The sequence below is a fragment of the Mycobacteroides franklinii genome (assembly GCF_002013895.1).
In the GTDB taxonomy this organism is placed as follows: Bacteria; Actinomycetota; Actinomycetes; order Mycobacteriales; family Mycobacteriaceae; genus Mycobacterium; species Mycobacterium franklinii.
Genome location: NZ_MAFQ01000007.1, coordinates 112,418 through 168,505, shown reverse-complemented (window position 1 = coordinate 168,505; position 56,088 = coordinate 112,418). Strand labels below are relative to the sequence as shown.

The 56,088-nt window shown below is 64.1% G+C and carries 61 protein-coding genes and 1 pseudogene (2 of these 62 only partly in view); 24 read left to right on the top strand and 38 right to left on the bottom strand.

The window, feature by feature from the left end; translation table 11 throughout:
* The 3 genes in view from B4393_RS13590 to B4393_RS27810 are tightly spaced (each overlapping or abutting the next) and all read left to right on the top strand, a layout consistent with a single transcriptional unit that may run on beyond the window.
* Positions 1-1,089 carry the 3' portion of an FtsK/SpoIIIE domain-containing protein gene (locus tag B4393_RS13590; RefSeq protein ID WP_044544023.1) on the top strand. Its footprint begins 312 nt before the window's first position, so 1,089 of the gene's 1,401 nt are visible here — the last part of the coding sequence; the start codon falls outside the window, past its left edge; it ends in the stop codon at positions 1,087-1,089.
* Positions 1,086-2,699 carry a replication initiator gene (locus tag B4393_RS13585; RefSeq protein ID WP_044544022.1) on the top strand — a complete coding sequence of 538 codons (1,614 nt, stop codon included), beginning with the start codon at positions 1,086-1,088 and terminating at the stop codon, positions 2,697-2,699. Before B4393_RS13590 ends, B4393_RS13585 begins: the two co-directional genes overlap by 4 nt.
* Positions 2,699-2,983: a hypothetical protein gene (locus B4393_RS27810; protein ID WP_078280936.1), complete on the top strand. Its 285-nt coding sequence runs from the start codon at positions 2,699-2,701 to the stop codon at positions 2,981-2,983. Before B4393_RS13585 ends, B4393_RS27810 begins: the two co-directional genes overlap by 1 nt.
* Here the strand turns inward: B4393_RS27810 and B4393_RS13575 are convergent.
* Positions 2,905-4,344 carry a recombinase family protein gene (locus tag B4393_RS13575; protein WP_078280937.1) on the bottom strand — a complete coding sequence of 480 codons (1,440 nt, stop codon included), beginning with the start codon at positions 4,342-4,344 and terminating at the stop codon, positions 2,905-2,907. The genes B4393_RS27810 and B4393_RS13575 overlap by 79 nt on opposite strands.
* A 9-nt stretch (positions 4,345-4,353) precedes the next feature.
* Positions 4,354-4,584: a BON domain-containing protein gene (locus B4393_RS13570; protein ID WP_109558291.1), complete on the bottom strand. Its 231-nt coding sequence runs from the start codon at positions 4,582-4,584 to the stop codon at positions 4,354-4,356.
* A gap of 504 nt (positions 4,585-5,088) precedes the next feature.
* Between B4393_RS13570 and B4393_RS13565 the strand changes: the two genes are divergently transcribed.
* The gene (locus B4393_RS13565; RefSeq protein ID WP_078334587.1) at positions 5,089-6,117 is read left to right on the top strand and encodes a hydroxyacid dehydrogenase; all 1,029 of its coding nucleotides are present in this window, start codon (positions 5,089-5,091) and stop codon (positions 6,115-6,117) included.
* Between the two features lie 83 nt (positions 6,118-6,200).
* On the opposite strand, the gene B4393_RS13560 is transcribed toward B4393_RS13565, so the two are convergent.
* Positions 6,201-6,653 carry a pyridoxamine 5'-phosphate oxidase family protein gene (locus B4393_RS13560; protein WP_078334586.1) on the bottom strand — a complete coding sequence of 151 codons (453 nt, stop codon included), beginning with the start codon at positions 6,651-6,653 and terminating at the stop codon, positions 6,201-6,203.
* 886 nt (positions 6,654-7,539) lie between these two features.
* Here B4393_RS13560 and B4393_RS13550 point away from each other — a divergent pair.
* Positions 7,540-7,881, top strand: a complete 342-nt coding sequence (locus tag B4393_RS13550) for a hypothetical protein (protein WP_157901276.1) — start codon at positions 7,540-7,542, stop codon at positions 7,879-7,881.
* Here B4393_RS13550 and B4393_RS13545 read toward each other — a convergent pair.
* Positions 7,827-8,003: a multicopper oxidase domain-containing protein gene (locus B4393_RS13545; protein WP_269087567.1), complete on the bottom strand. Its 177-nt coding sequence runs from the start codon at positions 8,001-8,003 to the stop codon at positions 7,827-7,829. The two genes, B4393_RS13550 and B4393_RS13545, sit on opposite strands and share 55 nt — an antisense overlap.
* Before the next feature lie 196 nt (positions 8,004-8,199).
* On the opposite strand from B4393_RS13545, the gene B4393_RS13540 reads away from it, so the two are divergent.
* Positions 8,200-8,871: a BON domain-containing protein gene (locus B4393_RS13540; RefSeq protein ID WP_078334583.1), complete on the top strand. Its 672-nt coding sequence runs from the start codon at positions 8,200-8,202 to the stop codon at positions 8,869-8,871.
* Between the two features lie 1,097 nt (positions 8,872-9,968).
* Here the strand turns inward: B4393_RS13540 and pgsA are convergent.
* Positions 9,969-10,568, bottom strand: a complete 600-nt coding sequence (gene pgsA / locus B4393_RS13530) for a CDP-diacylglycerol--glycerol-3-phosphate 3-phosphatidyltransferase (RefSeq protein WP_109558292.1) — start codon at positions 10,566-10,568, stop codon at positions 9,969-9,971.
* Positions 10,569-10,610: 42 nt separating this feature from the next.
* Between pgsA and B4393_RS13525 the strand changes: the two genes are divergently transcribed.
* Positions 10,611-11,156 (top strand): amino-acid N-acetyltransferase, encoded by a 546-nt coding sequence (locus B4393_RS13525; RefSeq protein ID WP_109558293.1) that lies wholly within the window; start codon positions 10,611-10,613, stop codon positions 11,154-11,156.
* Between the two features lie 41 nt (positions 11,157-11,197).
* Positions 11,198-11,854, top strand: a complete 657-nt coding sequence (locus B4393_RS13520) for a carboxymuconolactone decarboxylase family protein (protein WP_078278338.1) — start codon at positions 11,198-11,200, stop codon at positions 11,852-11,854.
* Here B4393_RS13520 and B4393_RS13515 read toward each other — a convergent pair.
* The gene (locus tag B4393_RS13515; protein WP_078334581.1) at positions 11,851-14,349 is read right to left on the bottom strand and encodes an FtsK/SpoIIIE family DNA translocase; all 2,499 of its coding nucleotides are present in this window, start codon (positions 14,347-14,349) and stop codon (positions 11,851-11,853) included. The genes B4393_RS13520 and B4393_RS13515 overlap by 4 nt on opposite strands.
* A gap of 127 nt (positions 14,350-14,476) precedes the next feature.
* On the bottom strand, positions 14,477-15,019 hold the full coding sequence (locus B4393_RS13510; protein WP_070940140.1) for a hypothetical protein: 543 nt from the start codon (positions 15,017-15,019) through the stop codon (positions 14,477-14,479).
* A gap of 147 nt (positions 15,020-15,166) precedes the next feature.
* On the opposite strand from B4393_RS13510, the gene B4393_RS13505 reads away from it, so the two are divergent.
* Positions 15,167-16,531: an oxygenase MpaB family protein gene (locus tag B4393_RS13505; RefSeq protein WP_078334580.1), complete on the top strand. Its 1,365-nt coding sequence runs from the start codon at positions 15,167-15,169 to the stop codon at positions 16,529-16,531.
* On the opposite strand, the gene B4393_RS13500 is transcribed toward B4393_RS13505, so the two are convergent.
* Positions 16,528-17,031: a hypothetical protein gene (locus B4393_RS13500; RefSeq protein ID WP_078278138.1), complete on the bottom strand. Its 504-nt coding sequence runs from the start codon at positions 17,029-17,031 to the stop codon at positions 16,528-16,530. The genes B4393_RS13505 and B4393_RS13500 overlap by 4 nt on opposite strands.
* A gap of 168 nt (positions 17,032-17,199) precedes the next feature.
* On the opposite strand from B4393_RS13500, the gene B4393_RS13495 reads away from it, so the two are divergent.
* A complete protein-coding gene (locus B4393_RS13495) occupies positions 17,200-17,766 on the top strand; it encodes a TetR/AcrR family transcriptional regulator (protein ID WP_078334579.1) in 567 nt (188 codons plus the stop codon).
* Here the strand turns inward: B4393_RS13495 and B4393_RS13490 are convergent.
* Complete coding sequence (locus B4393_RS13490; RefSeq protein ID WP_078334578.1) at positions 17,726-18,307, bottom strand: hypothetical protein; 582 nt, start codon at positions 18,305-18,307, stop codon at positions 17,726-17,728. The genes B4393_RS13495 and B4393_RS13490 overlap by 41 nt on opposite strands.
* A 91-nt stretch (positions 18,308-18,398) precedes the next feature.
* On the opposite strand from B4393_RS13490, the gene B4393_RS13485 reads away from it, so the two are divergent.
* The 3 genes from B4393_RS13485 to B4393_RS13475 are packed head-to-tail and all read left to right on the top strand — an operon-like array spanning position 18,399 to position 20,402.
* Positions 18,399-18,710 carry a putative quinol monooxygenase gene (locus B4393_RS13485; RefSeq protein ID WP_078334577.1) on the top strand — a complete coding sequence of 104 codons (312 nt, stop codon included), beginning with the start codon at positions 18,399-18,401 and terminating at the stop codon, positions 18,708-18,710.
* Position 18,711: 1 nt separating this feature from the next.
* Entirely contained in the window at positions 18,712-19,530 is an 819-nt protein-coding gene (locus B4393_RS13480; protein ID WP_078334576.1) for a mycofactocin-coupled SDR family oxidoreductase, read from the top strand.
* A gap of 2 nt (positions 19,531-19,532) precedes the next feature.
* Positions 19,533-20,402 (top strand): SAM-dependent methyltransferase, encoded by an 870-nt coding sequence (locus B4393_RS13475; protein WP_078334575.1) that lies wholly within the window; start codon positions 19,533-19,535, stop codon positions 20,400-20,402.
* Here B4393_RS13475 and B4393_RS13470 read toward each other — a convergent pair.
* The 3 genes from B4393_RS13470 to thyX form a co-directional block, all read right to left on the bottom strand.
* The gene (locus B4393_RS13470) at positions 20,399-22,090 is read right to left on the bottom strand and encodes a ribonuclease J (RefSeq protein WP_078278144.1); all 1,692 of its coding nucleotides are present in this window, start codon (positions 22,088-22,090) and stop codon (positions 20,399-20,401) included. The two genes, B4393_RS13475 and B4393_RS13470, sit on opposite strands and share 4 nt — an antisense overlap.
* The gene (gene dapA, locus B4393_RS13465) at positions 22,091-22,966 is read right to left on the bottom strand and encodes a 4-hydroxy-tetrahydrodipicolinate synthase (RefSeq protein ID WP_078278145.1); all 876 of its coding nucleotides are present in this window, start codon (positions 22,964-22,966) and stop codon (positions 22,091-22,093) included.
* Between the two features lie 82 nt (positions 22,967-23,048).
* Entirely contained in the window at positions 23,049-23,801 is a 753-nt protein-coding gene (gene thyX / locus B4393_RS13460) for an FAD-dependent thymidylate synthase (protein WP_070940260.1), read from the bottom strand.
* A gap of 67 nt (positions 23,802-23,868) precedes the next feature.
* On the opposite strand from thyX, the gene B4393_RS13455 reads away from it, so the two are divergent.
* Positions 23,869-24,411 (top strand): YceI family protein, encoded by a 543-nt coding sequence (locus tag B4393_RS13455; RefSeq protein ID WP_078334574.1) that lies wholly within the window; start codon positions 23,869-23,871, stop codon positions 24,409-24,411.
* Here B4393_RS13455 and B4393_RS13450 read toward each other — a convergent pair.
* From B4393_RS13450 to B4393_RS13425, 6 genes are all read right to left on the bottom strand, one after another.
* Entirely contained in the window at positions 24,374-25,591 is a 1,218-nt protein-coding gene (locus B4393_RS13450; protein ID WP_078334573.1) for a winged helix-turn-helix domain-containing protein, read from the bottom strand. The two genes, B4393_RS13455 and B4393_RS13450, sit on opposite strands and share 38 nt — an antisense overlap.
* Positions 25,592-25,602: 11 nt before the next feature.
* Positions 25,603-26,238, bottom strand: a complete 636-nt coding sequence (locus B4393_RS13445) for a DsbA family protein (protein ID WP_078334702.1) — start codon at positions 26,236-26,238, stop codon at positions 25,603-25,605.
* Between the two features lie 26 nt (positions 26,239-26,264).
* Positions 26,265-26,756, bottom strand: a complete 492-nt coding sequence (locus B4393_RS13440) for a dihydrofolate reductase (RefSeq protein ID WP_070940151.1) — start codon at positions 26,754-26,756, stop codon at positions 26,265-26,267.
* On the bottom strand, positions 26,753-27,553 hold the full coding sequence (locus tag B4393_RS13435) for a thymidylate synthase (RefSeq protein WP_078334572.1): 801 nt from the start codon (positions 27,551-27,553) through the stop codon (positions 26,753-26,755). Before B4393_RS13435 ends, B4393_RS13440 begins: the two co-directional genes overlap by 4 nt.
* A 73-nt stretch (positions 27,554-27,626) precedes the next feature.
* Positions 27,627-28,859, bottom strand: a complete 1,233-nt coding sequence (locus tag B4393_RS13430; RefSeq protein WP_236743169.1) for a phthiocerol/phthiodiolone dimycocerosyl transferase family protein — start codon at positions 28,857-28,859, stop codon at positions 27,627-27,629.
* A gap of 234 nt (positions 28,860-29,093) precedes the next feature.
* Positions 29,094-29,555, bottom strand: coding sequence for a hypothetical protein (locus tag B4393_RS13425; protein ID WP_078334570.1), 462 nt, complete (start codon positions 29,553-29,555; stop codon positions 29,094-29,096).
* A 157-nt stretch (positions 29,556-29,712) separates the two neighbouring features.
* Between B4393_RS13425 and B4393_RS13420 the strand changes: the two genes are divergently transcribed.
* On the top strand, positions 29,713-30,132 hold the full coding sequence (locus tag B4393_RS13420; protein WP_078334569.1) for a VOC family protein: 420 nt from the start codon (positions 29,713-29,715) through the stop codon (positions 30,130-30,132).
* Positions 30,133-30,153: 21 nt separating this feature from the next.
* On the opposite strand, the gene B4393_RS13415 is transcribed toward B4393_RS13420, so the two are convergent.
* The 3 genes from B4393_RS13415 to dapB are packed head-to-tail and all read right to left on the bottom strand — an operon-like array spanning position 30,154 to position 31,793.
* Positions 30,154-30,606 carry a flavodoxin family protein gene (locus B4393_RS13415; RefSeq protein WP_070940155.1) on the bottom strand — a complete coding sequence of 151 codons (453 nt, stop codon included), beginning with the start codon at positions 30,604-30,606 and terminating at the stop codon, positions 30,154-30,156.
* The gene (locus B4393_RS13410) at positions 30,603-31,064 is read right to left on the bottom strand and encodes a tetratricopeptide repeat protein (protein ID WP_070940156.1); all 462 of its coding nucleotides are present in this window, start codon (positions 31,062-31,064) and stop codon (positions 30,603-30,605) included. Before B4393_RS13410 ends, B4393_RS13415 begins: the two co-directional genes overlap by 4 nt.
* Positions 31,065-31,793, bottom strand: a complete 729-nt coding sequence (dapB, locus tag B4393_RS13405) for a 4-hydroxy-tetrahydrodipicolinate reductase (protein WP_165758466.1) — start codon at positions 31,791-31,793, stop codon at positions 31,065-31,067.
* Positions 31,794-32,330: 537 nt separating this feature from the next.
* Between dapB and B4393_RS27805 the strand changes: the two genes are divergently transcribed.
* Both B4393_RS27805 and B4393_RS13395 read left to right on the top strand, forming a co-directional pair.
* Complete coding sequence (locus tag B4393_RS27805; protein ID WP_078334700.1) at positions 32,331-32,555, top strand: hypothetical protein; 225 nt, start codon at positions 32,331-32,333, stop codon at positions 32,553-32,555.
* 121 nt (positions 32,556-32,676) lie between these two features.
* Positions 32,677-34,926 carry a SulP family inorganic anion transporter gene (locus B4393_RS13395; protein ID WP_078278151.1) on the top strand — a complete coding sequence of 750 codons (2,250 nt, stop codon included), beginning with the start codon at positions 32,677-32,679 and terminating at the stop codon, positions 34,924-34,926.
* Between the two features lie 8 nt (positions 34,927-34,934).
* Here B4393_RS13395 and aldR read toward each other — a convergent pair whose 3' ends face one another.
* Entirely contained in the window at positions 34,935-35,450 is a 516-nt protein-coding gene (gene aldR / locus B4393_RS13390) for an HTH-type transcriptional regulator AldR (protein ID WP_078278152.1), read from the bottom strand.
* Positions 35,451-35,551: 101 nt separating this feature from the next.
* Between aldR and ald the strand changes: the two genes are divergently transcribed.
* Entirely contained in the window at positions 35,552-36,679 is a 1,128-nt protein-coding gene (gene ald, locus B4393_RS13385) for an alanine dehydrogenase (RefSeq protein WP_078334568.1), read from the top strand.
* 77 nt (positions 36,680-36,756) lie between these two features.
* On the opposite strand, the gene B4393_RS13380 is transcribed toward ald, so the two are convergent.
* The 9 genes and pseudogenes from B4393_RS13380 to B4393_RS13340 form a co-directional block, all read right to left on the bottom strand.
* The gene (locus B4393_RS13380; protein ID WP_078334567.1) at positions 36,757-37,782 is read right to left on the bottom strand and encodes a hypothetical protein; all 1,026 of its coding nucleotides are present in this window, start codon (positions 37,780-37,782) and stop codon (positions 36,757-36,759) included.
* Complete coding sequence (locus B4393_RS13375) at positions 37,779-39,305, bottom strand: flavin-containing monooxygenase (RefSeq protein ID WP_078334566.1); 1,527 nt, start codon at positions 39,303-39,305, stop codon at positions 37,779-37,781. Before B4393_RS13375 ends, B4393_RS13380 begins: the two co-directional genes overlap by 4 nt.
* Positions 39,306-39,420: 115 nt before the next feature.
* On the bottom strand, positions 39,421-40,233 hold the full coding sequence (locus B4393_RS13370) for an SDR family oxidoreductase (RefSeq protein WP_078334565.1): 813 nt from the start codon (positions 40,231-40,233) through the stop codon (positions 39,421-39,423).
* Between the two features lie 9 nt (positions 40,234-40,242).
* The gene (locus B4393_RS13365; protein WP_078334564.1) at positions 40,243-41,022 is read right to left on the bottom strand and encodes a DUF2182 domain-containing protein; all 780 of its coding nucleotides are present in this window, start codon (positions 41,020-41,022) and stop codon (positions 40,243-40,245) included.
* A 29-nt stretch (positions 41,023-41,051) separates the two neighbouring features.
* Positions 41,052-42,364, bottom strand: a pseudogene (locus B4393_RS13360) (M16 family metallopeptidase).
* Positions 42,348-44,606, bottom strand: a complete 2,259-nt coding sequence (locus B4393_RS13355) for a polyribonucleotide nucleotidyltransferase (protein ID WP_078334563.1) — start codon at positions 44,604-44,606, stop codon at positions 42,348-42,350. The pseudogene B4393_RS13360 and the gene B4393_RS13355 overlap by 17 nt, the downstream one beginning before the upstream one ends.
* Before the next feature lie 265 nt (positions 44,607-44,871).
* Positions 44,872-45,378, bottom strand: a complete 507-nt coding sequence (gene lppU, locus B4393_RS13350) for an LppU family putative lipoprotein (RefSeq protein ID WP_109558296.1) — start codon at positions 45,376-45,378, stop codon at positions 44,872-44,874.
* A 17-nt stretch (positions 45,379-45,395) separates the two neighbouring features.
* Complete coding sequence (gene rpsO / locus B4393_RS13345) at positions 45,396-45,665, bottom strand: 30S ribosomal protein S15 (protein WP_005057119.1); 270 nt, start codon at positions 45,663-45,665, stop codon at positions 45,396-45,398.
* Between the two features lie 92 nt (positions 45,666-45,757).
* Positions 45,758-46,720: a bifunctional riboflavin kinase/FAD synthetase gene (locus B4393_RS13340; RefSeq protein WP_078334561.1), complete on the bottom strand. Its 963-nt coding sequence runs from the start codon at positions 46,718-46,720 to the stop codon at positions 45,758-45,760.
* A gap of 77 nt (positions 46,721-46,797) precedes the next feature.
* Between B4393_RS13340 and B4393_RS13335 the strand changes: the two genes are divergently transcribed.
* Complete coding sequence (locus B4393_RS13335; protein ID WP_078278161.1) at positions 46,798-47,520, top strand: metal-dependent transcriptional regulator; 723 nt, start codon at positions 46,798-46,800, stop codon at positions 47,518-47,520.
* A gap of 1 nt (position 47,521) precedes the next feature.
* On the top strand, positions 47,522-48,088 hold the full coding sequence (locus B4393_RS13330; protein ID WP_078334560.1) for a DUF4262 domain-containing protein: 567 nt from the start codon (positions 47,522-47,524) through the stop codon (positions 48,086-48,088).
* Positions 48,089-48,107: 19 nt separating this feature from the next.
* On the opposite strand, the gene truB is transcribed toward B4393_RS13330, so the two are convergent.
* From truB to B4393_RS13310, 4 genes are read right to left on the bottom strand one after another with little or no spacing between them, the layout of a single operon-like run.
* Complete coding sequence (gene truB, locus B4393_RS13325; RefSeq protein WP_078334559.1) at positions 48,108-49,004, bottom strand: tRNA pseudouridine(55) synthase TruB; 897 nt, start codon at positions 49,002-49,004, stop codon at positions 48,108-48,110.
* Positions 49,001-49,642 carry a 4'-phosphopantetheinyl transferase PptT gene (gene pptT, locus B4393_RS13320; protein ID WP_078334699.1) on the bottom strand — a complete coding sequence of 214 codons (642 nt, stop codon included), beginning with the start codon at positions 49,640-49,642 and terminating at the stop codon, positions 49,001-49,003. The genes truB and pptT overlap by 4 nt, the downstream gene beginning before the upstream one ends.
* A 37-nt stretch (positions 49,643-49,679) precedes the next feature.
* Entirely contained in the window at positions 49,680-50,633 is a 954-nt protein-coding gene (locus B4393_RS13315; protein WP_078334558.1) for a metallophosphoesterase family protein, read from the bottom strand.
* A 13-nt stretch (positions 50,634-50,646) separates the two neighbouring features.
* Positions 50,647-51,123: a carboxymuconolactone decarboxylase family protein gene (locus B4393_RS13310; protein ID WP_078334557.1), complete on the bottom strand. Its 477-nt coding sequence runs from the start codon at positions 51,121-51,123 to the stop codon at positions 50,647-50,649.
* Between the two features lie 119 nt (positions 51,124-51,242).
* Between B4393_RS13310 and B4393_RS13305 the strand changes: the two genes are divergently transcribed.
* Entirely contained in the window at positions 51,243-51,863 is a 621-nt protein-coding gene (locus B4393_RS13305; protein ID WP_078334556.1) for a DUF3558 domain-containing protein, read from the top strand.
* A 7-nt stretch (positions 51,864-51,870) separates the two neighbouring features.
* Here B4393_RS13305 and B4393_RS13300 read toward each other — a convergent pair whose 3' ends face one another.
* Positions 51,871-52,140 carry a DUF2277 domain-containing protein gene (locus B4393_RS13300; RefSeq protein WP_078334555.1) on the bottom strand — a complete coding sequence of 90 codons (270 nt, stop codon included), beginning with the start codon at positions 52,138-52,140 and terminating at the stop codon, positions 51,871-51,873.
* An 81-nt stretch (positions 52,141-52,221) separates the two neighbouring features.
* Between B4393_RS13300 and B4393_RS13295 the strand changes: the two genes are divergently transcribed.
* Genes B4393_RS13295 through B4393_RS13285 form a run of 3 tightly spaced genes read left to right on the top strand, consistent with a single transcriptional unit; the run spans position 52,222 to position 55,384 of the window.
* On the top strand, positions 52,222-53,430 hold the full coding sequence (locus B4393_RS13295; protein WP_109558297.1) for an acyl-CoA dehydrogenase family protein: 1,209 nt from the start codon (positions 52,222-52,224) through the stop codon (positions 53,428-53,430).
* Entirely contained in the window at positions 53,427-54,629 is a 1,203-nt protein-coding gene (locus tag B4393_RS13290; RefSeq protein ID WP_078334554.1) for an acyl-CoA dehydrogenase family protein, read from the top strand. Before B4393_RS13295 ends, B4393_RS13290 begins: the two co-directional genes overlap by 4 nt.
* Entirely contained in the window at positions 54,626-55,384 is a 759-nt protein-coding gene (locus B4393_RS13285) for an enoyl-CoA hydratase (protein WP_070940178.1), read from the top strand. The genes B4393_RS13290 and B4393_RS13285 overlap by 4 nt, the downstream gene beginning before the upstream one ends.
* Here B4393_RS13285 and B4393_RS13280 read toward each other — a convergent pair.
* Positions 55,381-55,989 (bottom strand): GNAT family N-acetyltransferase, encoded by a 609-nt coding sequence (locus B4393_RS13280; RefSeq protein ID WP_078334553.1) that lies wholly within the window; start codon positions 55,987-55,989, stop codon positions 55,381-55,383. The genes B4393_RS13285 and B4393_RS13280 overlap by 4 nt on opposite strands.
* An 86-nt stretch (positions 55,990-56,075) precedes the next feature.
* On the bottom strand, positions 56,076-56,088 hold the end of the coding sequence (locus B4393_RS13275) for a hypothetical protein (protein ID WP_070940180.1). Its footprint extends 209 nt past the window's final position; the window shows 13 of its 222 coding nt (coding positions 210-222); its start codon lies beyond the right edge, outside the window; the stop codon is at positions 56,076-56,078.

The window sequence follows — 56,088 nt, the reverse complement described above, 5'->3', positions numbered from 1 at the left end:
CACCGCAACTGGGCATCGGTGTGCGCCCTGCACGGGCTGACCGCCAAACTGGGTGAGCGCACGCTGGTGCCCGCCGTGGAGTCGGTGCGGATCGGCCGCCACGCCGACGTACTGTGCTTGCGCGTGGTGACCGGCCAGTCGATTGCTGACTGGCAAAAACGCGCCCCCGCGCTGGCGGCGACCTGGGGTGCGCAGCGGTTGACGATCCGCGCCACGGCGCCGGGGCAGCTGCGGATCATCATCGGCCGCGGTGATGTGCTCGGCCAGCCGATCGCGGTACCGATGCCAACCCCGGCCACTGAGGTCGATCTGGGCGCGGTGCGGGTCGGGGTCACCGAATCACGGCGCTGGTGGACGTTGCCGGTGCTCGGGCAGCACCTGCTGGTTGCCGGTGCCACCGGAGCGGGCAAGGGTTCGGTGCTGTGGTCGCTGATCGCCGGGCTGGCACCCCAAGTGAAAACCGGGCGGGTGCGGCTGTGGGTGATCGACCCCAAAGGCGGCATGGAACTCGGCGCCGGCGCACCGCTGTTCACCCGGTTCTGCTATCACACGGGGCAACCCACCGTGGAGCTGCTGCGGCAGCTGGTGGAGCTGATGCACGCACGCGCCGCCCGGCTGCGCGGGCACACCCGACTGCACAACCCCACTGTCGGCGAGCCGCTGTATGTGGTGATCATCGACGAGATTGCCGCGCTGACCGCCTATGTCAGCGACCGCAAACTGCGTGCCGAGATCGAACACCTACTCGGGCTGCTGTTATCGCAGGGGCGGGCGGTCGGGATTTCGGTGGTGGCCGCGGTGCAAGACCCGGCCAAAGACACCCTGCCGGTGCGCCAACTGTTCACCGTGCGCATCGGGCTGCGCATGACCGAAGCCACCCAGACCGCGATGGTGCTCGGACAAGGAGCCCGCGATGCCGGCGCCGAATGCGACCTGATCGCCGATGCCACCCCGGGGATCGGCTACGTGATGATCGACGGCACCGCCGACCCGGCACGGGTCCGGGCCTTTCACGTCACCGACCGCGACATCAGCGTTTTGGCCCGTACTTTTCGGGTACCGCGCCCCGGCGAACATGGAAATCGGTGAACAGCTTGACGACGCCGGGCCCGGTGATCGTGCTGCCGGGCCTGCCCACCACTATCGATGCGGATGCGGTGATCAGCCAGATGTGCCGCCGCGCCTCCTCACCCGGTTTCGGGTCGTGGTGGCGGCGGGTGGAATCGGTCGGCTACTGCGCCCACCCGATCCAGCTGGTCGGCGCCGACACGGCCGGGCGCCAACATGCGGTGTGGACGCGCTGCAACAACCGTCGCGCCACCGTCTGCCCGTCGTGTGCAGATTTGTATGCCCGCGACACCTGGCAGCTGGTACACGCCGGCGCCGCCGGCGGCCACCACGACGTACCTGCTGAGGTTGCCGATCGTCCGCAGGTGTTCGCCACGCTCACCGCACCCGGCTACGGGGCCGTGCACAACGCTACCGGAACCACCTGCCACGCACGCACACCACGCGTCACGACACAGCACTGCCGACACGGAAACCCGCTGCACTGCAACACGAGTCATGCCGTTGATGATCCCGTCGTGGGTCAGCCACTGTGCGCGGACTGCTATGACTATCTCGGGCATGTGCTGTTCACGTGGCATCTGCCCGAACTGTGGCGGCGCTTAACCATCGCACTACGACGCGCCATCACCGCGCATCTGAAAGCCATTGGCTTTTCTACGGATTCGGTGCGGGTTAGTTTTGTCAAGGTGGTGGAGTTGCAAGTGCGTGCCATCCCGCACATTCACGCACTGATCCGCCTCGACCCACCCGGTGATCGGCCCACCGCGTCAGGTGATCACATCAGTGACGGCCCCGCCGCCCCTCGGGGTGGTGGGGAGCCCCGTTCCAGAGTCGGCCAGGATGCGGGCTGGTCGTCACCGATCACCGCCACCGAGCTGACCGCTCTGATTCACCAAGCCGCCGATCGCGTCCGCATCGAGATACCCGCCGGCGGCGATGACCCCCGCCGGGACGGCGTGCGCACGCTGCGGTTCGGCACCCAAATCGACATTCAAGCATTGGCATCCGAAACAGGCACGGCTGCACACGATCCCACCGTACCGGGAACAGTAACAGGCGCATCGTCGCGGCTTTCACCGCGCCGGGTCGCCGCCTATTTAGCGAAATACGTCACCAAATCGTTGCACGACTTCGGGATCACCGCGCGACGCCTGTCCGCCGAAGCGATCACCGGCTTGGATGTCAGTGAGCATGTGCGGGCCATCTTGGCCACCATCGCCGAGCTGGCCGAACACGGTAGTGGCGCGGTGGCGGGGATCGGGCGCTGGCTGCACACCCTCGGGTATCGCGGGCACATCACCACCAAATCCCGGCACTTCTCCACCACCTTGGGCGCCCTGCGGACCGCCCGCGCCACCTGGACCCGCCAGCAAGTAACGAAAGACGCAACGCAACGAAACGGAACTTCAAACGGCGGCGCGGTGACCGGCCCCGACCAGCGGCCTTACGCGGCGCTCGACTCCGATGAGGTGTTCTGGGAGTTCGACTACGCTGGACACGCCAGCGCCGGCGACCGGGTGCTGGTCGTCTCCGCAGCCCTGCGTCACATCGCTGCCCGCATCGCTGGTATCACCGAATCCCGCTGCGCCACTGGGATAATCCCGCCCATGCTGCCGGGTGCCGGATAATGACCAGCACACCCGGTGACGCGACGGGAGACGCCGCTAGCAGTAGTGACTCCGGCGTGCTGCCCCTTCATGAGCGGCCCGAGTTCATCGCGTGGCTGACCGCATCGTGTGAACGCCACGACGTGCCGGTCACCGTGACCGACCCGACCGTCATCGCCCGGATCGCCACGCTCCTTGGGGCCGATCGCCCGCCGACGTCGTCGGGTCAGACCCGCCACACCGGGGCCACCCGGTCGATGTCCAGGCGGCGCGCACCCGGTGTGCCCGGTGCAATCACGGCGTGATCCAACACCGCTTTGACGATCGCCTGCTGGCGACCCAAATCCATTCCGTCCCAGTCGGTGCGCAACACCCCGCCGGTCCCGGCCAACTCGAACACCGCCGTCGTGTCAGTCGCCGCAGCAATATCTCGGCGTGCCGTCGTGATGCGTTCGGTGATCGGATCACGCGCCGCAATCCACTCCCGCGCCGTGATCGCCCCATCGGCATACAAGCCGGCCAACTCATCAAGACGTTCCTGATCGGCATCGACCTGGGCGGCCAACGCGGAAACATCAGCATCAGCGGTGGCTTTGCCGGCCAACACGTCGGCCAACTGCGGTGAATCCAGCCGCGCCAGCACCGCCTCAGCCAGCAGTTCCTCGACCGGGGCGGCGACCACCGTCAACCGGCCACACCCACCATGATCCGGCCCCTTCAAACACACATAGCGGCGTATCCGATTCTGCGGATTGCTGTGCCGAGCTTGGGAATACAGTCGGTTGCCGCAGCGTCCGCAGCGCAACATCCCCGACAACAGGTAGGTGCGGGCGGTGCGGGTCTTGGTCACCGAGCGTGCCGCCATCCGCGCCAATACCCGATCCCGCTGCACTGGAGTGATGATCGCCGGCCACACCGCCTGACCGATCACTTCTCCGCGATGCTCGCGCAACCCGGCGATACGGCCCGAGGACAACACTTGGCGCACCGCGGTGGTCTGCCACGATGCCGCCACGCTCGGCGCGACCTGGGACTCGTTGAGCCAGATCGTCAACGACCGCAGCGATTGGCCCGCCAGATACCGGTCCACCATCTCACGGACCACTGCGGCCTCTGATTCGCGCACGGTGATCTTGTCGGCCTCATACCCGAACGGGCGTGCTGAACCGTGTGGCAACCCGGCCTGGGCGTTCTGCAACATTTTGCGGCGGATACGGGCCGACTTGCGGCCGGACTCCTTGGCGGCGAACGCCGCGAAAATGCGGGCCATGAACAGCCCGTCATCATTACCCAAGTCGATGTCGGCGGTCACCGTCGCCACATCGCGCACACCGACCGACTCGCACAGCGTGACGAACTCCTCCAGCTCCACCGGACGCCGATGCAGCCGATCCAAGTTGTAGACGATCACCGCATCACGATCACCTGATGCCAGATCAGCCAGCATCCGGGCGTACTGGCGTCGCGGCTTGCCGGAAAACGCCGACACATCGTTGTCGACGTACTCGGCCCCGACCGGCCAACCCCGATCCGCGGCGAGCTTGCGGCAATCCTCCAACTGCCGCGCCACCCCCAACCCCGTGCCCTCCACATCCGAGGAAATCCGGGCATAAATCGCCGCCGACCCCACCCCAACACGCTGACCAGCAGATTTCCTCACAGACATGAGGGTAGTTTAACAACTTATGACCTTGACGATGGCCGTCACCCCCCGCACTCGCATTGCCGCCCGCTTAGCGGCCAACAGCTCCGAGTACGCCCTGACCTCCCCGGACAAGGTGACCGCTCCGCCATTGACTGCCACACCGATATGTGCGGCATCCACGTCCGGTGCCCAATCCAGTTCTTCCTGCACCCCAGCCTGAACTTCTATATCGCTGCCGGCCACATTTGCGGTAGTAGTCATTGTTAATCTCTTTCCATTGGTTGGGTGGTGTGCCGAACGGCACACGATGTATTCCATGCTGGCTCCTGACGTGATCGGCCTCTAGAGCCATTCGGCTCCCTCCCGCGGACCTGCGACGCCCCGTAAAACTCTGGATACCGGGCCAGGATCATCGATCAACCAAGAGCCAACCCGCGCCACTGCCGACAGCTGAGCTAAGTGTGGTCTGTTCGGATGGACCCGAACACTAGCGAGGGACCGAAGACTCTACCGACCCAGCAGCTGGTGGGTGAAGATTGGATTGTCTGGTCAGGTTCCAGCAGCGAGGTGATCGGTGATCTGCCCTGAAATCCATTCCACAACAACATTTTTAGTGCTGGGTGAGCGGGAGCTTTTACCTATACCGACGGTGGTACGGCTCGCGATAAAGCTGACATACGAGTCAGTCAAGAAGCGAACTCGGGTATTCGAGGTTCGATTCGGACTCTGCACCGCAACCCCAGACCGTCTGGAAGCCCCTAGGCGATGAAAGTCATTGTCTTCGAAGCCGAGTCATATGAAGAACCTATCTTCAGCCCCTTAAGGCGTACACATGAACTTAGGCTGATTAGCGAGCCGTTGCGGGCAATCAATGCTGCTGAATATGCCGACGCGGAGATAATCTCAACGTTCCTGTACTCCGAACTCAGCCGCAGCGTGCTAGAGAAGTTGCCGGCGGTCAAACTGATCGCCACCCGATCCACCGGCTTTGATCACATTGATACCGCCTACTGCACGCAACGCGCGATTACCGTCAGCAACGTGCCCAGTTACGGTGCCAACACAGTCGCCGAGCACGTGTTCGCACTGCTCCTTGCGATCAGTCACCGCCTGCTTGAAGCTGTCGAACGGGCACGAACCGGCCCTTACACGCCAAAGGGCCTGCAGGGCTTTGATCTTGAGGGCAAGGTACTCGGCGTTGTGGGCACCGGCAGCATCGGGCGCAACGTCATCCGAATCGGCCGTGGGTTCGGCATGACCATAATTGCCTGCGACCTGAAACCTGACCACGAGCTGGCGCGAAAACTGGGATTTCGTTACGAGCCACTACCCGAGTTATTAGCCGCAGCGGACGTAGTAACGTTGCACGTGCCAGCTACACCGGCAACGCGTAACCTGCTCTCCGATAACGAGTTTGCCCGTATGAAAACCGGTGTTGTACTAATCAACACCGCGCGCGGCACTCTGATCAACGTGCGGGCGCTCATCACGGCCTTGCGAGCCGGAAAGGTGGCCGCCGCCGGCCTCGACGTGCTGCCCGATGAGCCCGTGATCCGTGAAGAAGCGGAGCTGATCTGCGCCCGCTTCGACGACCAAGTCCACCTCATCAACGTGGTGGCCGATCATGTACTGCTGCGAATGCCCAACGTGGTAGTAACCCCACATAGCGCCTTCAACACCCGCGAAGCGGTGCAGCGCATCGCCGAGACAACAATGTCCAACATCACCGCCTTCACCGAAGGCCGACCACAAAACACTGCCATCGGCAACGGCGTTAATCCGAATCGTCCCTAGGGCTTACCGCCCCTCCGACGCAGAGCAGGCGCACTGCCATCCAAGAGTCGATGTATAGGCCTAGCTTCCCTTTTCGGGGTGGGTTATGGCTTTTGAGTGATGCGGAAGCCGGTGATGATGTTGGGTTTGATTGCGAGGACAGTGTCGGTGCCGTGATTGATCCATGGGAGCAGTGACTGTTTGTAGTGTGAGGTCTGATCGGGGTTGGTGAGGGTGTTTGCCTGCCCGGTGATGACAACGGTCCAGCCCGTTTCGGTTAGAGGATCGAAGTTGTCGGCTTCGTAGGTGACCACTACGGCGTTGGCGGGTTGCGCGGCGATGGAAGCTGGAAAGGTTAGCCGGGTACGGAGGATGATCAGGCCGTGCTCTACGACATGGTTAAGTGGCCGGATCGCGGGAAGTGCGTTGAATGTGAACACGATCCGTCCGTACCCGACACTGGCGAGCAGTTGCATGGCTTGCCTGCTGCCCAGCTGTTCGGCGCCTGCGGGAAGCTGACCGATATCCAAACCGCCGTCGAAGCGCCGATAGTCCATACATCAACTATTTCCACTGGCGTGGGCGATCGCCGAGGGCCATAGTGCCTGCACTGGCCAGTAATAGGGAGGTGCGCCCAACCCAGCCCGGATAATGACGGCTGGCCGTCGGAACTTGAGAACACTAGAGGTGGGCGGCAGCGCCAGCTCGAGAAACTCTGTATTCAGCTGCGATTTCGGGGGCTGGCTGATCGTCAGCAAGCGGTTATGCGGCGCGGGGCAAATCATAGCGGTGGACGTGTGGCCTGCTCAAATGCTGGACGACGCCTTGCTGCGGGTGCCCAGCCGATCACGATCAGGTACAGCCCGACCAACGCAACAGCAACTGAGCTGACTTGCCACCACCCCGCGGTATGTGCCAGCTTGTGTCCCCATCCCAGGGGTTTCGGGCATGGCCATCAGTGCCAGGCCTTTGATCGCGGTAAACCATCCCAGCAGAGAGACCGTGATCGCCGCGGCTCCCCGCCAATAGGGGTGAAGGATGATGACGATCAAACCCATGAGCAGGACAAATGCGCCGATGACCCATGGCCACATAGTGCTCGCGTCAAGCTACCTCCATCTGATGTGATGCCACCGCAGAAGCGGTGACATCGGTGCTTGGTATGACGGGGAACCCAAAACCCCTGGCGCTAGTCGACTCTCCGAACACAGCCCTGCGATAGGGACTGGCTCCCCGCACGGGATAGTCAACGGCGCCCAACCCTGCCCGCTACAATCCCCCAAAAAACATGCCCTCATCCGCAGGAAAGCGTGGACACACGCCGGTGACTTCTGCCTTCTTCACAACAAACCGAGCAGTCAGTCATCAAATGACCCGATGATCGGAGCCGTAGGTCACTACCGGATCCACAACGGACACGCAAGGCTCCACAGCATGATCAAGATGGAACGCCGACGAACGCTCGAAATCGGGCTGTATCTCGCAGCGGTAACCATCCTCTCGGGTATCGCAGCAGCGAGTAGCTGGCTGTGGCTGCTTGTCGCTGCGGTCGCAACTGACGGTTGCCGCGGCGACGTTTGCACACCCGAAGGCCATCATTGGGCAACAGCGTTCCCGATGATCGCATTGATCGCTGCTGTCACGATCTCGCTTATATCGGCGGTCGCGGTCACCGTGGTCAAGCTACCCACTGCGTGGGTTTGGATCGGCATACCGCTTGCGATCGCTACCTACTTCCTGACACCTCTCCTTGCGAACTGGGGCCACTCAGCAGGCATTTGGTGACGAAATAGCCCGTGTGCGACATTCACCGGCAGGGTTTGGCCGTGCCAGTGCAGCTGTTTGGGGGTGCCGGTCTCGTTGTGCATGTCGATGGTGACCGTTTTGCCTTCGGTGAACCGCTGCAGCGGGCCCAGCGTGGGGTTGCTAGGGTCCGCGCTCCCCGGCGGGCAGTCTTGAAGATCGACTCAGTGAGCACCAAACCCAAACCAACTTCGTGTCCCAGAAGGTGTGGACCAATGACACTAGGGACTGTCCTCACCAGCGGGCAGCATCGCACAAAGAGCTTGTGCTGTTAGTTCCGACAATCAGGGAGAAGAAGGCATGACTACTGCAAACCCCACCCGGAACGACTCACGAATCCAGGACCTGGTCCGCGACGAACTGGAATGGGCTTCCGACGTGGACGCCGCCCATGTCGGGGTCGCTGTCAACGACGGGACCGTCACGCTGGCTGGGGAGGTCTGCAATTATTCGCACCTCCTCGCCGCTAAGCGCGCCGCATTGCGGGTACGTGGTGTGACCGCGATCGTCGATGATCTGCGTGTGCACCCGCCTACCTCGATAGTGGTCACCGAGACCGATATCGCCAAGGAAATCGACCGTGCTCTCAGAGGGGCCACGAACATCCCCGACACGGTCAAGGCCGAAGTGAACGGCTCCCACGTGACCTTGAGCGGACACGTGAAGTGGGACTTTCAGCGCCGCGCCGCCGAACATGCGGTCGAACACCTCCGAGGCGTGCACTCGGTACGCAACACCATCGCCCTGGCCCCGCGCGTCGCGGCCGCCGACACGGCAGCACATATCAAGCACGCCATCATCCGCAATGCCCAGCTCGACGCCAAGACCATCGATGTCGCCGTATCCGGCAACAAAGTCACCCTCACGGGCACCGTGCGGTCCTGGGCAGAAAAACGACAAGCAGAAACCGCGGCGTGGTCATCCCCGCACGTCACTCAAGTCGAAAACCATATCACCGTCCTCGCACTCTAAATGAGAAGAAGCAATGGTCACGGTCAGCGAATCTCGATTGCGTTCAGCCGAGGTTGTTTCTGCAGTCACCGAGTTGTCGCGACAATTCCCCGAGTGCAGCAAGGACGAAATCAGCCGTGTGGCTCAGCAGGTCTACGAACGAATCGCGGAGAAGGCGACCGTAACGAACCTACTTGTACCACTAACCATCAATCGGACGCGGGAGATACTCACCAAGAGCCGAACGCTCCACCCTGGCTTGAGAAGCGAAGCTATCGTAATATGCCATCATTCCAAACACGCTGGGGTTCAGGCATGATCGCGGCCTTGGTGGCCGTAGCGCTGCTCTGGTGGGGCTGCCTGATCATGGTTCGTGACGCACACACAGTCTTGGGTAAACCAGTCTTGGGTAGACGCCGCGTGATTCGTCGCCTACCGACCCCATCACCTCAATATGATCCCACAGACTGGCCAGCAAGTTATGACTCGTGGACGGCACTGGACGAAAAGCAGCTAATACGGCTACTCACGGAATCTGCACCGGACGACCCGTCAGACAGCAAGCGCTGAAGCGCATATCGCCAATATTCTGTGAACAAGAATCGCTAGACAGTACGACAGCGAATTATCGGAGTTTCTTAGCTTAGTTATTTAGGATTGTGACAACTTAATGAGAATATCCCGGTAACAGGTTCCTGAGAAGACCCAGGTCGCCATTCACAGCTCGGATGAGAACCTGCCGTCAGGTCGGCGACCGGAATCACTCGTTGGGCCGATTGGGCATTTCGAGACGTGCTGCGGCCCTGGCCAACGATCTCATCGACAAGACGTTCCCGTGCCCGGTTAGTCAACCCGTAGCCCAACGACCACCGACTCCACCCGGCATGTCTCACCGATGATCAGGTCGTAGAGCCTGTCCAGAAAGCCCTGATCGATACCGTGTTGCTCGCCGTACCGGGCGGCGCGTTCCTTGACCGCACGGAACTACTCATGCGGCGTGCGGTGACCTGGCTGGTCCACACACGCCTCACCCGGGCGCTACTCACGTCGTTGACCCGAGGAAGCAAGACGGCTCGCCTCAAGGATCAGGACATCCGCGGCGGGTATCTAGCCTCTGGTCATGCGGTTTTCGGCCGCGGACGCAGCGCCTGTACCAGATAGTCGGCGCCGGTGAGGACGGTGAGCACGACGGCGAGTCCCATGAGCACCACGGCACCGGTATGCCAGTACCCCGTCAACGGCAGCAGGTAGCCGGCGATCGCCAACGACTGCACCATGGTCTTGAGTTTGCCACCCCGATTCGCGGGGATCACGCCGCTGCGGAGCACCGAGAGGCGCAGCACGGTGATACCGATCTCACGCACCAGGATGACCGCGGTGACCCACCACGGCAGATCTCCGAGCACGCTCAGGCCCACCAGCGCCGCGCCGATGAGGGCCTTGTCGGCGATCGGGTCGGCGAGCTGGCCGAACGGGGTCACCAGGCTGTAGCGGCGAGCCAGCACGCCGTCGTATCGGTCAGTGGCGATGGCCAGCGCGAATACTCCGAAAGCGGCAATGCGCCAGGAAGATTGGTGCCCACCCTCGGTGAACAGGACGACGATGAACACCGGCACCAGCAGGATGCGCAGCACCGTCAGGACGTTGGCGATGTTCAGCACCGGCACCGGCGCAGCCGAGGCCGCGGAATCGGGCTGGGTTTCCGGTGGCATCGGCACGTCAAACACCCTATCTGTTCTGGAGCTGGCTACTGTTCACGCATGAGCGCTGAAGGCACATCCGGCATCTCAGGGAATTCGGGGCACGCCGCCCCCGCGGTGACTGTTCGTCGTGCCCGTACCTCCGATGTCCCCGCCATCAAGGCACTCGTCGATGTCTACGCCGGGCGCATTCTGCTGGAGAAGAACCTTGTGACGCTGTACGAGGCGGTCCAGGAATTCTGGGTAGCCGTTCTCGATGGCGAGATCGTCGGCTGTGGCGCCTTGCACGTGCTGTGGTCAGACCTCGGCGAGGTGCGCACCATCGCGGTGCATCCCCGTCTCAAGGGTTCCGGCGTCGGACACGCGCTGGTCAGCCGCCTGCTGGAGGTGGCCAGGGAGCTGGAGCTCAAGAGGGTTTTCGTGCTGACCTTCGAGGTCGACTTCTTCGCGAAGCACGGTTTCGGTGAAATCGACGGCACACCGGTGACAGCCGAGGTCTACGAGGAAATGTGCCGGTCCTACGACACCGGTGTGGCCGAGTTCCTCGACCTGAGCTACGTGAAGCCGAACACCTTGGGCAATACCCGGATGCTCGTACATCTCTAATCGCGGTCTGCTCAGTGCGGCGATCGTCCATGATCGAGGGCATGCCACGACTGCGCCAAGTTTCCCGTGCCGAAACCGACGATCGACTTGTCCATCGCATGTACGACCAGATCTTCGGCGATCGCGACCCCGTCACCGATCCGGGAACGACCACGGGCACGCCGGGTGACTGGTGGACGGTTTTCGCACTCGTACCCGATGCGCTGAAGCACTCGGTTCAGGGTTTCGCGTTCTACCGCAGCCCTGATCGCAAGCTCGACCCGGTGCTGCGTGAACTCGCGCAGACCAGGGCGGGTTGGGCGCGGCGCAGCCAGTTCGTCTTCTCCCAGCACTGCAAGTCGTGCCGCATCGTCGGCATAACCGAGGACATGATCGCCGCGATCCCGTCGTGGAGCACTGCTGATTGCTTCAGCCCAGTGCAGCGCGCAGTGCTGGCGTACACCGACTGCCTGGTGCTCGATGGCGGCCGCGTACCCGACGGGGTGTTCGCCGCGCTCAAGGCCGGCCTCTCCGATGAGGAGATCCTCGAGCTGACCTACATCACGGCGATGTACGAAATGCATGCGGTGATGAGCACCGCGCTGCGTCTGGAATGGGACAACCGCGACGAGCCGATCGTGGAGATCGCCGCGCCCGAGGGATTCACATCCTTCGACGTGGGCGACGCCATCGCCTTGCGGCGCGACGAGAACGCCTAGAAGTCCTCGGGGACTCCGCCGTCGTCTCCGTCCTCATCGTCGGATCCCCCGCCGCCGCGGATGGACGCCATCACGCTGCCGAGGTCCTCGGGCTTGACCATCACCTCGCGGGCCTTGGATCCCTCACTGGGGCCGACGATTCCGCGTGTCTCCATCAGGTCCATGAGGCGGCCCGCCTTGGCGAAACCGACCCGTAGCTTGCGCTGCAGCATGGAGGTCGAGCCGAACTGGCTCGACACCACGAGCTCGACGGCCTGAAGGAAGGCGTCCATATCGTCACCGATATCGGGATCGACATCGTCCTTGCCGGGGCCCCCACCGACCTTGGCGTTGGTGACGCCCTCGGTGTAGTCGGGCTCGGCCTGTTCCTTGGCGGCGTTGACGACGGCCGAGATCTCCTCGTCGGTGATGAACGCACCCTGCATACGGATGGGCCGCCCTGCCCCCATGGGCAGGAACAATCCGTCGCCCATACCGATGAGCTTCTCGGCACCGGGCTGGTCCAGGATGACGCGACTGTCGGTCAGCGATGAGGTCGCAAAGGCAAGGCGCGAGGGCACATTCGTCTTGATGAGGCCGGTGACGACGTCCACCGACGGGCGCTGGGTGGCCAGCACCAGGTGGATACCCGCGGCGCGGGCCTTCTGCGTGATGCGCACGATGGCGTCCTCGACATCGCGGGGCGCCGTCATCATCAGGTCGGCGAGTTCGTCGACGACCGCGAGAATGAACGGGTACGGCCGGTACTCACGCTGGCTGCCCAACGGTGTGGTGATCTCGCCGGAACGCACCTTCGCGTTGAAGTCGTTGATGTGCCGAACGCGGCTCGCCTGCATGTCCTGGTAGCGCTGTTCCATCTCCTCGACCAGCCACGCCAGTGCCGCCGCCGCCTTCTTGGGCGAGGTGATGATCGGCGTGATCAGGTGCGGAATGCCTTCGTAGGGTGTCAGTTCCACCATCTTCGGGTCGATCAGGATCATCCTGACCTCCTCCGGGGTGGCCCGTGCCAGCAGCGAGACCAGCATCGAGTTGACGAAGCTCGACTTGCCCGAACCGGTGGAGCCCGCGACCAGCAGGTGGGGCATCTTGGCCAAGTTCGCGGAGATGAAGTCGCCTTCGATGTCCTTGCCGAGCCCGATCACCAGCGGATGATGATCACGGCGTGTTTCCGGCGCGGTCAGCACATCGGCCAGACGCACCATCTCCCGGTCGGTATTGGGCACCTCGATGCCGACCGCCGACTTACCGGGGATCGGGGCGAGTAGCCGCACGCTGTCGGTGGCCACCGCATAGGCGATATTGCGTTGCAGCGCGGTGATCTTCTCCACCTTGACGCCGGGGCCCAGTTCGACCTCGTAGCGGGTGACAGTGGGACCCCGGTTGAATCCGGTGACCGCGGCATCGACCTTGAACTGCTCGAGCACCCCGGTGATCGCGGCGATCATCTCGTCGTTCGCCGCACTGCTCTCCTTCGGCGGATCTCCCGCGATGAGCAGATCCAGCGACGGCAGGGTGTACGGACCTTCGATTACCCGGTCAACAACGGGCATCTGCGGTTTCGGCTTGGGCTTCTTGGTCGGCTTGACCACCGACGCGGGTTTGGGCGCGGGCGGGGCAGGTGGTTCGGGCGCCGCGGCGGCCTCGTCCTCAAGCGGGTAGTTGTCCATCGGGGTCGCGCCGCGCGTGAATTCGCGCGTCGCCTCGTAGTCGGCCCCGGGCTCGACGCCCTCATGCTCCTCGTAGTCCTCGTCGTCCCACTCCTCGTCCCATTCGTCATAGTCTCTGGGCGAGAACATGTTCCGAAGGGTCTCGGGGATGTCGCGAATCGTGGTGCCCGTCAACAGCAGCACCCCGAAGACGATCGCCATCACGAGCAATGGCGCGGCGATCCATGGGGTGAGCCCCTGCGCAAGCGGTCCGCCGATGACGAATCCGACGAATCCCCCTGCGGCCGAGCGACCCTCGGAAGAATCCGGGGAGCCCGCGAACAGGTGCCACAGGCCCAGGATCGGCAGCGCGACCATCGCGAAGCCCAGCAGCAGGCGCGGACGCTCCTCCGGGTTCGGCTCGGTACGCATCAGGAACACCGCGATGACCAGCGCGATGATCGGAACCAGGGCGACGCCGGAACCGACGACCACACGGAAGGCGTTGTCGATCCAGCCGCCGACCGGCTTGGCGGCATGGAACCATGAACTCGCGCCCACCACGAACGCCACGCCCAGCAACGCCAGGGCGATACCGTCGCGCCGATGGCCATGCTCGATGTCGTGGGCACGGCCCACCGATCGGAACAACGACCCGACGCCATGGGCGCACGCATGCCACCCCGCACGCGCCCCGCGCCCCAGCGCCACCAGCGGTGACGTCCAGTGCTGGTTACGACGCTGCGGACGGCGGCGCGGAGCCGGACGACGGGTCGGCGCGGTGTTGCGCGGCCGAGGGCCCGACTTGGTGCTCCGGCCGCGTGAACGGCTGACAGTCTTACTCGCCATATGCGACAGCCTAGTCGCAACAGTCACATCTGCACCATCTGCAACACCGACAAAACCGCTAGTAAGCAAATGTTTTGTCACCTACGCGAGGCCGCTCCGAGACGGTCTCGTGACCTGAGAATCGCAGCTAGCGCTCCGGGCGCGGCTTGGTCTCGCCCAGCCAGGACTGATTCGCCGCGATATAGAACTGGTCGCCATTGAAACTGCTGGCCGAATGACCGCGGAAGCAGTACACACCCTCGTCCTTGGTGACAGCACATTTGACGGCGCGGTAGTTGAAGTAGTTACCGGGCGTGAGCACCGGCGGGCGTGTCGCGGGAGTAAACAGCCTCTCGCCGGTCGCGTCGAAATGCGCGCGCCAATCCCCCGGAAACCACGCCACCTGATTGGTGCCGGCCGGCGCGCCAGGGAACGAACCGTTGCAGCCGAAACTCCCGTCGATCCAGATCGCACAGGTCAACCCGCGCGGCGTCGAGAACCAGGCGCCGTCGGTGTCATCACGCAGGAACTGCTCGAAGTCGGCCTGCCTGAACTTGGTGGTGTTGTTGACGTCCGGATAAGGGTTGGGGTCCCCCGAGATATCCGGGTCCGCCAGCGCGGATGCCAGCGATCCCGCGGTAAGTCCCAGCGTCAGCGCGATGATGCCCGCCCACCGAGTCAGCAGCCGCATTCGAACCCCTCCCGATATTCGTGGTTACCGAGTCAGCAAAATAGCGAGGCCGATTCTATTGGCGCTGCGGCCTCCGCGGAGGGAAATCAGCCAGACACTTGACAATGACTGTTGCCAACATGCCTCGATACTGGCTAGCCTTGCCCCATGAGTGGCAACGACGCCCTATCGACTGTCGACACACATCCCAACGACTACTACTGGCGGGCGGGCATGGATCTACGCCCCGCACCGGCCCGGTTGCGATTCGATGCGATGTGGACCCAGTCCCGCCGGGACATCCTGCAGCCGTGGATGGACTTCCACGAGATCCCCCGGGAGACGCCACGCACCCGACTGCTTGCCGATCACTTGTGGCAGGGCGACGAGCTGATGGACGCGGTCGTGGACCGCATCCGCACGATGCCCGCCCGTCAGGGCCGCGCGATGCTCAACCAGGCCCTCGACCATGGCATCGACGCGATCGAGAAACCGCCGGCGGAGTTTGTCGCATTGTTCGAGCAGCTCGACAACCCGCCCGCATGGTACGACCCCGAACTCTGGGAGCGCGGACGCCAATTGTGGAACAACTCCTCATTGGCCGCCAAGTTCGGCATGGGCTTCGGAGACACCTTCGGCACCTTTGTGGGCGACGAGGTCGCCTATGCCACCGGCGCGACCGGAAGGTTCGTCAACGACACCCTGCGCCGCAATCTGGAAACCACCGCGTGGTTCCGCAAGATGACCTATCGCGGTGCCCTGGAACGTTTCTCACAGCCATTCAAGGACACGGTCCGGGTACGTCTGATGCATGCACAAGTACGCGCCGGACTTCGACGGTCCTGGGGCGACGAACAATTCGCCCACCACGGGAACCCGATCTCCAATTCGATGATGATGGGCGCCGCGATGACGTTCGGCCTCATTCCGCCGCTGATCGATCACCAGCATGGACGTACCCGCACCGACGCGGATCTCCAAGCCGCCGTGATGTATTGGGCGTACATCGCCTACGTCTTCGGCGTGGCCGAAGAACTCATACCGAAATCGGTGTCCGAGGGCATGGAGACGATGGACTACATGGTCGCCTACGCCGGCGGCCCCTCCGAATGGACCGATGTCATGATGGGCGCGGCGTTCGGCTTCGTGGACAAGGGTTTTACCGGTTTGCTTGGGCGCGCGATTTTCACCCCGGTACTCGGCGTCGCCGCGTACTACGGCGGCGAAGACCTGGTGCGTGCGCTCGTACGCGCCACTCCCCTGCACGACGCCCGGCTGCAGCCGTGGACGGCCCTCACCGGAATGGCCGTGCACGCCAACGTTCAGCTGCGACGGCTCACCGACAAGCTGCCGGGCGCGCAACGCCGGGCGCAACAACGCAATGGCGAGCTGTTGTGGTGGTCGGCGACGGTGATCAATCAGGCGCTGGCCAAGCTGGGCGGGATGCACGACACGTCGTACACCCACCACGACACGACGGCGGCGACACCGGCGGGGTGCCCGGTGCCGCACGCCCCACGTGTCAGTGCCTAGCCCTGAGCTCCCAGCCAGGTCTTGCCGGACGACACCATGAACTGGTTCGAGTAGCTCGCGTAGTTGCCGCCACCAGTGCAGTACACGTTGTTGTCCGGTGTCGTGGCGCAACGGGTGCTGCCGAGTTCGATGTAGTTGTTGGCCGGCAGCACGCGTTGTGCCTGCCCCGACGAGAACCGCGGCTGCGCGGTGTTGTCGAAGTGCGCCGCCGAATCTCCCCTGAACCACCCGATCTGATTGGTACCGCCGGGAGCGCCAGGAATGACACCGGTACATCCGAAGCTGCTGTCCTCCCAGATCCCACAATCCAGCCCGAACGGGGTGGAGAACCACAGACCGGGCTTGTCAGCGATGCGGAACCCCTCGAAGTCGAGCTTGGCATATTTGCTGGTGTCCGGGTACGGATTCTTCGGCGTGTCCGCCGCAGCGGGCAAAGCCACCCCCACCGACATCGCCAAACCGGCCACCGCACCAAACATCGCAAACAATTTACGCGACATGACTTGCCTCTCCCCAGTTTCCCAATGACGCCGCATGACGTCCGTCATACGCGGTCTTACCTCGAAAATAATACACACATCGGTTCGCCGCAGCCTCTCAGCAGGGGCTCGCAGCTATCTTTTAGGAATTCCGGCCCATGACTCCGTAGGTTCATCTATGGTGGTGTGATGACCGAGAAGGTCTCCCGCGATGATTTCTTCACTGCCGCCTTCGAACTACTGGCTGTCGGCGGCAAGTCCGCGCTGACCACGACGGCCGTCTGCCGTCGGATCGGCGTGACAACCGGCTCGCTCTATCACCATTTCGGCAGCGGAGCCCAGTTCTACAAGGCCGTCATCGACTATTGGGAAAACGATGTGACCACCGCGCAACGCCGGCGCGTAGACGCGGTGGCAGACCCGCAGGAGCGGCTCGCGGCGCTGGAACAGGCTGCGCGCGAGGCTGATCATGACGTAGAGAAGGCGATCCGCGCCTGGGCCGCGGCCGACCGTTACGTCGCTGCGGCGCAACACCGTGTCGACCAGGTGCGGCAGCAGCACCTCACGAAGCACTACATCGAGGCCGGGTTCGACTCGGCCCGGGCCGACACTCTGGCAGGCATCGGTTTCAGCATCCTGGTCGGTGCCCAGCAGATCGGCACCCGCGTGGACCACAAACGGCTCAACGCCGCGCTCGACGAGTACTCCCTGTGGATCAACTCGGCGGTTCCGCCGGCGGTGACCAGTTCCCGCTGACCTTGGTGTACCGCGACATCAATGCCAGGGCCTGATCGGGAACGAGCTGGCGCGAAAACGCCTCACGCGTCCCCGGCCGGGCCGCGAACAAGATTCCCACGGCATTGTCGTTCACCACCACGTTCTTGATCTCGGCATAGTCGCGCAGGACCATCAGCCGTGTTGTCAGAAAAGATTGCCCGAGTGGGGCATTCGTCGTCGGACGCAATGTCCAGAAGGTGAAGTCCGACGCCCCGAACTCGGCGCGCTGCACCGTCCCGGCTGGTATCGCCTGCATGGAAAGACGCATGCGGGAGCGAATTCTCGACGCGACCAGGGCCGCCGCGGCTACGACGACAACCAGGATGACAACCCCCGCGGGAACCGCGACGAACACGAAGAAGAACGCCACATACACGACCGCCAGGGCCAGCAGAATCCAGACACCTCGCGACCGCGCGACCGTCCGGAGCGCACCCTTGGTCAGTTGTGCGCGGACGTCCTCGGTAAGAACAACCTCCGTCCGGATCGGCAATCCACCGGCCAGCCCCTGATCGGTCATGTCCCTCCCTTGATGTCCCACACAGCCTATCGACGCGGCTCCGTTTCGGTACGGTGGAAATCGATCCACCCCCAACGACGAGAGGTGTTCCATGCCCACTGTGGTCGCGTTCCTGTATCCCCAGCCCGACAAGCGTGACGAGGTCCGTGCCGCGCTCCTGGAAACGATCCCCCAGGTTCACGACGAGCCCGGCTGCAGCCTCTACAGCCTGCACGAGGCACAGGATCGATTCGTCTTCGTGGAGTCCTGGGCCAGCGGCGAGACACTCGCCGAGCACGCCAAGGCGCCCGCCGTCACCGCCATGTTCGCCAAGGTGGGCCCGCTGCTGAGCCAGCCGCCGGAAATTGTTGTCGCCGAACCTATCCCGGCAGGCGATCCGGCCAAGGGCGACTTGGTGCACTGAGATGGGAAAGCTGGACGGCAAGGTCGCCTTCATCACCGGCGCCGCGCGTGGTCAGGGCCGTGCCCATGCGATCAAACTGGCCTCCGAGGGAGCCGGCATCATCGCTGTCGACATCTGTGCGCAGATCCCGTCGGTGGAGTACCCGATGGCCAATACCGAGGATCTGAATCTCACGGTCAAAGAGGTTGACGCGTTAGGGCGTGCCATCTCCGCACACGAAACCGACGTGCGGGACCGTGACGCGTTGCAGGCGGCGTTCGATGCCGGAGTCGAGGCCCTCGGGCCCGTCGACATCGTGGTCGCGAACGCCGGAATAGCCACCCTCACCCCCGAGTGCGGCCAGGACGGCTGGCGAGATGTGCTCGATGTCAACCTGACCGGGGTGTATCACACGATCGAGGTGGCGCGGCCATCCATGGTGGAACGCGGGGCCGGGGGTTCCATCGTGCTCACCAGCTCGGTGGCAGGGCTGACCGGCATGGTCATGGACAACCCGGGAGGGCTCGCCTACACCGCGGCCAAACACGGACTGGTAGGCCTGATGCGCAGCTACGCCAATATGCTTGCACCACACAATATTCGGGTCAACACCATCCACCCGTCGGGCGTAGCGACGCCGATGCTGATCAATCCGGTCACGGAGAAGCTGTTCGCCGAAGGAGGGCCGGATGGCATGTCCGACACGGGAAATGCCTTGCCCGTGACTCTGATGGAGCCCGAGGACATGGCCAACGCCGTGGCCTGGCTGGTCTCCGAGGACGCCCGGTACGTCACCGGCGTCGCGCTTCCCGTCGATGCCGGATTCACCAACAGGCGGTAGCCGTGCCCACGTCCAATCCGGCCGCCCAGACCGCCTTTGGCCCCATGGCCATCGCCGCGATCGAACAGCATGAACCACCCGGATCACGGATCGTCGACGACGACCTGGCGGCACGGATCCTGCCCAACGGCCTGCGATGGCTGGTCCGTGCCACCGCATGGACACCCCTACGGCGCTGGTTGATCAGGCTCGGCGAACGCAGCGGGCAGGGCGCCTGGTCGATCTTTGTCTGCCGCAAGCGGTACATCGATGATCAACTCGCCGCCGCGACAGTCGATGCCGTCGTCGACCTGGGCGCCGGCCTGGACACCAGGGGATGCCGATTGGCGCGGACCTCCCGGACGCCGGTGTTCGAGGTCGATCAGGTCGTCAATGTCGCGCTCAAACAGCAGGCCATCACGAGGGCGCTAGGTGCCGTGCCCGCGTCGGTCCGTCTTGTCCCGGTGGACTTTCAGCGTGACGACCTCGCCGAAGCACTACAACACGCGGGGCACGACTCCTCACACTGCACGTTCTTCATCTGGGAGGGTGTCACGCAATATATTCCGGAGACAGCGGTGCGTGCCACCCTCGCATACCTGCGCACGGCCGCCCCCGGAAGCCGCCTGGCCTTTACCTACGTGCAGCGTGACTTCATCGACGGCAGCAATCTCTATGGAAATTCCATACTGTACAAGCGGTTTCGGGTACGCAGCCAGGTGTGGATGTTCGGGCTGACACCGAGCGGGGTGGCACCGCTGCTCGCCGAATACGGCTGGCGGGTGCTGGAGGATGTCAGCGGTCCCGAGTTCCAGGAGCGCTATCTCACGCCCGCCGGGCGCAGACTCTCGACCACCGAGCTGGAACGGACCGTACTCGCCGAAAAAACCTAATCGACGGTGAGCACGGTCGGCACGATCATCGGCTGACGCCGATACGTCTCGCCGACCCACTTGCCCACCACCCGGCGCACGGCCTGCGCAATGCGGCCGGTATCGGTGACCGACTGTTCGGCAAGCGAATTCAACTCCGCTATCACCATCTCGGTAACCGGGTCCAGCGCCTTGACATCATCGGAGAACCCGCGCGAGAACAGTTCGGGCCTGCCCACCAGACGCCCGTTGCTGCGCACCACAATCGTGATCGCCACGAATCCGCCGTTGCTCAGGACCAGCCGCTCCCCGACGGTGGCATCGGAGACGTCGCCCTCGACCAAGCCGTGGACGAACATCTTGCCCACCGGAACACGTCCCGAGATGCGCACTCGCTCGTTGTGCAGGTCGACGCTGACACCGTTCTCTGCCAACACGATCCGGTCTTCGTCCACGCCGGTCTTGACCGCGAGCCCCGCGTTGGCACGCAGGTGCCGCCAGGTGCCGTGCACCGGCATGACATTGCGCGGCCGCACCGCGTTGTAGAGATACAGCAGCTCTCCGGCGTACGCGTGTCCCGAAACGTGGACCCGCGCATGGGTGTTGGTCACCACGCGAGTGCCCACCTTGGCGAGGGAATCGATGATGCCGTAAACGGCCTCTTCATTGCCGGGCACCAATGATGACGACAGGATGACCAAATCGTCGGTGGTCAAGGTTATCTGGCGATGGTCACCGCGGGCCATCCGGGACAACGCGGCCATCGGCTCGCCCTGGGTACCGGTGGTGATCAGCACAACCCGTTGCGGCGCAAGCTCGTTCGCGGTCTCAATGTTGATCAGGTCACGATCATCGACATCGAGGAAACCGAGATCACGCGCGATACCCATGTTGCGCACCATCGACCGGCCCACGAGTGCGACCCGGCGACCGTGCGCCACCGAGGCGTCGATGATCTGTTGCACCCGGGCCACATTGCTCGCAAAACACGCGATGATCACTCGGCCGCGGGCGGTCTCGATAAGCCGGTTGAGCGTCGGGGCGATCTCGCTCTCCGACGGACCCACACCCGGAATCTCGGAGTTGGTGGAGTCGACGAGGAACAAGTCGACGCCCCGGTCGCCCAGGCCGGACAGCCCCGGCAAGTCGGTCGGGCGACGGTCCGGGGGCAGCGGATCGAGCTTGATATCGCCGGTGTGCAGGACGGTCCCGGCCTCGGTGTGCACGGCAATGGCCAGGGCATCGGGAATGGAGTGGTTGACCGCGAAGTACTCGCATTCGAAGGCGCCGTGGGTGGACCGCTGCCCCTCGGCGACCTTCACGAACCGCGGGGTGATGCGGTGCTCCCGGCACTTGGCCTCCACCAGCGCCAGCGTGAACGCCGAACCGACGACAGGGATGTCGGGGCGCATCTTGAGCAGGAACGGGATAGCCCCGATGTGATCCTCGTGGGCGTGCGTGAGCACCAGCGCCTCGACATCGTCAAGGCGATCTTCGATATGGCGTATGTCCGGCAGGATCAGGTCCACGCCCGGCTCTTCATGGCCCGGGAAGAGCACTCCGCAGTCGATTATCAGCAGACGGCCGCGTAGCTCGAAAACCGTCATGTTGCGGCCGATTTCGCTGATGCCGCCCAATGCCGTGACACGCAGCGCGCCCTCGGCGAGCGGTCCGGGCGCACGCAGCTTCTCGGGTGGGGTGAGGGCCACCTACAGCACCCCGGCGGCACGCATATCGGCGGCCAATCCCTCGATCTGCTCCGCGCTCGGCGGAACATTGGGCAGGCGTGGATCGCCAACCTCGATGCCTTGCAACCGCAGCCCGGCCTTGATGGCACCTACGGCTCCCAGCCGACGGCACGCCTCCGTCACCGGCGCAATCTGCGCATTGAGCTTGCGCGCGGTCTCGACGTCGCCGGCGTTGTACGCCACCAGCAACTCGCGCAGCGGCCCCGCGACGAAATGCGATATGACGCTGATGAATCCGACCGCACCCACCGACAGCCACGGCAGGTTCAGCGGGTCATCGCCCGAGTAGTAGGCAAGGTCGGTACCGGCGATGACCTGGGCCCCACCGTGCAGATCGCCCTTGGCATCCTTGACCGCGATGATGTTCGGGTGCGCGGCCAGCTCACGAATGATGTGGAAGTCGATCGGGATGACCGAGCGCGGCGGAATGTCGTACAGGATGACGGGCACGTTCACCGCGTCCGCGACCGCGGTGAAATGCGCCAGCAGCCCTGCCTGTGAGGGCCGCGAGTAGTAGGGGGTGACGACCAGCAGTCCGTGGGCTCCGGCAGCCTCGCACTCACGCGAGAGCTTGATGCTGTGCGCGGTGTCGTAGGTGCCGGACCCGGCGATGACGCGCGCACGGTCTCCGACGGCCGCCACTACCTCACGCAGCAAGGTGAGCTTCTCGGCGTCGGAGGTAACGGGAGACTCTCCGGTGGTGCCAGAGAGCACGAGGCCATCGCATCCGGAGTCGACCAAGTGCGCGGCCAGCCGCACCGCGGTATCGACGTCAAGGGCGCCATCGGCGTCGAAAGGAGTCACCATCGCGGTGAGCACGCTGCCGAGCCGCGCCACTGTTTCACCTGCTGTCACGGCACGAGAATACCCGCCGCAACCAAGCGGTTAATCCCCGGCGGTTGTGTTCTATCCCTCGGTTCTATCCCTCGTAGACCAGCGGAGAGATCGCGACCTCGGTGCCGTCGGCCAGGGTCGCGATGTCGAAGTCACCGAAGATGGATGGGGCCAGGTCGTTGAGCTGGCGCAGACAGGCGATGGCCAGGCGCCGAATCTCCACGTCGGCGTGTTCGCTGGCGCGCATCGCGATGAAGTGGCGCCAGGCCCGATAGTTCCCGGTGACGACGATCCTGGTCTCGGTGGCATTCGGCAGCACCGACCGGGCGGCCTGGCGCGCCTGCTTGCGCCGCAGTACGGCGTTCGGCACGTCGGCCAGCGTGGATTCCAGCTTCTCCAGCAGCTCGACGTATGCCGCGCGGCTGGCATCGGTGGCCTTACGCAGCAGCGCGACCAGCTCCGGATCATCCTCGACAGCGGGCGGCAGCACCACATTTGAGTCGTCCTCGGGGACAAACCGCTGCGAGAGCTGCGAGTACGAGAAGTGACGGTGACGGATCAGTTCGTGGGTGCAGGAGCGTGAGATGCCCGTGATGTAGAACGTCGCCGAGGCGTGTTCGAGCACCGACAGGTGCCCCACCTCGATGACGTGGCGCAGGTAGCTCTCGTTGGTGGCGGTACGGGGGTTCGGCTTGGACCAGCTTTGGTAACAGGCCCGGCCGGCGAATTCGACGAGCGCCGGTCCGCCGTCCGCATCGGTGCTCCAGTCGATGTCCGGAGGTGCGATGAAGTCGGTCTTCGCTATCAGCTGCACGCGCAGCGGCACGATCTCAGCCACGCGCAACACCCTATCGATGCCGGGCTCGCGCACCGAAACGCCATAAGCGCCGCCTACCATCGGCCCCGTGAGTTCCTGGACGCTTGGACCCGAGAACGGCAGCCTGACCCTGCACACCGGCGTCACCGGGGCGGCGGCGCGGATGGGACACCGGCTGACGATCGTCATGGACGCCTGGACTATCTCCGTCGACGGGCCCGATGATCGGCCGTCATCGGCCGTCCTCGTCGTGGACGTCCATTCATTGCGGGTAGACAGCGGTGAGGGCGGCCTGACGCCGCTGACCCCACCCGAGAAATCCATGGTGCGCTCGAACGCGCTGAAGACACTGAACGCCAAGCGGTTTCCGACTATTGAGTTCCGTGCCGAGAAGATCACCCGGAACGCCACCGGATATCTCATGCATGGTCCGCTGACCGTGCACGGAGTGACCCACGCCGTCGACGTCGACCTGACCGTCACCGCGGACGGCGATGATCAGCAACTCAGCCTGCGCACGGAAATCTCGCAGCGGGCGTACGGCATCAAGCCGTTCTCGATGGCGATGGGATCGCTGAAGGTCGCCGATCTGGTCACCGTGTCGTTCGAAGGGCACCGCCCAGCGGTCTGACGAGGTCGCCGCGCTTGCCTACCGCCACACGCTCCAGACCCAGCCAGGACGCCATGCGGGTCAGCTGCCCGGCCAACGGGCCCGCGATGTGCGCGGGATCTCGCCCTTCTTCGGCGAAGGCGCCGACGACATTGAGCGTCCCGGCCGCGCGATCGGCCTTGAGGTCGACCCTGCCGACCAGATGCCCGTCCAGCAGGAACGGCCAGACGTAGTAGCCGTACTGCCGTTTGGGCGCCGGCGTGTAGATCTCGATGCGGTAGTGAAAATCGAAGAGCCGCTCCACCCTTGGGCGAAAAAAGATCAGTGGATCAAAGGGGCAGAGCAGCGCCGTACCCCGATCGACACGCGGAATCGTCTGTCCAGCGGCCAGATACGCCGGAGCGCTCCATCCGTCGACGGCCACCTTTTCGATCTCCCCCGCGTCAGCGAGCGCGGCCAGTGCCGGTTTGATCTGCCCGGCCGAGAGACGGAAGTAGTCGCGGATATCGGCCTCGGTTCCGATCCCCAGCGCACGCACCGCGCGGCGGGCAAGTTCCAGCACCGCATCCTCGTCGGACACCTCGCGCTGATAGATGTCGGCGGGAATCACCTTGTGCGCCAGCTGGTAATGCCGTGAGAAACCGACACGTTTGTCGGTGGTCAGCTCTCCCGAGGAAAACAAGGCTTCGGCAATCCATTTGGTTTCGCTGCGGTCCCACCAGGGGCCCTTGCGGCCCGGCGCCTCCCGCTCGAGATATGCCTCGATCTGCCCGGCAGTACACGGACCGAGTTCGGCGACGGCGGCGAGGACCTCGTCGACGAGCCGCGGATTCTCCTCGACAAACTTGCGCGCCCACCGACCGTGCCGGTACTCGCGCATACGCCAGCGCATCAGCGGCCAGTCCTGAATGGACATCAGGGCCGCTTCGTGCGCCCAGTACTCGATGAGTAGTCGCGGCGTCCGCGCGCTATGGTTCCAGGCGGCGTCGTCGAGAAGCGCGCGGTCGTAGGGTCCGAGCCTGCTGAACACCGGCGCATAGTGTGCACGCACCGCCACCGATACCGAGTCGAGTTGCAGCACCTGAATTCTGGAGATGAGCTTGCGCAGATGTGCGCGGGTTATCGGGCTGGCGGGCGCCGAGGTTGCGTCCGTGAAGCCCTGCGCTGCGATCGCGATGCGGCGCGCCTGCGCGACGCTCATGGCCGATCGGCTCACCGGGCTCCCACGAGACGGACCAACCAATCGGAATCGGACGGGTCGATCATCTCCCCCGAGCCGTCGATGACACCGGGAACGCCACCCAGACCGTGATCGGTCAGCTGCTGCTCATTGCCCGCGGTGCGCTCACGATCGGCATCGCTGACCTGCAGAGACGAAATCTCGCGCAGGACCTCACCTGTCACCCCGGCGCCGGCAGCGATCTCGCTGATCTGCAGGTTCGTGAGGTTTCCGACGCCTTCGACGGGCTGCCTGCGGAACATCTCACCGATGAAGCCCAGGATTACCGCGTCCGCGGCACCCGACGTGGCGATCAGGAACAGCGAGGCCGCCGCCCGTGACGAGTAGTCACCGCTGGCCGAGATCCGGTCCAGAAAACTCACCGGCCGATAGGTCACCTGCAGCCTGCCTGCGGCGACGTATTTGGTGATGTCGTCGCCATACTGAGCCTCGAACCGCTGACAGAACGGACATTGGAAATCCAGGAAGATGGTGATCCCCGCGGCGACGTCGCCGGCGGCGCCCACCGTCACCCCGGCGCCCTGGCTATTGCCCCATCCCGCGGCCCCGGCAGGTGCCGATGCGGTTCCGTCCACGGTGCGGGTGCAACCCGTCAGTACCAGCACCATGACGGTCACCAGGAGCAGCGCACGCCTCACCCGTCGACCTTCCGGTAACTCAAGAACTGATATCTCAGGCCGGATTCACTTGTCTGCCAATCATTTTCCTCGACGACCCAGCTCTCGTCGAGCTCCGGAGCGAGGGCGTCACCCGGCACGTCGGCCTCCACCACCGTCACCTCGCATCGCTGCGCCAGCGGAAGGAACAGCCGATAGATCTCCCCGCCCCCGATGACCCAGGGCGCCTCATCGGAAGCAGCCAGGGCCGCGTCCGTGCAGCCGACGGCCAACGCGCCGTCGGGCTCGAACAGCGCATCGCGTGTCAGCACGATATTGGGCCGGCCCGGCAACGGGCGGACACTGGCAGGCAGTGACTCCCAGGTCTTGCGACCCATGATCACCGTGTGGCCCATGGTGATTCGCTTGAAGCGTGCCTGATCTTCGGGTAGCCGCCAGGGTATGGCGCCGTCCGCACCGATGATGCCGGCGCGTGACTGTGCCCAAATCAGCCCGATGGTTCCCGTCATACCGCGACAGGCGCCTTGATGGCAGGGTGGTGCTGGTAGTTCTCGACCGTGATGTCCTCGTATTCGTAGTCGAATATCGAATCACGCTGCGCCAGAACCAGCCTGGGGTAAGGATAGGGATCGCGGCTGAGCTGCTCGGTGACCTGCTCGACATGGTTGTCGTAGATATGGCAGTCGCCGCCGGTCCAGACGAAGTCGCCGACCCCGAGCCCGGCCTGCGCCGCCATCATGTGGGTAAGCAGCGCATAGCTGGCGATGTTGAACGGAACCCCGAGAAACAGGTCGGCGCTGCGTTGATACAGCTGGCAGCTCAGCTTGCCGTCGGCAACGTAGAACTGAAAGAAGGCGTGACAGGGCGGCAGCGCCATCTGCGGGATCTCGCCGACGTTCCACGCCGAGACGATGTTGCGCCGCGAATCCGGATTGGTGCGCAGCATTTCCAGCGCGGCACTGATCTGGTCGACGTGCTGCCCGGACGGCGTGGGCCATGAGCGCCACTGCACCCCGTACACGGGCCCGAGTTCGCCGGTCTCCGAAGCCCACTCGTCCCAGATGGTGACCCCATGTTCCTGCAGCCAGCCGACATTGGATTCACCGCGCAGGAACCACAGCAGCTCGTAGATCACCGACTTCAGGTGGACCTTCTTGGTGGTGATCAATGGGAAGCCATCATCCAGGCGGTACCGCAGCTGATGACCGAAGATGCTGCGAGTACCGGTGCCGGTGCGATCCGACTTCGGCGTGCCCTGGTCGAGCACGAGACGCAAGAGATCCTCGTAAGGAGTGGGCACGGGCACGCAGCTAGCTTACGTCGGGGGCACGACGATGCCGGGTCCCCGACGCACCCAGCGTGCCCGCCCGGCCCGCGTTCTAGGTTTTGGCGAGAGCTTCCACCCCGGCCACGATGTCTGCGCGCAGCGTGGCCGCCTGCTCCCCGGTGAGTGACCCGCTGGGGAATTTGCAGACGATGGTGAACTCCTCGCCAATGGAATAGACCTCGTAGCGGGACGCCTGCGGCCTGTGCGGGACGCCGACGGCGGTGGTGCGCGGTGTGGCCAGCTGGACGTCGAAATCTTCCATGGTCAGGCCCGTCGGCAGGGGTGGGACGGGAAGAACTCCGGGGTTGGTGATCCGGATGAACGGTCCGAAACCGCCGGACAGCACTGCGCCCCCGAGGTGATGCACGCTTTGCACAAGAAAACCGCTGTCGATGTCTTCGTTGATCTGACCCGCCACGTCGGCGCCGATTCGCACCGCATCGTCATTCACGCGGACCATTACCTGACTTCGAGCGATCATGATTCCGTTGGCGATCTCGCCGAGTTCGGCGGGAGGTGTCAGATGCTTGCGATAGTCCACCAGCGATTCGAAGCCCAGGTTCACCGGCAGGTCGCCGTCGACCCGAATCAAGGCACGTTCGGCAAGTGCGATCACACCGGTGACGAGGGTGTTCACGGTGGTGTGACGTCGCCGGGCCGACGAGCGCAGCAAGGTCGACACCTCCGGATCGAAGCGCTGTTTCCAACCCAAGACGGTTCGGGCCGAGGTGGAGCCTTTTCGCTGCCGACCGCCCCAGGAGGTGGGGCCAAACCGGGGTTTCTCCGGGAGCGCGGTGGGACGAACACCTCGACTCGCCATCGCAGTCTCCGGCGCCACCGGCACCGGTTGGCGCTGTGGCTCAGAAACCACGCCCGTCGTCACGATCTCGGTGTACAACTCCCACAATTCATGGAAGTACGCGTAACTCAAGCGTGCGTCGGCGATCGAGTGATCCACTCCCACGGCGACGGCGCTACCGCGGTCCCCCGGATAAACCAGAATCGCGAATGTGCCGTCGTCGAGTGCAAGCACCGGTAGTGCGGTGAGGTCTTCGAGCGGCTCCGTGCGGACGGACACGACAGTGTGGCGCACGGGCTCGGTGGTGATTTGAAAACGGCGGCCGACGGGATCGACCCGGGCGGCGAGGTACGGATGCTTGCGCTGCATGACTGTCCCCGCTGCGCCCAATGCCGCAAGGTCCAGGCCTCCCCGCAGCCATGCGACATACCAAATGGTCGTGTACTTGCGTAGGTGGTTCAATTCCGACTCTGCTACCGAGAGCATCCGCTGAATGCCGGCGGCTTCGGCCGCTTGTCGTCTGACGTTCAAGGCAAATTCCAATTTCGCGTGAACTGAATAGGCAGAAGCTATCCTACTGTCCATTATGTGGATAATTTACGTATCCAGAGATTCCATTCCATTAACATCACGCAATTTTTAGAATTTGATTTAACAGACTATGCGGAATATGACAGATTCGAATTCTTCATGGAACTTCGGGCAGCGCTGCTACAACGATCACGGGGATCGATGCCGCCATCTGCCGCCCAGGCCCTGCACGCCACGCACTACCGTGCGGACGGCATAGAACCCGGCCACCAGCGTCAAGGCCAACATCACCAGAAACATGACCAGCCAGTTACTCCGGGTGTGCTCGATGTTCCACCAGATCATGGTGAACAGAACGGCCCCGACGAACACCAGAATGTCCCGCCAGCCGCCGCCATAGGAGAGGGCGGCATCGCGCAGCGAGCGGCCACGGTCGTTACTGGCGATGAGATCGTCGATCCGCAGATCAATCATGCGCTGGAATGCCGCCCGGCGTTCGGTCTGCTCCGCGGGGATGCGATCAAGCAGATCGAAGTCTTTCGTGATCAACCCCCGGATGTCCGGCGGCTTGAGGTTGCCCGCCACCGCCCCCAACAGCGCGCCGCCGGCGATGGGCGCTGCGCCCAGGGCAAGTTCGGCAAGTCCGGGCATGCCTGCCTCCTCATTGCATCAAGATCGCGGCGAGTCTGCCGCCAAGGTTATCGGCCCGCTCGCGTAGGGATGCGTTGATCGACCGGACTGCATAATCAACCCACACCCGGCAGCAATCGTCGACGTCGTCACGCTCCGAACCAGAGGGGTCAATTTCATGATCGATCACGTCTACATCGCCGTCGACGACATCGCGCGGGCGCGCGAGTTCTACTCGACCACACTGGCCGTACTGGGCTGGACTGAGCGCGGGCAGTTCGAGTCATCGACAGAAGGCGTCCCGGACCTGTTCGGCTTCGGTGATCGAGCCGGCGGATCCGGTGAATCCATCAGTTCGAGCATCTGGCTTCGACAGCGCCTGCCCGGTGAAACCGGGCTGTACATCGGCATAGCGGCCGACAGCCCGACCGAGGTGGACGCGGTGTACGCAGCAGCACTGAAGGCCGGCGGCACCGACGACGGAGGCTCCGGGCCCCGGCCGCACTTCGGCGATGGCTACTACGCCGCCAATGTCCTGGACCCGTTCGGCAACAGAATCGAATTCGTGAACAAAAGCTGGAACCCGAAGCGGCCATGAACGGGGCTACGCGTTCACCCGCTAGCCCATCAGCGTGGCCGCGACGGTAGCGCCAAGATTCCAGCACGCCTCGATATCGCCCTTGTCCGGCTTACCGGAAACGATCACCGCTTCAGCGCCCTGTACCCAGCCCAGCCCCGTGGTGATCGCCGCGAGGCCGCGTTCAGCGCCCTCCGTGCCCTCATTGCCGTGCATCCACACACCAAACGGTCTGCCACGGCTGCTATCGAGCAGCGGGTAGTACGAGCAGTCGAACGCATGCTTGAGCGCGCCGGAAATGTAGCCGAGATTGGCCGGCGTGCCCAGCAGGTAGCCGTCGGCCTCCAGCATCTCGGCGGGCGACACCGTCAGCGCGGCACGACGCACTACCTCCACGCCCTCGATCTGCGGATCGGTCGCACCCGCCACAACCGCTTCGAACATCTCCTGCATGTAGGGAGACGGGGTGTGATGCACCACCAGCAGGCGGCTCATTGTGCGGCGTCCTGCTGCATCTGCACCGCGGTACGCATCGTCTCGCGGGCGCGGCCGCGGTCTCCCGCATAGTCATACGCGCGAGCCAGCCGATACCACCCCACCCAATCGTCGGGATCGGACTCGACCTCGGCCTTCACGGTGGCGAAGAGCGCATCGGCGTCCTCGCGGTTGACGCGTCCCGAGGGGGTGGTGCGCAGTGCACTCACATCCAAATCGCGGCCCTGCTCGGTGGCCAGCGCGGCAAGCCGCTGATGAGCGAAACCCGCACGCAGAGTAGCGATCATGGCCCACAGGCCGATGAACGGAAGGATCAGCACACCGATTCCCATGCCGATCGCCGCGGGCTTACCGGACTGGACCAGGGCGATACCCATCCTCCCCAGGATGAGGAAGTACACCACCATCGCCACGCACATGAACGCGATGAGGATCTTGACCCTGGCCGCGGCGGACACCTACAGCTCCAGCAGGGGCTCGATGCCGATCGTGAGGCCGGGCCGCTTCGCGATATTGCGCACGGCCAGCAGCACGCCCGGAACAAAGGAGGTCCGGTCGATGCTGTCGTGCCGGATGGTCAAGGTCTCGCCCGCCGTCCCGAACAGCACTTCCTGGTGGGCGACGAGCCCCGCGACGCGCACCGCATGCACCCGAACCCCGTCCACATCGGCTCCGCGCGCGCCTTCTATCCCGGTGCTGGTGGCATCGGGGCTCGGCGGCAATCCCTTACGCGCCTCGGCGATCAGACGTGCCGTGCGCGTCGCCGTGCCGGAGGGAGCGTCGGCCTTATTGGGGTGATGCAGCTCGATCACTTCCACCGATTCGAAGAATCGGGCAGCCTGCTGAGCGAATTTCATCGACAACACGGCACCGATGGCGAAGTTGGGGGCGATCAGCACGCCCGTCCCGGGGCTTTCCGCCAGCCAAGACCGCACCTCGTCCAACCGCTCGTCGGTAAAGCCGGTGGTGCCGACAACGGCATGAATACCGTTGCCGATCAAAAACTTGAGGTTGTCCATGACAACGTCGGGGTGGGTGAAGTCGATGACAACGCTGGCGGCGGTGAGCGCCTCCAACGAGTCGTCCTTGTCGACGGCGGCCACCAGGTCCAGATCGGCCGCGCCATCGACTGCCTCACGCATGGCCTGACCGACCTTGCCCCGTGCTCCCAGCACTCCCGTCGCGATGTTAGTCACGCCGGTCACCCTAATCCTCCTCACCACGATCGCGGAGAGGACGTCCGCCCGATACCCGACTATGCGCGACACGACGGGCGGACGGCCCGACCGCGTCGTTGCCCGTTGACGCAAGTTCACCAGGGCGCAACTCGGAATCTCTACGAGCTACCCGATTCCTGTCGGTCACTCAATTTGCCAGAAAGTGATGTCAACTCCTGGTTGAGCCCGTTTTTGACCGCGCAGACGCGTGTGATTGCCCCGAGGCGAGCAACCGACTGTGACTGCAGTCACGGTTCTGGCAACCATTTGCCGACGTCGCACGGGGCTCTCAGGTTCCTCTTAGAAACATATCCCCATCTGCGGTACGGCCAATTTTCAGCAGGCACTGGTACTCTGGTGCGCATGTCGGGCCGCAAGCGATACGCGCGCGTGGGGGGCTTCTTAGTCGCCCTTCTCGCGGCCGTGTGTTTCCTCGGACCGGCCGCCCATGGGCAGGTGTTCGGATGGCGAGCGGCGATCGTCGGAACTTCGCCAGCAACGAGTCTTTTGCCCGAAGAAATTCACGAGCACGTCAAAAGCTCGGTAAGCGCAGCGGTCACCCGGGTCCGGCAGCAACCCACTTCGATACCGGTTCCGGTCGCGCTCGTGCTGACCACACTCTTGGGCGCCAATCTGTTGGCGCTGCTGGCCGCGCGGGGCTTCGTGTTCTCGCGAGCTCCCGACAATCTGGGACGACAACGCCTTATCACCATCGGGATAGATCGACGCTGAGCCGTCGCCGTGACGGCAACGACGCCGTCATACGCGCCTCATCCACTCATCTGTCCATAAGTCGCGCATGCGCATTTAGCCGCAGTCGCAGCGACTCTTCATCCCGATAGGGCTTACTTCCATGACGACTCCTGTCACCGAGCAGGCCGCCAAGCCGTCGCTACTGCAGAACCTGCGGCACGACCTCCCGGCCTCCCTCGTCGTATTCCTCGTCGCGCTGCCGCTTTCTCTGGGTATCGCGATCGCCTCCGGAGCCCCGCTGATGGCGGGTCTCATCGCGGCCGTGGTCGGTGGCATCGTCGCCGGTGCCATCGGCGGATCACCCATGCAGGTCAGCGGCCCGGCCGCCGGTCTTACCGTGGTGGTCGCCGAGCTCATCAACGAATTCGGCTGGCAGCTGACCTGCCTGATCACGATCGGCGCGGGGCTACTGCAGATCCTGTTCGGGCTGAGCAGGATGGCCCGCGCCGCCCTTGCCATTGCGCCGGTCGTGGTGCACGCCATGCTGGCCGGCATCGGTGTGACCATCGCCTTGCAGCAGATCCACGTGCTGATGGGCGGTTCATCGCAGAGCTCGGCCTGGCAGAACCTCAAGGCACTGCCCCAGGGCGTCATGAACCACCACCTACCCGACGTCATCATCGGCGTGATGGTGATCGTCATTCTTCTGCTGTGGCCCAAGCTCCCGCCCAAGATCCGCATGGTCCCCGGCGCCCTGGTGGCGATCGTCGCCGCCACGGCACTGGCCTATTTCACCAACTCGCCTGCTGAGCGAATCACGTTGTCGGGCGACTTCTTCGATGCCATCACCTTCCCGACGCTTATCGGACCGGCGAACGGCGAATGGGGATCTGTGCTCCTGGGTGTGGTGACCATCGCCCTCATCGCGAGCGTCGAATCACTGCTGTCTGCTGTCGCCGTCGACAAGCTGCACACCGGTCCCCGGACCAACTTCGACCGCGAAATGATCGGCCAGGGCAGCGCCAACATGGTGTCCGGCTTCCTCGGCGGTCTGCCCATCACCGGAGTGATCGTCCGTAGCTCGACCAACGTCGCCGCGGGCGCCAAGACTCGCGCTTCGGCCATCCTGCACGGCTTCTGGGTCCTGTTGTTCGCCTCGCTGTTCAGCAGCCTGGTGCAGCTCATCCCCAAGGCCGCGCTGGCCGGCCTGTTGATCGTCATCGGTATCCAGCTGGTCAAGTTGGCTCATATGCGACTCGCTTGGCGCACAGGCGATCTGGCTGTCTACGCCATCACCATGGTCTGTGTTGTGTTCCTCAATCTGCTCGAGGGTGTCGGTATCGGCCTGTTGGTTGCCATCGGCATTCTGGTTGGCCGCGTCATGCGGGCACACATGGATGCCAGGCCGTTCGGCACCGAGGGATCGCGGCAATGGCATGTCGAGCTCGACGGCACGCTGAGCTTCCTGTCGCTCCCCCGACTCACCAAGACACTCAGCACTGTCCCGCCGGGCGCGCATGTCACGCTGGCCGTGAACGCCGACTATGTCGATCACGCCATCTCCGAGGCCATCTCGGACTGGAAGCGCGCCCATGAAGCGGCCGGTGGCACCGTGATGATCGTCGAGTCCTCACATGCCAAGATGCACCACGCGCACACCACCCGGCCGAAGCGCCATTTCGTATCGCGCGCTGTCGGTTTGGTGCCGTGGCGGTCGTGGCGTCGGGATCAGAACGGCGAAGCGGGCGCGTCGATCATCGACGGCATCAATGAGTACAACAGCCGCGGCTCGGGCGCGCTGCGACCCCACGTCACCGAACTGGCCGACTTCCAGGATCCCGATGCGCTCTTCCTCACGTGCGGCGATTCACGCATCCTGCCGAATGTCATCACGGCGAGCGGCCCGGGCGATCTGTTCACGATCCGCAACGTGGGCAATGTGGTGCCCACCGATCCCGCCGATGGTTCTGTCGATGCCTCGCTCGACTTCGCCATCAACCAGCTGAATGTGAGTTCGGTTGTGGTCTGCGGGCATTCGTCATGCGGAGCCATGAAAGCACTGCTGACGGAATCGACCGACACACCCACCACACCGGTGGGGCGCTGGCTCGACTATGCACGCGACAGCCTTATCGCCTTCCAGGAACACCACCCCGCGCGGGCCAGCGCGGAGGCGCACGGGTTCAACGAGGTCGACCAGCTCGGCGTCGTGAACGTTGCCATCCAGGTGGAGCGTCTGATTCACCACCCGATCCTGGCCGGGGCCGTGGTGTCCGGGCGGGTACGTGTGGTCGGCACGTTCTTCAACATCGCCGAGGCACACGTGTACGAGGTGGACGAGAACGGGATCGTCGGACAGGACGGGACCACCGACGGCGTTCTGGAGAATCCCGCGCCCGCGGTGAGCTGACCGCAGGTCTATAGGGGCGCTCCCCCACGGAGATGCTCGAAGATCAACGACGTCTGCGTGCCCGCGACATCGGGCTGTGCGTTGAGTTTCTCAACGACGAAGGACCTCAGGTCCTCGGTGTCGCGGGCCGCGACGTGCAGGATGTAATCGTCGGCGCCCGCTAGGAAATACACGTCGATCACCTGCGGCAGCTGACGGATATCGCGGATGAATGTGCGGATGTTTCCGCGCGCGTTGGCCTGCAGGCTGACCGAGATCATCGCCTGTAGCGGCCGGCCGATGGCCGCGGGGTCGACGTCGGTGAAGAATCCACGGATCACCCCGGTTTCCTGGAGACGCCGGACCCGTCCATGACATGTGGATGCTGCGATCCCCACCGCCTCGGCCAGCGCGCTGTTGGGTATACGTGCGTCGTCGTGCAGTTCCATCAGGATGCGGCGGTCAACGTCGTCGAGATCCACCCGCCGAACATCATTCGGCCCTGGCGGTATGTCGAACCGAGATTCCGGTGATTTTGCGGTCATATTTGTAATGTATCGAATCTTCCACACAAATATTGCGTGTTTATCGACGCTTCTTCACACTTGAACACGGGACTTAGATGTGAAACAGGAGAAGAAAAATCATGCGCGTAGGCATCCCTACCGAGATCAAGAACAACGAGTACCGGGTGGCAACCACCCCCGCGGGTGTGGCCGAGCTGACCCGCCGCGGTCACGAAGTGATCATCCAGGCGGGCGCGGGTGAAGGCTCCTCGATATCCGACGTGGACTTCAAAGCTGCTGGCGCACAGGTCATCAACGGTGCCGACCAAGTATGGGCCGAGGCCGATCTGCTGCTCAAGGTCAAGGAACCGATCGAGCCGGAATACGCCCTCATGCGACGCGGCCAGACCCTGTTCACCTACCTGCATTTGGCTGCCTCGCTGCCGTGCACGGAGGCGCTGCTGACGTCGGAAACCACCTCGATCGCCTACGAGACGGTGCAGACCGCCGGCCCGGGTGACACCGTCGCGCTTCCTCTTTTGGCCCCGATGAGTGAGGTGGCCGGAAGACTATCCGCACAGGTCGGCGCCTACCATCTGATGGCTCCGGTGGGCGGTCGCGGCCTGGTCATGGGCGGTGTTCCCGGCGTCGGCCCGGCCGACGTGGTCGTCATCGGCGGTGGTGTGGCCGGATACAACGCGGCGCGGATCGCTGCCGGAATGGGTGCTCATGTCACGGTTTTCGACGTCAACCTGAACAAGCTGCGTGAGTTGGACGCAGAATTCGGCGGCTCCATCCGGACCCGGTACTCGTCCACCATGGACCTGGAGGGAGCCGTCAAACGGGCCGACCTGGTGATCGGCGCGGTGCTCATTCCGGGCGCCAAGGCACCCAAGCTCATTTCGAATTCGCTTGTCGCCCAGATGAAGCCGGGATCTGTGTTGGTGGACATCGCGATTGATCAGGGTGGCTGCTTCGCCGATTCACGTCCCACCACCCATGACGAACCGACCTACACGGTGCACGACAGCGTGTTCTACTGTGTGGCCAATATGCCCGGCGCCGTGCCGCGCACATCCACCTTTGCCTTGACCAACGCCACCATGCCGTACGTGCTGGCGCTGGCGGACAAGGGCTGGCGGCAGGCCTGCCGCGACGATGCCGCCCTGGCCAAAGGGCTTTCCACACACGAAGGCGCGCTGCTGAACGCTCATGTCGCCGAGGACCTGGAGCTGCCCTTCACCGATCCCGCGGGACTACTGGTCTAGCGACCGTGCTCGGCGGCGCCTGCCGCTGAGCGACACATCCGGCCGACCCGGAGCTGTCGCTCGAAAGCGGGCGCTGCCTATACCGCCGTTTCGGCGGTGAGTTCGTTGGTCCAGGTAGGCATCTTGATCTTCTTGCGGTACGGCACCTTGTCGTTGAACGTGTTCACCATGCGCCCCACCTTGTGCAGCGGATGATCGAAGTCGGTGAAGTAGGTGCTGTTGACAATGGGGTACCGCAACACTCTGAACACGGGCAACCGTCGGGCATTGCTGCTCTTGCGACCTCCAGATTCCGCATAACGGTCGAACGCACGCTGAATCAGTACCGTGTCGATGCCCATGTTTCGCATCGCGTCGCCTACCCGCGTCAGGAAGCCCGCGAACCGGATGACGTGAGGATTTGCCAACCCGACGGCGCGAACAATGGTCACCGGCTTGAGCAACGGCGCCACATCCTCCACCAGCATCCGGGAGAACGTGCGAGTACCCAGCATGTCCATAACCGCGAAACCGACCGCCAGATGGCGTGATTCGTCGGAATTAATCTTGGCGAACACCTCGTGAAACAGCGGGTCCTCGACCTCACCGGAAAGAAACTTGAGCACTGCGCCGTCGAGCCCCACCTCGAAGAAGGGGATGACGGTGGCCATATAGACGAATGGAAGCCTGCGGTCACCGAGATTGTCGAATCCGCGTAACGCCTGCAGCAGGGCCTTGATATCTCCCGACTGCGGCGGAATTTCCCCGGCCTCCAACATGCCCCACCGACGCATCAGCGCGATCTCGGCGTTGGCGTGCCGCTGTTCCTCGGCGTGGAAGTAGCTGTAGATCTCGCGCAGGGTGTCATTGGGAGCGGTGATACCCAATGTGCCCATCATCCGGCCTCCGATGTGCTCGATCCACACCAAATCCGACATGAACTGCTTGAGGTCATCGAACTGTACGGGGTCGATGGTCTCGGCACCTGGTTTGTCCCAGTCAAAGTCGGCGAGCGTCCATTGTCTGGCCTTGATCTTGCCGAGAACACTCTCGAAGAATGCGTCGTTCTTCTCGACATTCTTGGTGTTCTCCCTGGTCACATCATCGGCGAGTACCGCGGTCATTGGGCTACCCCTATCGTCGTTGAATTGCTGATGGCGCCGAGTTCCTGCTCGGTGAGAATCTTGTAGTCGGCGATCTCGATATCGCCCAGATGCCGCCGGAATTCGGTTGCGGTACCGGGGAACAACTCATTTGCCGCCGTTTCACGCTGGCGGTACCAGCGGAAGGCGCCGTCACGCCAGGTGCTCTTGTCGAGTCGCGCGGAGGACCACGCCAGCTCCCGTTCCAGAGCCTGAGGGCGCACCTCGATGGAGACGAAGGCCAGCGAATCAACCAACGCCAATGCCGCCACTACGTAGTCGATCTGGGCCTCGGTGTGCGATAGGCCCGCGAAAGCATGCGAGCCCGAACCCGGCCCGTTGAGCAGAAACATGTTGGGGAATCCCGGCACATTGACCCCGTGGAACGCGGTCGGTTCGGTACCCCAGAATTCGTCGAGCGTGGTACCGCCGAGCCCATGAATCGGAAATGGGGGCTCCAGCATGACTTCTGGAGTGTCGAGTGCAAAGACCACACAGTCGGCGCGGTGCGTCATGGCATCCGCCGATCGCACGCCGACTGCGCTCACGCCGGTGACGGGCCACGGCACAAGCTTGCAGTTGTCTTGTTGCAGTGCGCGATAGAACTCATCGGAGAAAAGAATGCGACGGGTTCCGGCGCGGTGGGCAGGTAACAGGTTTCGCCGTAGCCAGCCGTCTTTCACATTGCGGTTGAGGTGATTCTCCGCCACCGCCTCGACCAAACGCGTCCCCACACCCTGGCGCACCAGCCCTCGGCCCAGCACCTCGTGATAACGAGCGGACACGGCCCGTCCCGCGAGGGTCCCCGACGCGCGGGATAGCAGCCGTCCGGCCAGGCTCGGAGACTCCCCTCCCCAACGTGGCAGCACCCAATCGGGCGTGCGCTGGAACACGCGTACCCGCGCGGCCCGCTTGACCAGTTCCGGGACAACATGCACGGTGGTGGCGCCTGCCGCGATCACCGCGACGTTGCGGCCGGAGAAGTCGAAGTTCGGGTCCCAGTCGGCGGTGCTGAGCACTGGCCCGTCGAACTGCTCGATTCCCTCGAGTTCCGGTGGCACAGGTAGTTTTCCGGCACCCACGGCCAGGATCACTTTCCGCGCGACAACGGATTTCTTCCCCGCCACGGCGATCCGCCAGGTGGCATCGGCCGCATCGAAGGTCAGACCGGTGACCCGGTGCCGCAAGCGCAGTGCCGATTCGAGGTCGTGTCGGACCACCAAGTCTCGGTGATACTGCAGCACGCCATCACGGGTTGCCCAGACCGTGGACGCCGAGGCACTCGGGGAGAACGAGTAAGACTGTTGCACCGCAAGTTCATCGGACGCGGAGGCACCGTAGTCACTGACGCGCCAATAACCGCCGATCTCGTGAGCTTGCTCGAGAACCAGCAGGCTCTGCACGCGAGCCTGACGCAACCGGGCGGCCATACCCAATCCGGACGTGCCCGCCCCCACTACTACGACGTCAACAGGACCATCAACTGCCATCTGCGTGGCCACCACTCTCATCTACATTGACGAAATGCCTTATTACGTCAACGCTAGCAGGAGATAGCGGTGATACGACAAGACCAACATTAGTCACAGCCGTATGAATATATGACTTACGTCACATGGACTAGCTCTTGGTCAGCTCTTCCAGGGCACCTTGATAGCGGCGCATACCGAGGATCCAGCGGTCGTAGTCGGCACCCTTCTGCCGGTACATGTCCAGAACCTGCGGGTGCGGCAGGACCAGGAAGCGCTCATCACGGATCGCATCCAGCGTGATCGCCGCGACGGCTGCCGGCTGCAACACCTCACCGGCGGTGGTGATGGAACTGCCCGCCACCCTGGTGGCGGGGTCGTCGGATTCGGTGAGACCATCGAGCAGGGCAGTCTTGACCCCCATCGGGCACAGGCAGCTCACCCCGATCCCCTTGTCGCCATAGGTAATCGAGAGCCACTCGGCGAAGCCGACGGCAGCGTGCTTGGTCACCGAATAGGCAGGCGAACCGATCTGAGTGAGCAGCCCGGCAGCCGACGCGACAGACAGGAAGTAGCCACGGCCCCGTTCCACCCACTTGGGCGTCAGCAGGGTCGCCGCGCGGATGTGCGCGCGCAGATTCACATCAATGGTGAGGTCCCATGCGGCCTCGCCGATATCGAGCCCGAGGCCTCCCCCGATACCGGCGTTGGCCGCGTAGAGATCAACGGGCCCAAATTCCTTCTCCGCCATGGCGATGAGGTTCTCGATATCGGAGGTCGAACTGGCATCGGCACACTGCCCGGTGATGCGGCCGTCCCGGGCCGAGGCGGTGTGCGCGGCCGCATCCTGGTCGATGTCGGCGGCGATCACGGAGGCTCCCGCATCGGCAAGACCCCAAGCGAGAGCCTGCCCGATTCCAGAACCGGCTCCGGTGACGATGGCGACGCTGCCGTTGATATCCATACCCGGACCCTAGGGGATGGCTGCCAAGACCCCCACGGCGACGGCCGCGACAACGAAAACACCGGCAAGAATGCGTGCCGTCCGGCGGGGATTCTGGGTGAAGCGCTCCCAGGTAACCGCGGCTGTCAGGGGCACCATCCACAAGATATGCGCTGTCGGGGCAAGGGCCATCGCCACCATCACGGCCCAACACGACCTGACACATGCCCACCCGCCGAATGCACCGAACCGCATCACACCGTCGGCGGCGGGCCAACCGGTGGGCGGCAACGGGCGCGACTTGTGACAGTCACCGAGTGCCCGGCACTTGAGCGGGGTCAGCTGCCAGAGTGCGGCGATAACAAGGGCTCCGGCAAAGAGCCACCAGGGCGAGGGGCCTACTACGGCCGATTGCGCCACGGTGATGACGACGCCGATGACGGTCCATACCGCGAGCCAGACTACGGTGTAGCCGACAACAGCCCCTCCCCGGCGGCCCCGCGGCATGTTCTGCTCGATGTACTGGATCGAGGGCAAGGTGGCTGGTCCCATCATCGCGATGGTCATGACAACCCAGGAGGCGATCGCGATCCACAGCACAGGGTGATGCACCACCGGAGCGGCCATCGGCGCCATGCCGGTGTGATGCATGCCGTGCATGTGCTCGGCCGCCGGCGCCTGACGATGGCCGCCAGAGTGTTGCGGAAGTAACGCGAAACCCAACCACGACAACAGAATTATCGCGGCCGCGATCCCGGTGTATGTGCCAGCCGTCAGTTCCCTGACGCGCTGAATCGCGTTGGCGACCATCAGTGAGAGGATATCTCCCCGACCGTCACCTAGCTTGCTGATTCAATCATCGTCCGCAATGTGCGCGGCAACGTTCGCTTGGATCGGTACGGTCCGACAACCGCCGCCCCGACAGGTCTGCCGAACAGCTGACGGGCGATGGCATTGACCTCGTCGGTCGTTACGGCGTCGATCTTGTCCAGGGTCGCGGAAATCGTGCGGTGCTTGCCGTTGTTCAGCTCGCTGCGGCCCATCCGGTTCATCCGCGATGCCGAATCCTCAAGCCCCAGAACAAGTCCGCCAGACAGTGCACCCTTGGCCCGATCGATCTCCGCCACGGTGAACCCATCCTCGACCACCGATCCCAGTACCTGCGAGGTCACCTTGGCAACCTCGTCGAAGCGCTCCGGTGAACAACCCGCGTACACCGACAAGGCGCCCGTATCGGAGAAGGTATCCACCGTCGAGTACACCGCGTACACCAGCCCAGCTGCTCGCGAATCTCTTGGAACAGACGGGAACTGAGCCCACCACCGAGCGCGCTGTTGAGCACCGACAGCGCCCAGCGGTATTTCCAGCCTCGCCCGGGGGTACGCACGCCAAGCGACAGGTGTACCTGTTCACCGTCGCGCGACACCAATTCCAGCCCGGGCTTGGCCGCGACCCGACCGTTGCCCTTGCGCGGCGCGACGGTCTGCGCCAACGGGTCCAGATGCGACTTGAAATATTTGCGCGCCAACCGAACTACGCGATCGTGCGAGATGTTGCCGGCAACGGCCAGCACCATGCGTTCGGGCCGGTACCGGCGTACATGGAACGAATGTAGCTGTGCGCGCGTCATCGCCGATATCGACTCCGAGCTACCCAGCACACTGCGGCCGATCGGATGGTCTCCGTACAGGGCGCCGAGAAAGGCCTCCCCCAGCAGATCCTCGGGATCGTCGTCGCGCATCGCGATTTCTTCGAGCACGACATCGCGTTCGATCTCGACATCGTCACTCGCGCATCGCCCGCGTAGCACCACATCGGCCACCAGGTCGATGGCCAGCTCCAGATCGGAATCCAGCACGTGTGCGTAGTAGCAGGTCTGCTCGCGCGCGGTGAAGGCGTTCAGCTCACCGCCGACGGCGTCGATCGACTGTGCGATATCGGCCGCCGACCGCGTGGGCGTGGATTTGAACAGCAGATGCTCGAGGAAGTGCGCCGCTCCGGCGACGCTGCGCCCCTCGTCGCGGGACCCAACGTCCACCCACACTCCGACAGACGCCGAGCGCACCGAGGGCATTGCCTCGGTGACTACTCGGAGCCCACCTGGAAGAACCGTGCGGCGTACCGCGCTCGGACCGCTACTCGGCGACGGCATCTACCGGCTGGGCCTCGGCCGCGCCGTTGGAAGCCTCGGCAGCATCGTCATCAGCGACCGGGACCAGCGAGATCTTGCCGCGGTTGTCGATATCGGCGATCTCGACCTGGATCTTGTCGCCGACCTTGACCACGTCCTCGACCTTGTTGATCCGCTTGCCCTTGCCGAGCTTGCTGATGTGCACCAGTCCGTCGCGTCCCGGGAGCAGCGATACGAACGCACCGAAATCGGTGGTCTTGACCACGGTTCCGAGGAAACGCTCGCCGATCTTGGGCAGCTGCGGGTTGGCGATCGCGTTGATCATGTCGATCGCCGCCTGCGCGGACAGTCCATCGGTGGCGCCGACGAACACGGTGCCGTCGTCCTCGATGGAGATGCTGGCGCCGGTCTGCTCGGTGATCGAGTTGATCATCTTGCCCTTGGGCCCGATGACCTCGCCGATCTTGTCGACCGGCACCTTGATCGCGGTGACGCGAGGTGCGTGCGGGCTCATCTCGTCGGGTGCGTCGATGGCCTCGGCCATCACCTCGAGGATGGTGCTACGGGCATCCTTGGCCTGTGCCAGCGCGGCGGCCAGCACCTGCGAGGGGATGCCGTCAAGCTTGGTGTCGAGCTGCAGGGCGGTGACGAAGTCCTTGGTGCCGGCGACTTTGAAGTCCATGTCGCCGAAGGCATCCTCGGCGCCCAGGATGTCGGTGAGCGCGACGAAGCGGCGCTCAGTGGTGCCGTCGGCCAGCTCGATGTCATCGGACACCAGGCCCATGGCGATACCGGCGACCGGGGCCTTGAGCGGCACACCGGCGTTCAGCAGCGACAGGGTGGAGGCACACACCGAACCCATCGAGGTGGAGCCGTTGGAGCTCAGCGCCTCCGAGACCTGACGGATGGCGTACGGGAATTCTTCGACGCTCGGCAGCACCGGCATGAGGGCGCGCTCGGCGAGTGCGCCGTGTCCGATCTCGCGACGCTTGGGTGAGCCGACGCGGCCGGTCTCACCGGTGGAGAACGGCGGGAAGTTGTAGTGGTGCATGTAGCGCTTCGACTTTTCCGGCCCCAGCGAGTCGATCTGCTGAGCCATCTTCACCATGTCCAGGGTGGTGACGCCCATGATCTGGGTCTCGCCACGCTCGAACAGCGCGCTGCCGTGTGCCCGCGGTATCACGGCAACCTCGGCCGACAGAGCGCGGATGTCGGTGACACCGCGGCCGTCGATGCGGAACTGGTCCTTCAGAATGCGCTGGCGCACAAGCTTCTTGGTAAGCGAGCGGAACGCGGCGCCGATTTCCTTCTCGCGGCCGTCGAAGCCTTCCTGCAGACGTCCGAGAACATCGACCTTGACCTCGTCGGTCTTCTCATCGCGCTCGGTCTTGCCGGCGATGGACAGTGCTTCGGCAAGGGGGGCGGCGGCAACAGCTTGAACCGCGGCGTACACGTCGTCCTGGTAGTCGGGGAACAGCGGGAACTCACCGGTGGGCTTGGCGGCGCTGGCCGCGAGCTCCTCCTGCGCGGTGCACAGAGTGGCGATGAACGGCTTGGCGGCCTCGAGCCCCTCGGCGACAACGGCTTCCGTCGGTGCGCCGGCGCCGCCCTCCACGAGCGCGATGACGTTATCGGTGGCCTCGGCCTCGACCATCATGATCGCGACGTCGTCGCCCACCTTGCGGCCGGCTACCACCATGTCGAACACGGCGTTCTCCAGCTGCTCAACGGTGGGGAATGCCACCCACTGGCCGTCGATCAGCGCCACTCGCACGCCACCGACCGGCCCCGAGAACGGCAGACCGGAAATCTGGGTGGAGGCCGAGGCGGCGTTGATGGCCAGCACGTCATAAAGATCTTGCGGGTTCAGGCTCAGCACCGTCACCACGACCTGGATCTCGTTGCGCAATCCCGAAACGAAGGACGGACGCAGCGGCCGGTCAATCAGACGGCAGGTCAGGATGGCGTCGGTGGACGGACGTCCCTCACGACGGAAGAACGAGCCGGGGATACGCCCCGCGGCGTACATCCGCTCCTCGACGTCGATCGTCAGGGGGAAGAAGTCGAAATGGTCCTTGGGGGTCTTACTCGCGGTGGTCGCCGACAGCAGCATGGTCTCGTCATCCAAGTAGGCGACGACAGAGCCGGCGGCCTGCTGAGCCAATCGTCCAGTCTCGAACCGGATGGTGCGGGTGCCGAAGCTTCCGTTGTCGAGAATCGCGGTGGACTCGAAGACGCCCTCTTCAATTTCTGTAGCAGACATGGTTTCTGGAATACCTCTCATACGTTCTCAGTTAGCAGCACATTGGCTGCATTGGGCATGTGTGCCATCACGCGGTCAGCGCGCGTACGTACCAGCGCGAAGTGGACCCGGAAGGTGATCGGCCACGGCCATTCGATCGAAGCGGCCGGGCGCTCGCTACGCGGGTTCCGGCTGCCACTACCGAAGACCGCCCGTTACCCGGCAGGACCCAGCATGACAACCCCGACACCCTATCACCTGCGGCGTTTGCGCCCATCCAGCTTGATCAGGGCAGTTCCTCGACACATACGGTGAAGTTGCGGTCGACGTAGGGATAGCCAAGTCCGGTGATGCAGTCGTCGGCAGTCGAGACTTCCTGCAGAACCTGGGTGACGCGTTTCTTGCTGTGCGCGTTGCGGTCGTTGCAGTCGACGCGCACCGGATCGCCGTCCCACTTGTCCGGGACGTCCATACAGCTGCCCACCACCCAGTCGATGTCCAGGCACAGTGCCTGGCTCTTGCGACCGAATCCGCGCTTGGCGTAGTAGGACGAGTCGGCGTCACGTGGACAGTCGGTATCCGTCGCGGCCTTGGCGAAGACCTTGAAATTCGACTTGGGACTTCCGCACGGTTCCTTGACCACCTTGGCCCGCTGGTCACTCCCGCTGAGGCTGACGCAATCGCCAACGGCCAGGTCATCGGTGGCCGCTGCTGCCGAACACGCCGACAACAGCGCCACACCGACGACAAGGACGGCGATGGATGCCGCCGCTGAGCTTCCAGGGCGACCCAATCGAGGAGAAACCAAAATCAGCGGCGCAGACCCAGGCGCTCGATCAGCGAGCGGTAGCGCGCGACGTCAACCTTGGCGACGTACTTGAGCAGGCGGCGGCGACGGCCGACCAGCAGCAGCAGACCACGACGGCTGTGGTGGTCGTGCTTGTGGGTCTTGAGGTGCTCGGTCAGATCGACAATGCGCTTGGTCAGCATCGCAACCTGCGCCTCGGGGGAACCGGTGTCGGTCTCGTGCAGCCCGTACTGGGCAAGGATTTCTTTCTTCTGCTCGGTAGTCAATGACACGGCAGGCATCTCCATCAGTGGGGTTCGCGTCGAACATCTGTAGCGGGCCACCGCGAACTGCAGCACCACCAGCGACAAAGTGTAGCGGTGCTTTAGTTTCGCGCCAAAATGGTGCGGGCCTTCTCGGCGTCCTTGCCCATCGCCACGATCAGATCGTCGACCGAATCGAACTTCTCCATACTGCGAACCCGCGCCACGAAATCGACCGCGACATGCTGGCCGTACAGGTCCGCGGCGGTGTCCATGATGAAAGCCTCGACGGTGCGGGCCTTACCCGAGAAGGTCGGGTTGCTACCCACCGAGACCGCCGCCTGATAGCGCTCGCCGGGTACCACGGTACCCATGGTCGGACCGTGTCCTAGCAGCGTGAACCACGCCGCGTACACCCCGTCGGCGGGGATGGCAGAGAACATCGGGGGCGCCACGTTGGCGGTCGGAAAACCCAGTTCCCGGCCGCGACCGTCGCCGCGCACGACGACACCTTCGACCCGGTGCGGACGGCCGAGGGCCTCGGTGGCCGCGACCATGTCGCCGGCGTCGACACAGGACCTGATGTATGTGGAGGAGAACGTCACGGCGTGCTCGGTGACAAGGGAGACGGCGTCAACCTTGAAGCCGAAGCGCTCGCCCGCCTTCTTGAGCATGTGAACGTTCCCGGCTGCCTTCTTGCCGAAGGTGAAGTTCTCCCCGACCACGACCTCGGCGACGTGCAGCCGCTCAACCAGCAGTTCATGTACATAGCGCTCGGGTGGGAGCTTCATGAATTCGGGAGTGAACGGCACCACCAGGAAGACGTCGACGCCCAGCTCTTCGGCCAGCTCCGCACGCCGGGTCAGGGTCGTGAGCTGGGCCGGGTGGGTTCCGGGGAACACCACTTCCATCGGGTGGGGGTCGAACGTCATCACGACGCTCTTGAGGTTGAGTTCACGTGCCGCCTTGACGGCGCGTCCGATGAGTTCGGCGTGACCACGGTGTACGCCGTCGAACACACCGATCGTCAGCACGCACCGACCCCAGTCGGACGGGATTTCGTCTTGCCCGCGCCACCGTTGCACGGCCTAAAGCCTACTTCGGAAGGCGCGAGAAGGCCGACTTGGCGTTCGGTCGCCGCTCCCTGACTAGGCTGACCTTCGTGAGCCCCACTCGATCCGACCGGTCTGCCGGATCCACCGATACCGATCTGACGACGGTCGCCCAGGACTACCTCAAGGTGATCTGGACCGCGCAGGAGTGGTCGCATGAGAAGGTCAGCACCAAAATGTTGGCCGAACGCATGGGCGTGTCCGCGAGCACCGCTTCCGAATCGATTCGCAAGCTGGCCGACCAGGGCCTGGTGGACCACGAGAAGTACGGCGCGGTGACGTTGACAGACCAGGGCCGCAAAGCGGCCGTATTGATGGTCCGCCGGCACCGGCTACTGGAGACCTACCTGGTCAACGAGCTCGGCTACGGCTGGGACGAGGTACATGACGAGGCCGAGGTGCTCGAGCATGCGGTCTCGGATCTGCTGTTGACCAAGATCGACGCTAAGCTCGGCCACCCCCGGCGCGATCCGCACGGAGACCCGATTCCGGGCCCCGACGGACAAGTGCCCACTCCCCCGGCCCGCCAGCTGTCGGACTGCTCCAACGGCGATACCGGCGTGGTGGCGCGAATCTCCGATTCCGATCCCGAGATGCTGCGTTACTTCGACACCGTGGGCGTGGCATTGGATGCGCGTGTCACGGTCGACGAGCGACGCGACTTCGCCGGAACCATCTCGGTATCCATCGAGGGCGACCACCCGGCCGACGGTGAGAAGAAGCTGGAGCTGGGAAACCCAGCCGCACAATCGATTTGGGTCGTACTCGACTGAAATGACCGACCACGCGGCGTGTGAGTGCCTACTGTGCGTCAACTACGGCGATCGCCATCAGTACAACGAGAGCGATCGGGACATCATCGGCAGCGTCACCGAATACGGTTGGAGCGCGCTGGGAATCGGGCCGACATCGTCCGAGGAAAGCCCGCCATTCGCCTACACCGTCGGGATGTGGCACACCATGCGGCTACCCGAACTGGCGATCTACGGCGTCAACGACATCTCGATGATGCAGCGCGCCCTCAACACGGTGGCCAAGCAGACACAGGAGGGGCGGGTCCTGCAGGTCGGCGAAACCTTCGCAGATGTGCTCGCACTGCCCGAGGTGGACGACTACCGCGTCAAACTCTCTCCCATCGATCCGAGTTGGTACGACAACGAATTCGGGTTCGGACTGTGGTTCAACCGGACCAACCACGTGCGGTACCTGCAGATCCTGTGGCCCGATGGCGCGGGACGCTTTCCGGGAAATCCTGAGTTCGACCCACATTTCGCCGATCGACAACCGCTGATGTGGATGCCACGCGAACTGCATCCGCCCAGCCGGTGGATCCGCGACTGAAGCTGGTACCGGACGCTACCTACAAATTCGCAGGCCGCAGCACGACCACCGACGTCGTACGAGATCCTTTGTCCGCCAAGAGCGCGATGACCCGGTCTTCGGCATCCACCGCCGCGTAGGTCCCCTCGATGCCCGCCGCGGACAACGGCCGCCCGTTGCGCACCGAGTCGACCTCCGCCGCATCCAGATCGCGGCGGGGAAATCCGTCCCGGCATGCGGTGTCCAGGTCCAGCGAGAGTGTCGCGTCGTCGGCCAACTCATCGAGCGTGCGCGCCCGATCCAGTCCGAAATCGCCAACCCTGGTGCGGCGCAATGCCGTGAGATGCCCACCGACCCCCAGCGCGGCCCCCGCGTCCCGGGCCAGCGCACGAATGTAGGTCCCCGAGGAGCAGTCGACTTCCACGTCCACATCGACAAAACCGTCGCCCGGCCGGCGCACGGCCAACACGTCGAAACGCGAGATGCTCACGGGACGTGCGGCCAGCTCAACCGACTGCCCCTCTCGCGCCAGCTTGTAGGCACGCTGACCGTCTACCTTGATCGCGCTCACCGAGGACGGCACCTGCTCGATATCCCCGCGCAACGCCGCCACGGCTGCCTCGATATCGTCGCCGGTCACCTGGGAAGCCGAAACAGTTTGCAGCACCTCACCTTCGGCATCATCGGTGGTGGTGCTCTGGCCGAAACGGATGGTCGCCGCGTACGACTTGGTGGTCAACGTCAGCAGTCCCATGATCTTGGTAGCGCGCTCAATTCCGATAACCAGCACACCCGTGGCCATCGGATCAAGGGTGCCGGCATGCCCCACCTTGCGGGTGGAAAATATTCTCCGGCAACGCGATACCACGTCATGACTCGTCATCCCGGCGGGCTTGTCCACAATCACCAGGCCCGCACGGCTCAAGGGATCGGTCACGGCACCACGATCGCGGTCAGGATCAGGCCCTTGTCGATGATCCATCGCCCATCGAAGCTCGACAGCACGCTGCCATCATTAGCCTTGCCGTCGATCAGAATTCGCGAGGTGAATGTCCCGCCCGGGTCGAGGGTGATGTGAGCGTCCTCAAAACCGAGCCAGCGAGTGGTCAGCGGGAACCACGCCTTGTACGTCGTCTCCTTGGCGCAGAACAGCAACCGGTCCCAGTGTGTGCCTTCGGGCAACGCCGCCAGCTCGTCACGCTCGACAGGCAGGGTGATCGACTTGAGCACACCGTTGGGCAGCACGTCGTGCGGCTCGGCGTCAATCCCCACCGAACGAACCTCCCCAGCCCGCCCGACGACGGCGCCGCGGAATCCTTCGGTGTGCGTCATGCTGCCCACCACCCCATTGGGCCATAGCGGCTGTCCCTTGTCTCCCTTGAGGATCGGCCCTTCGGCGACACCAAGAACGGATAGCGCCTGCCGGGCGCAGTGCCGCACCGTGATGAACTCGTTGCGCCGCTTCGCCACCGACTTGGCGATCAGTGGCTCCTCTTCGGGCAGCGCCACCAAGCCGGGAGGATCGTCGTACAGTTCGGCCGACGACAACACGTCGGGAACCACCGAGGCAATCAACTCATCGGTCTTGTCGCCTCTTCGCGCGAGACGCTCATCAGTCACTGGCACGCTCCTTGGCAAGCCGTTCACGGAATCGCTTGGCCGCCACCCTCATCTGTTCGGTGATCTCAAAGTGACCACCGAACTCGTTGAGGTAGCCGGGCGGATAGTGCGGGGCGGGCAGGATCTGCCGAAGCCACGAATACGGTTTGCGCTGAGCCCATTCCCTCGGGTAGCCCACCGATACCTCTTCGAACCGAACGTCGTCATACCAGGTGGTTCGCGGGATATGCAGATGGCCGTACACCGAGCAGGCCGCGTTGTAGCGGGTGTGCCAGTCCGCGGTCTCCATGGTTCCGCACCACAGCGAGAACTCGGGGTAGAACAACGCATCGCAGGGATCGCGCACCAACGGAAAATGATTCACCAGGACCGTCGGCGTCATCCAGTCCAGATCTTCCAGCCGCTTGCGGGTGTACCGCAGTCGATCTCGGCACCAAGCATCGCGTGTCGCGAAAGGTTCACTGGAGAGCAAGAATTCATCGGTCGCCACCACGTTGCGATCGCGGGCGATCTTCAGCCCCTCGGCCTTGCTGTTGGCCCCCTCCGGCAGAAATGTGTAGTCGTACAACACAAACATCGGCACGATGGTCGCGGGACCACCCTGCTCCACCCACACCGGATACGGATGCTCGGGGGTAATCACGCCCATCTCGTCGCACATGTTGACCAGATAGTCGTACCGAGACTGCCCAAATATCTGCATCGGATCGCGCGCCGTCGTCCACAGCTCGTGGTTACCCGGCACCCAGATCACCTTGGCGAACCTGCGCCGCAACAGATCCAGTGCCGCCCGGATGTCATCGGTGCGCTCGGCGACATCACCGGCGACGATCAACCAATCCTCGGGTGAGGCCGGATGCAGTTCCTCGAGAACGGACTTGTTGGCCGACTGCCCCACATGCAGGTCACTGATGGCCCAGAGTCTGGGCTCCCGTTCCTGCGTCATCCGGCCAATGTACCTACAGGTTTATCTTGCAGCTCTGCCCCACGTCGAGAACTCGTAGCGCGCGTCCACTTCCCACCCAGAACGCACAGGACAGCGCCAGATCAGTCAGCAACCCATCGTCAAAGTGTGCGCGGGCCCGATCCCAGAACTCGTCGTCCTCGCGCAACCCGATGTGATCGGTGGCGAACCGGTGCGCGAACTCGGCGGCCGTCCGCTCTGCCTCGCTGTATCGCAGCGAAGTGCGCCACTGATCGGCGTCGGCGTAGAAGTCTGCATCGAGCTCACCGCTCTGAACGAAACGGGTGTTCTGACAGACCGAGCATTCATTCGCGAAGGCCACGGCCATACGAGCGAGCTCGCGCACCCCGAGAGGAAGCCGACTGCGGTTGTACACCGCGTCGGAGAATCCGGCGAAGCCGGGCGCCATCTCGGGCGCGCCCATCAGCCAGCCGGCTACATCATCGTCCGCATAATTGCCAATTCGTGCCATGGTGTCACGGTACTCCTGAACTAGAACGTGTTCTAGTGTTTTCGAGGTTCCGTATGAGACGAGGACGCGCACGGTTAGACTTCGGCGCACCGCGGCAGACCAGATTGAGGTGAATTCGCATGGCCCAACGGGCAGGCCTTGTCCGAGCTGGATTCTGCGTCGCCCTGACGGCACTGGCGCTCAGCGCTCTTGTCGTCTGGCGCACCGCCCCCACAGAGCACGCCGCCGGCGCGCCGGTTCAACTCCGGTTCTCCACAGCGCCCATGACCGGCCCCGCAGTCACGGGCGCCACCACCACCATCAAATGGCCGGTCGTCCCCGTCACCGACCCACGCCCGTTCGATCCCTGCTACGACATCCCCGGCTCGGTCATCGCCGCAGCAGGCCTCGATCAGACCCCGCCCGCTCCAGAGGAAGGGCTGCGCTGCCGCTACGACTCGCGCAACAACTACCAGTTGGCCGTCGAGGCAATCGTGTGGCGCACGTATGAAGACTCACTACCGGCCGATGGCGTGGAGACCACCATCCAGGGGCATCGCGCGGCCGAATACAACATCATGAAACCGACCGACTGGAACAACCAGTGGTGGGTGTCCTGCATGATCACCTTCAAGACGAGCTACGGCGTGGTCCAGCAGTCCCTGTATTACGCCTCGCAGAAGTACTCCCCCGACGGCCCTGGCTGTCTCGTGGAAAATCGCCGGGTCGCAAATATTCTCGCGCCCGCGTACAAGTTCTGAGGCCGCCTCAGCCGCGTGCCGCGATGCGGGCCTGTACCTCGGGCCGTCGCAGCGGCGGCACCGTCTTCGGCGGCTGACGGCGCGCCGGCAGTAGGTCCAACAGCCGCATCGTCGTAGCCGTCACCTCCGCCACCGCATGCTCGAACGCGTCCCGATTGGCGTCGGACGTTTTCTGAATTCCGCTGATCTTGCGCACGTATTGCCGCGCCGCCGCCTCGATCTCCTGGTCGGTCGCCGCAGGTTCAAGCCCGCGTAGCTCGGTGATGTTCCTGCACATACCTACGACAGTAGAAAGACAATCCGAAAGACGCCATGCCCCACCCACCGGTTAGTTCCCCTGCGCGTGTATACGTAAGTCATGCCAGTGACGTCATCGGAGCCGTCGAACGTGCTGCGCGAGCGCATCGCCACCGCCGCGCACGAGGTCCTCGCCAAACATCCCCCCGCCACCACCCCCGTCACCGAACTCTTGGGCGCCGTCTATGACGCGGGCCTGGCCTGGGTCCACTTCCCAGCCGGCCTCGGCGGTCTGGACGCCCCACCGGCACTACAGGCCGTCTCCGACACCATATTGCGTGCGGCAGGCATGCCGGACCCGTTGTTTGTCAACGTGATTGGGTACGGCATGGCGGCGCCGACGGTGCTCGCCCATGGGCAGCCGGAATTGACCGAACGGATTTTGCGGCCGCTCTTCACCGGTGAAGAACTGTGGTGTCAGCTCTTCAGCGAGCCCGGCGCCGGTTCCGATCTGGCGGGCCTGGCCACCCGCGCGGTACGCGACGGCGACGACTGGGTGATCAACGGCCAGAAGGTGTGGACGTCGGGAGCCCACCAGGCACGCTGGGCGCTGCTGGTGGCCCGCAGCAATCCCGACGCGCCCAAGCACCGCGGTCTGACCTACTTCGTCCTCGACATGACCGATCCCGGTGTCGAGGTCCGCCCGCTACGGCAGATGACCGGCGACGCCGAGTTCAACGAGGTGTATCTCACCGATGTCCGCATCCCGGACGCGCATCGCCTGGGCAATGAGGGCGACGGCTGGCGGGTATCGATGACGACGTTGATGAACGAGCGCAGCGCACTGGGTGGCGCCTTCGACCACGGCCGCGGCGGCGGATCCATCGGCAATGCCCTGAACTTGTGGAAACAGCGCCCCGACCTACACACCCCCGAGCTGCGGGCCAAGTTGACGAATCTGTTCGTCCGCTCGGAGGGAAACCGTTACGGCACGCAGATGCGGATCGCCGCGCAGGGCGATGCGCCCATGGGCCCGGAAGGATCGATCGGCAAGCTGATGGGCGCGGAGCTCAACCAGCAGATCTACGACTTCTGCGTTGAACTGCTGGGCATCGAGGCGACCCTGTACGCCTCATACGACATGCGACGCGTCGTCGAAGAGGACCGGCGCGCCGACACCATGTGGGCTTTCCTGCGATCCAAGGCCAACACCATCGAAGGCGGTACCTCCGACGTGATGCGCAACATCATCGGAGAACGCGTTCTCGGACTGCCCGGCGATATCCGGGTCGACACCGACAAAGCCTGGAAGGACGTGCCCCGCGGATGAGTGCCAACGAAGACCATCAGACCCGGATGAGTGCCAACGAAGACCATCAGACCCGGATGAGTGCCAACGAAGACCATCAGACCCGGATCAGTGAGTTCGAGTTCACCGAAGAACACGGCGACCTGCGCTCGCTGGTGCGTGGCTGGTGCGAACGGGTCTGGACACCCGAGCATGTACGCCAGATCGCCGATGCCGGGAGCATCGACCTGAAGGCCTGGCATGCCCTTGGCTCCGAGCTTGGCGTGGTGGGCCTGAGCCTGCCCGAAGAGCACGGCGGCGCAGGGCTGGGCGTTGTCGAATTGTCCATTGTGGCTGAGGAACTGGGACGTGCACTGGTGTGTCTGCCGTGGATATCCAGTGCGGCCCTCGGCGCTACCGCCCTGGTGGCCAGCGGCGACAATGACGCCCTTGCCGAGTGGGTGCCCGCGCTGGCCTCCGGCGACAAGACGATCACCCTGGCCGGCGGCCGCACCCGGCTGTCCGACGCGATAACGGTATCGGCCGAATCCGATGCCGACGGATGGAAACTCACCGGCGACACCGAGCATGTCCCCGACGGAGCCACCGCCGACCTGATCCTGGTCCTGGCCGATACCGATTCGGGTCCAAGTCTTTTCGCCGTCGATGGCACCGCGGCGGGTGTGGACCGGCATGCTCTGGCCACCCTGGATCTGACGCGCAGGCAGGCCAACATCCACTTCAACTCCGCGCCGGGACGTCTGATCGGCGAGCAGGGACGAGGCACGGAAGCTGTGGCCAAGGCACTCGACGTCGCAGCCACGGTGCTCGCGGCCGAGCAGGCCGGTATAGCCGCCCATATGCTGGATGTGACCACCGAATACGCCAAGTCCCGAATTCAGTTCGGACGGATCATCGGTTCATTCCAGGCCGTCAAGCATCGCCTTGCCGATATGGCCGCAGCCACCGGGAATGTGCGTGGTGCCGCCTATCATGCCGCCTGGTCACATGACGACCCGAGCCTTGACGATCCGGCGCTGGCCACCAGCATTGCCCAGCAGGTGGCATCGGCGGGTGCGGTAGAGGTAACCGCCAAGGCCATCCAGAGCCACGGCGGCATCGGTTTCACCTGGGAGCATCCCGCTCACCTGTATTACAAACGCGCCGTGAGCAATTCGGCCCTCTTCGGAGGGCGCGCCGTTCACGCCGAACGCATTGCCAAGGAGGTAATCGACGCATGACCGAACCAATTTTGTTGACGCAGACCGAAGACCGCATCTGCACCATCACCCTGAACCGGCCGCAGGCACGCAATGCCTTGAGCACCGCGCTCGGTGAGGAGATCGTGAAAGCCGTCACCGCGGCCGACGCCGACGAGAACGTCGACGTAATGATCCTGACCGCCGCCGACCCGGTGTTCTGCGCGGGCGTGGACCTCAAGGAATTGGGCGGCGGCGACCGCGCCGAGTCCCTGGACCCGTGGTGGCCCGAGCTGAACAAGCCGGTGATCGGCGCCATCAACGGCGCGGCCGTAACCGGCGGCCTGGAGCTTGCGCTGGCCTGCGACATCCTGATCGCCTCGGAGAAGGCACGTTTCGCCGATACTCATGCGCGCGTTGGCATCTTGCCCACCTGGGGGTTGACCACCCTGCTACCGCTCTCGGTGGGGCGCGGCCTGGCGCGGCGCATGAGCCTGACGGGCGACTACCTCTCGGCCGAGGATGCGCTGCGCGCCGGGCTGGTCACCGAGGTGGTTGCTCATGAGGACCTACTCCCCGCCGCCAAGCGCCTTGCCGCGACGATCGCCGGTAACAACCAGCCCGCGGTGCGCGAACTGCTGGCGTCCTACCGCCGCATCGAGTCCGAGCTCATCGGCGATGGCCTGCAGGTGGCCCTCGACGACGCTCACCGGTGGATCGACCAGAACTCCATCGCAGAGGGTGTGGAGGCCCGGCGCGCCGCCATCATGGAACGCGGTCGCAGCCAGAACGCCTAGTCGCGGTCGGTTCGGTACAGGGCGATCCGGCGGTCGGGCCGAATATCGAACTCGCCCAGGAGCGTCCAGCCGAGCCGGTCCAGCGCCTTGCGCATCGGCATGTTCGACGCCGATGGCTCGATCATCATCCGTCGGCAGTCGGAATCAACGTGATAGATCGCCGCTGGCAGCAAGCGCATCCACCCCGACACGACACCTCGCCCCAGATACCGGGTGTCCGCCGTCGCGACGTGCAGTCCGACGTCGTGCGCGTGCCCACGGTAGATCCGGGCGATCTCGTCACGGCCGGCACGGTACAGCTCGATGTAGCCGATCTCGAGTCCGTCCACGGACAGGATGCAGGGCAGCGAGTAGTCACCGGCCAGACGGTAGGCGGAGTCTTCTTGCCAACGGGCGGCCGACCACGGCTGCTCCCACGTTTGCATCAGGTGCGGACGAGCGAACCACTCGCTGAGCATCTCCGGGTCCGTGCCCAGCGGATCTACCGGGCGCAGCGCATAACGTGTGCCGTCGAACGACGGCAGGGGCGGCGGCCCGGCGGCGATGACCTCGACGGCCACATCGGTGATCTCACGCGCGATGCGATAACCGGTCGGGGTATTCATCGGCCAGCGGGCTCCGTTCGATCGTTCGGCCTAACTTAGGTAAGCCTACATTCTACGAAGCGACCGTCGGGATCGCCGCTGCACCCCTACATCAGATGC

Bases quoted from the DNA above. Each gene is read 5' to 3' on its own strand.
- B4393_RS27810 (WP_078280936.1), top strand. From the start codon at position 2,699: ATGACCAGCACACCCGGTGACGCGACGGGAGACGCCGCTAGCAGTAGT.
- B4393_RS13575 (WP_078280937.1), bottom strand. From the start codon at position 4,344: ATGTCTGTGAGGAAATCTGCTGGTCAGCGTGTTGGGGTGGGGTCGGCG.
- B4393_RS13570 (WP_109558291.1), bottom strand. From the start codon at position 4,584: ATGACTACTACCGCAAATGTGGCCGGCAGCGATATAGAAGTTCAGGCT.
- B4393_RS13565 (WP_078334587.1), top strand. From the start codon at position 5,089: ATGAAAGTCATTGTCTTCGAAGCCGAGTCATATGAAGAACCTATCTTC.
- B4393_RS13560 (WP_078334586.1), bottom strand. From the start codon at position 6,653: ATGGACTATCGGCGCTTCGACGGCGGTTTGGATATCGGTCAGCTTCCC.
- B4393_RS13550 (WP_157901276.1), top strand. From the start codon at position 7,540: ATGGAACGCCGACGAACGCTCGAAATCGGGCTGTATCTCGCAGCGGTA.
- B4393_RS13540 (WP_078334583.1), top strand. From the start codon at position 8,200: ATGACTACTGCAAACCCCACCCGGAACGACTCACGAATCCAGGACCTG.
- B4393_RS13525 (WP_109558293.1), top strand. From the start codon at position 10,611: ATGAGCGCTGAAGGCACATCCGGCATCTCAGGGAATTCGGGGCACGCC.
- B4393_RS13520 (WP_078278338.1), top strand. From the start codon at position 11,198: ATGCCACGACTGCGCCAAGTTTCCCGTGCCGAAACCGACGATCGACTT.
- B4393_RS13515 (WP_078334581.1), bottom strand. From the start codon at position 14,349: ATGGCGAGTAAGACTGTCAGCCGTTCACGCGGCCGGAGCACCAAGTCG.
- B4393_RS13510 (WP_070940140.1), bottom strand. From the start codon at position 15,019: ATGCGGCTGCTGACTCGGTGGGCGGGCATCATCGCGCTGACGCTGGGA.
- B4393_RS13505 (WP_078334580.1), top strand. From the start codon at position 15,167: ATGAGTGGCAACGACGCCCTATCGACTGTCGACACACATCCCAACGAC.
- B4393_RS13500 (WP_078278138.1), bottom strand. From the start codon at position 17,031: ATGTCGCGTAAATTGTTTGCGATGTTTGGTGCGGTGGCCGGTTTGGCG.
- B4393_RS13495 (WP_078334579.1), top strand. From the start codon at position 17,200: ATGACCGAGAAGGTCTCCCGCGATGATTTCTTCACTGCCGCCTTCGAA.
- B4393_RS13490 (WP_078334578.1), bottom strand. From the start codon at position 18,307: ATGACCGATCAGGGGCTGGCCGGTGGATTGCCGATCCGGACGGAGGTT.
- B4393_RS13485 (WP_078334577.1), top strand. From the start codon at position 18,399: ATGCCCACTGTGGTCGCGTTCCTGTATCCCCAGCCCGACAAGCGTGAC.
- B4393_RS13480 (WP_078334576.1), top strand. From the start codon at position 18,712: ATGGGAAAGCTGGACGGCAAGGTCGCCTTCATCACCGGCGCCGCGCGT.
- B4393_RS13450 (WP_078334573.1), bottom strand. From the start codon at position 25,591: ATGAGCGTCGCGCAGGCGCGCCGCATCGCGATCGCAGCGCAGGGCTTC.
- B4393_RS13445 (WP_078334702.1), bottom strand. From the start codon at position 26,238: ATGGTGCTGGTACTGACGGGTTGCACCCGCACCGTGGACGGAACCGCA.
- B4393_RS13440 (WP_070940151.1), bottom strand. From the start codon at position 26,756: ATGACGGGAACCATCGGGCTGATTTGGGCACAGTCACGCGCCGGCATC.
- B4393_RS13430 (WP_236743169.1), bottom strand. From the start codon at position 28,859: ATGCTCTCGGTAGCAGAGTCGGAATTGAACCACCTACGCAAGTACACG.
- B4393_RS13425 (WP_078334570.1), bottom strand. From the start codon at position 29,555: ATGCCCGGACTTGCCGAACTTGCCCTGGGCGCAGCGCCCATCGCCGGC.
- B4393_RS13420 (WP_078334569.1), top strand. From the start codon at position 29,713: ATGATCGATCACGTCTACATCGCCGTCGACGACATCGCGCGGGCGCGC.
- B4393_RS13415 (WP_070940155.1), bottom strand. From the start codon at position 30,606: ATGAGCCGCCTGCTGGTGGTGCATCACACCCCGTCTCCCTACATGCAG.
- B4393_RS13395 (WP_078278151.1), top strand. From the start codon at position 32,677: ATGACGACTCCTGTCACCGAGCAGGCCGCCAAGCCGTCGCTACTGCAG.
- aldR (WP_078278152.1), bottom strand. From the start codon at position 35,450: ATGACCGCAAAATCACCGGAATCTCGGTTCGACATACCGCCAGGGCCG.
- ald (WP_078334568.1), top strand. From the start codon at position 35,552: ATGCGCGTAGGCATCCCTACCGAGATCAAGAACAACGAGTACCGGGTG.
- B4393_RS13380 (WP_078334567.1), bottom strand. From the start codon at position 37,782: ATGACCGCGGTACTCGCCGATGATGTGACCAGGGAGAACACCAAGAAT.
- B4393_RS13370 (WP_078334565.1), bottom strand. From the start codon at position 40,233: ATGGATATCAACGGCAGCGTCGCCATCGTCACCGGAGCCGGTTCTGGA.
- B4393_RS13365 (WP_078334564.1), bottom strand. From the start codon at position 41,022: ATGGTCGCCAACGCGATTCAGCGCGTCAGGGAACTGACGGCTGGCACA.
- B4393_RS13355 (WP_078334563.1), bottom strand. From the start codon at position 44,606: ATGTCTGCTACAGAAATTGAAGAGGGCGTCTTCGAGTCCACCGCGATT.
- B4393_RS13330 (WP_078334560.1), top strand. From the start codon at position 47,522: ATGACCGACCACGCGGCGTGTGAGTGCCTACTGTGCGTCAACTACGGC.
- B4393_RS13315 (WP_078334558.1), bottom strand. From the start codon at position 50,633: ATGACGCAGGAACGGGAGCCCAGACTCTGGGCCATCAGTGACCTGCAT.
- B4393_RS13310 (WP_078334557.1), bottom strand. From the start codon at position 51,123: ATGGCACGAATTGGCAATTATGCGGACGATGATGTAGCCGGCTGGCTG.
- B4393_RS13305 (WP_078334556.1), top strand. From the start codon at position 51,243: ATGGCCCAACGGGCAGGCCTTGTCCGAGCTGGATTCTGCGTCGCCCTG.
- B4393_RS13300 (WP_078334555.1), bottom strand. From the start codon at position 52,140: ATGTGCAGGAACATCACCGAGCTACGCGGGCTTGAACCTGCGGCGACC.
- B4393_RS13295 (WP_109558297.1), top strand. From the start codon at position 52,222: ATGCCAGTGACGTCATCGGAGCCGTCGAACGTGCTGCGCGAGCGCATC.
- B4393_RS13290 (WP_078334554.1), top strand. From the start codon at position 53,427: ATGAGTGCCAACGAAGACCATCAGACCCGGATGAGTGCCAACGAAGAC.
- B4393_RS13285 (WP_070940178.1), top strand. From the start codon at position 54,626: ATGACCGAACCAATTTTGTTGACGCAGACCGAAGACCGCATCTGCACC.
- B4393_RS13280 (WP_078334553.1), bottom strand. From the start codon at position 55,989: ATGAATACCCCGACCGGTTATCGCATCGCGCGTGAGATCACCGATGTG.